44 protein-coding genes and 1 tRNA gene (1 of these 45 running past the window's edge) are annotated in these 57,671 nt (G+C 57.2%); 20 read left to right on the top strand and 25 right to left on the bottom strand.

What is annotated here, in order from left to right; all coding sequences use genetic code 11:
- The 7 genes from lptD to AC2D8U_RS13125 form a co-directional block, all read left to right on the top strand.
- Positions 1-871, top strand: partial view of an LPS assembly protein LptD gene (gene lptD / locus AC2D8U_RS13155; RefSeq protein ID WP_484619522.1) — the 3' end only. Its footprint begins 1,439 nt before the window's first position; only the last 871 of its 2,310 coding nucleotides appear in the window; its start codon lies off the left edge, out of view; the stop codon is at positions 869-871.
- A 69-nt stretch (positions 872-940) separates the two neighbouring features.
- Positions 941-2,224, top strand: coding sequence for a peptidylprolyl isomerase SurA (gene surA, locus AC2D8U_RS13150; RefSeq protein ID WP_484619521.1), 1,284 nt, complete (start codon positions 941-943; stop codon positions 2,222-2,224).
- Positions 2,221-3,210 carry a 4-hydroxythreonine-4-phosphate dehydrogenase PdxA gene (pdxA, locus tag AC2D8U_RS13145; protein ID WP_484619543.1) on the top strand — a complete coding sequence of 330 codons (990 nt, stop codon included), beginning with the start codon at positions 2,221-2,223 and terminating at the stop codon, positions 3,208-3,210. Before surA ends, pdxA begins: the two co-directional genes overlap by 4 nt.
- The gene (gene rsmA, locus AC2D8U_RS13140; RefSeq protein ID WP_484619520.1) at positions 3,207-4,013 is read left to right on the top strand and encodes a 16S rRNA (adenine(1518)-N(6)/adenine(1519)-N(6))-dimethyltransferase RsmA; all 807 of its coding nucleotides are present in this window, start codon (positions 3,207-3,209) and stop codon (positions 4,011-4,013) included. The genes pdxA and rsmA overlap by 4 nt, the downstream gene beginning before the upstream one ends.
- Before the next feature lie 16 nt (positions 4,014-4,029).
- Positions 4,030-4,404: a Co2+/Mg2+ efflux protein ApaG gene (gene apaG / locus AC2D8U_RS13135; protein ID WP_484619519.1), complete on the top strand. Its 375-nt coding sequence runs from the start codon at positions 4,030-4,032 to the stop codon at positions 4,402-4,404.
- Between the two features lie 6 nt (positions 4,405-4,410).
- A complete protein-coding gene (locus AC2D8U_RS13130) occupies positions 4,411-5,226 on the top strand; it encodes a symmetrical bis(5'-nucleosyl)-tetraphosphatase (protein ID WP_484619518.1) in 816 nt (271 codons plus the stop codon).
- An 83-nt stretch (positions 5,227-5,309) separates the two neighbouring features.
- Positions 5,310-7,331 (top strand): methyl-accepting chemotaxis protein, encoded by a 2,022-nt coding sequence (locus AC2D8U_RS13125; RefSeq protein WP_484619517.1) that lies wholly within the window; start codon positions 5,310-5,312, stop codon positions 7,329-7,331.
- 92 nt (positions 7,332-7,423) lie between these two features.
- Here AC2D8U_RS13125 and AC2D8U_RS13120 read toward each other — a convergent pair whose 3' ends face one another.
- From AC2D8U_RS13120 to rplU, 7 genes are all read right to left on the bottom strand, one after another.
- Positions 7,424-7,816 (bottom strand): DUF3718 domain-containing protein, encoded by a 393-nt coding sequence (locus AC2D8U_RS13120; protein WP_484619516.1) that lies wholly within the window; start codon positions 7,814-7,816, stop codon positions 7,424-7,426.
- 105 nt (positions 7,817-7,921) lie between these two features.
- Positions 7,922-8,413 (bottom strand): type 3 dihydrofolate reductase, encoded by a 492-nt coding sequence (folA, locus tag AC2D8U_RS13115; protein ID WP_484619515.1) that lies wholly within the window; start codon positions 8,411-8,413, stop codon positions 7,922-7,924.
- A gap of 26 nt (positions 8,414-8,439) precedes the next feature.
- Complete coding sequence (locus AC2D8U_RS13110; RefSeq protein WP_484619514.1) at positions 8,440-8,904, bottom strand: threonine/serine exporter family protein; 465 nt, start codon at positions 8,902-8,904, stop codon at positions 8,440-8,442.
- A complete protein-coding gene (locus tag AC2D8U_RS13105; protein ID WP_484619513.1) occupies positions 8,901-9,665 on the bottom strand; it encodes a threonine/serine exporter family protein in 765 nt (254 codons plus the stop codon). Before AC2D8U_RS13105 ends, AC2D8U_RS13110 begins: the two co-directional genes overlap by 4 nt.
- A gap of 58 nt (positions 9,666-9,723) precedes the next feature.
- Complete coding sequence (gene cgtA, locus AC2D8U_RS13100; RefSeq protein ID WP_484619512.1) at positions 9,724-10,890, bottom strand: Obg family GTPase CgtA; 1,167 nt, start codon at positions 10,888-10,890, stop codon at positions 9,724-9,726.
- A 91-nt stretch (positions 10,891-10,981) separates the two neighbouring features.
- Positions 10,982-11,239, bottom strand: a complete 258-nt coding sequence (rpmA, locus tag AC2D8U_RS13095) for a 50S ribosomal protein L27 (protein WP_484619511.1) — start codon at positions 11,237-11,239, stop codon at positions 10,982-10,984.
- 18 nt (positions 11,240-11,257) lie between these two features.
- Entirely contained in the window at positions 11,258-11,569 is a 312-nt protein-coding gene (rplU, locus tag AC2D8U_RS13090) for a 50S ribosomal protein L21 (RefSeq protein ID WP_345316302.1), read from the bottom strand.
- A 271-nt stretch (positions 11,570-11,840) separates the two neighbouring features.
- Between rplU and ispB the strand changes: the two genes are divergently transcribed.
- Positions 11,841-12,809 carry an octaprenyl diphosphate synthase gene (ispB, locus tag AC2D8U_RS13085; RefSeq protein WP_484619510.1) on the top strand — a complete coding sequence of 323 codons (969 nt, stop codon included), beginning with the start codon at positions 11,841-11,843 and terminating at the stop codon, positions 12,807-12,809.
- A 59-nt stretch (positions 12,810-12,868) separates the two neighbouring features.
- Here ispB and mdh read toward each other — a convergent pair whose 3' ends face one another.
- Positions 12,869-13,807, bottom strand: a complete 939-nt coding sequence (gene mdh / locus AC2D8U_RS13080) for a malate dehydrogenase (protein WP_484619509.1) — start codon at positions 13,805-13,807, stop codon at positions 12,869-12,871.
- Positions 13,808-14,061: 254 nt separating this feature from the next.
- Here mdh and argR point away from each other — a divergent pair, with 254 nt between their 5' ends.
- The 3 genes from argR (at position 14,062) to AC2D8U_RS13065 (ending at position 17,018) form a co-directional block, all read left to right on the top strand.
- Positions 14,062-14,532, top strand: a complete 471-nt coding sequence (gene argR, locus AC2D8U_RS13075) for a transcriptional regulator ArgR (RefSeq protein ID WP_484619508.1) — start codon at positions 14,062-14,064, stop codon at positions 14,530-14,532.
- Positions 14,533-14,622: 90 nt separating this feature from the next.
- Positions 14,623-15,129, top strand: coding sequence for a hypothetical protein (locus tag AC2D8U_RS13070; protein WP_484619507.1), 507 nt, complete (start codon positions 14,623-14,625; stop codon positions 15,127-15,129).
- Between the two features lie 455 nt (positions 15,130-15,584).
- The gene (locus AC2D8U_RS13065; RefSeq protein WP_484619506.1) at positions 15,585-17,018 is read left to right on the top strand and encodes a sulfatase-like hydrolase/transferase; all 1,434 of its coding nucleotides are present in this window, start codon (positions 15,585-15,587) and stop codon (positions 17,016-17,018) included.
- 89 nt (positions 17,019-17,107) lie between these two features.
- On the opposite strand, the gene AC2D8U_RS13060 is transcribed toward AC2D8U_RS13065, so the two are convergent.
- The 6 genes from AC2D8U_RS13060 to AC2D8U_RS13035 all read right to left on the bottom strand — a co-directional run bounded on the left by AC2D8U_RS13060 (position 17,108) and on the right by AC2D8U_RS13035 (position 37,037).
- Entirely contained in the window at positions 17,108-18,475 is a 1,368-nt protein-coding gene (locus AC2D8U_RS13060) for a DUF1501 domain-containing protein (protein WP_484619505.1), read from the bottom strand.
- Between the two features lie 2 nt (positions 18,476-18,477).
- On the bottom strand, positions 18,478-20,001 hold the full coding sequence (locus AC2D8U_RS13055) for a DUF1800 domain-containing protein (protein ID WP_484619504.1): 1,524 nt from the start codon (positions 19,999-20,001) through the stop codon (positions 18,478-18,480).
- Between the two features lie 635 nt (positions 20,002-20,636).
- The gene (locus AC2D8U_RS13050) at positions 20,637-21,881 is read right to left on the bottom strand and encodes a DUF1501 domain-containing protein (RefSeq protein WP_484619503.1); all 1,245 of its coding nucleotides are present in this window, start codon (positions 21,879-21,881) and stop codon (positions 20,637-20,639) included.
- Between the two features lie 20 nt (positions 21,882-21,901).
- The gene (locus AC2D8U_RS13045) at positions 21,902-28,804 is read right to left on the bottom strand and encodes a LamG-like jellyroll fold domain-containing protein (protein ID WP_484619502.1); all 6,903 of its coding nucleotides are present in this window, start codon (positions 28,802-28,804) and stop codon (positions 21,902-21,904) included.
- Positions 28,805-29,193: 389 nt separating this feature from the next.
- A complete protein-coding gene (locus AC2D8U_RS13040; protein ID WP_484619501.1) occupies positions 29,194-30,435 on the bottom strand; it encodes a DUF1501 domain-containing protein in 1,242 nt (413 codons plus the stop codon).
- Positions 30,436-30,455: 20 nt separating this feature from the next.
- The gene (locus AC2D8U_RS13035) at positions 30,456-37,037 is read right to left on the bottom strand and encodes a LamG-like jellyroll fold domain-containing protein (protein ID WP_484619500.1); all 6,582 of its coding nucleotides are present in this window, start codon (positions 37,035-37,037) and stop codon (positions 30,456-30,458) included.
- Positions 37,038-37,636: 599 nt separating this feature from the next.
- On the opposite strand from AC2D8U_RS13035, the gene AC2D8U_RS13030 reads away from it, so the two are divergent.
- Both AC2D8U_RS13030 and AC2D8U_RS13025 read left to right on the top strand, forming a co-directional pair.
- Entirely contained in the window at positions 37,637-37,948 is a 312-nt protein-coding gene (locus AC2D8U_RS13030; RefSeq protein ID WP_484619499.1) for a hypothetical protein, read from the top strand.
- A 134-nt stretch (positions 37,949-38,082) separates the two neighbouring features.
- Positions 38,083-39,336 carry a multiheme c-type cytochrome gene (locus AC2D8U_RS13025; RefSeq protein ID WP_484619498.1) on the top strand — a complete coding sequence of 418 codons (1,254 nt, stop codon included), beginning with the start codon at positions 38,083-38,085 and terminating at the stop codon, positions 39,334-39,336.
- A 70-nt stretch (positions 39,337-39,406) separates the two neighbouring features.
- On the opposite strand, the gene AC2D8U_RS13020 is transcribed toward AC2D8U_RS13025, so the two are convergent.
- From AC2D8U_RS13020 to AC2D8U_RS12990, 7 genes are all read right to left on the bottom strand, one after another.
- Positions 39,407-41,731 (bottom strand): putative bifunctional diguanylate cyclase/phosphodiesterase, encoded by a 2,325-nt coding sequence (locus AC2D8U_RS13020; RefSeq protein ID WP_484619497.1) that lies wholly within the window; start codon positions 41,729-41,731, stop codon positions 39,407-39,409.
- Between the two features lie 9 nt (positions 41,732-41,740).
- Positions 41,741-42,646: a transporter substrate-binding domain-containing protein gene (locus tag AC2D8U_RS13015; RefSeq protein WP_484619496.1), complete on the bottom strand. Its 906-nt coding sequence runs from the start codon at positions 42,644-42,646 to the stop codon at positions 41,741-41,743.
- A 41-nt stretch (positions 42,647-42,687) separates the two neighbouring features.
- The gene (locus AC2D8U_RS13010) at positions 42,688-44,088 is read right to left on the bottom strand and encodes an aminotransferase class V-fold PLP-dependent enzyme (RefSeq protein ID WP_484619495.1); all 1,401 of its coding nucleotides are present in this window, start codon (positions 44,086-44,088) and stop codon (positions 42,688-42,690) included.
- Between the two features lie 550 nt (positions 44,089-44,638).
- Positions 44,639-46,360, bottom strand: a complete 1,722-nt coding sequence (locus AC2D8U_RS13005; RefSeq protein ID WP_484619494.1) for a class I SAM-dependent methyltransferase — start codon at positions 46,358-46,360, stop codon at positions 44,639-44,641.
- 250 nt (positions 46,361-46,610) lie between these two features.
- Positions 46,611-46,844: a thioredoxin family protein gene (locus tag AC2D8U_RS13000; protein ID WP_484619493.1), complete on the bottom strand. Its 234-nt coding sequence runs from the start codon at positions 46,842-46,844 to the stop codon at positions 46,611-46,613.
- Positions 46,845-46,854: 10 nt separating this feature from the next.
- Entirely contained in the window at positions 46,855-47,850 is a 996-nt protein-coding gene (locus AC2D8U_RS12995; RefSeq protein ID WP_484619492.1) for a permease, read from the bottom strand.
- 133 nt (positions 47,851-47,983) lie between these two features.
- Complete coding sequence (locus AC2D8U_RS12990) at positions 47,984-48,559, bottom strand: sigma-70 family RNA polymerase sigma factor (protein ID WP_484619491.1); 576 nt, start codon at positions 48,557-48,559, stop codon at positions 47,984-47,986.
- A 504-nt stretch (positions 48,560-49,063) separates the two neighbouring features.
- On the opposite strand from AC2D8U_RS12990, the gene AC2D8U_RS12985 reads away from it, so the two are divergent.
- The 5 genes from AC2D8U_RS12985 to AC2D8U_RS12965 all read left to right on the top strand — a co-directional run bounded on the left by AC2D8U_RS12985 (position 49,064) and on the right by AC2D8U_RS12965 (position 52,313).
- Entirely contained in the window at positions 49,064-49,567 is a 504-nt protein-coding gene (locus AC2D8U_RS12985; RefSeq protein WP_484619490.1) for a DUF4231 domain-containing protein, read from the top strand.
- A gap of 226 nt (positions 49,568-49,793) precedes the next feature.
- On the top strand, positions 49,794-50,528 hold the full coding sequence (locus tag AC2D8U_RS12980) for a hypothetical protein (RefSeq protein WP_484619489.1): 735 nt from the start codon (positions 49,794-49,796) through the stop codon (positions 50,526-50,528).
- Entirely contained in the window at positions 50,525-51,250 is a 726-nt protein-coding gene (locus tag AC2D8U_RS12975) for an 8-oxoguanine DNA glycosylase (RefSeq protein ID WP_484619488.1), read from the top strand. The genes AC2D8U_RS12980 and AC2D8U_RS12975 overlap by 4 nt, the downstream gene beginning before the upstream one ends.
- Positions 51,247-51,825: a 7-cyano-7-deazaguanine synthase gene (locus AC2D8U_RS12970; protein ID WP_484619487.1), complete on the top strand. Its 579-nt coding sequence runs from the start codon at positions 51,247-51,249 to the stop codon at positions 51,823-51,825. The genes AC2D8U_RS12975 and AC2D8U_RS12970 overlap by 4 nt, the downstream gene beginning before the upstream one ends.
- 59 nt (positions 51,826-51,884) lie before the next feature.
- Positions 51,885-52,313 carry a TIR domain-containing protein gene (locus tag AC2D8U_RS12965; RefSeq protein WP_484619486.1) on the top strand — a complete coding sequence of 143 codons (429 nt, stop codon included), beginning with the start codon at positions 51,885-51,887 and terminating at the stop codon, positions 52,311-52,313.
- 91 nt (positions 52,314-52,404) lie between these two features.
- Here AC2D8U_RS12965 and AC2D8U_RS12960 read toward each other — a convergent pair whose 3' ends face one another.
- Complete coding sequence (locus AC2D8U_RS12960; RefSeq protein WP_484619485.1) at positions 52,405-53,310, bottom strand: SET domain-containing protein; 906 nt, start codon at positions 53,308-53,310, stop codon at positions 52,405-52,407.
- 739 nt (positions 53,311-54,049) lie between these two features.
- Between AC2D8U_RS12960 and AC2D8U_RS12955 the strand changes: the two genes are divergently transcribed.
- Positions 54,050-54,556, top strand: coding sequence for a very short patch repair endonuclease (locus tag AC2D8U_RS12955; RefSeq protein ID WP_484619542.1), 507 nt, complete (start codon positions 54,050-54,052; stop codon positions 54,554-54,556).
- Positions 54,557-54,595: 39 nt separating this feature from the next.
- Here the strand turns inward: AC2D8U_RS12955 and AC2D8U_RS12950 are convergent, their stop codons facing one another.
- From AC2D8U_RS12950 to AC2D8U_RS12940, 3 genes are all read right to left on the bottom strand, one after another.
- Positions 54,596-55,462 (bottom strand): HNH endonuclease, encoded by an 867-nt coding sequence (locus tag AC2D8U_RS12950; RefSeq protein ID WP_484619484.1) that lies wholly within the window; start codon positions 55,460-55,462, stop codon positions 54,596-54,598.
- 107 nt (positions 55,463-55,569) lie between these two features.
- On the bottom strand, positions 55,570-56,688 hold the full coding sequence (locus AC2D8U_RS12945; protein ID WP_484619483.1) for a DNA cytosine methyltransferase: 1,119 nt from the start codon (positions 56,686-56,688) through the stop codon (positions 55,570-55,572).
- Between the two features lie 269 nt (positions 56,689-56,957).
- Positions 56,958-57,034: transfer RNA gene (locus AC2D8U_RS12940), tRNA-Ile, on the bottom strand.
- A gap of 421 nt (positions 57,035-57,455) precedes the next feature.
- On the opposite strand from AC2D8U_RS12940, the gene AC2D8U_RS12935 reads away from it, so the two are divergent.
- Positions 57,456-57,638 (top strand): hypothetical protein, encoded by a 183-nt coding sequence (locus AC2D8U_RS12935; protein WP_484619482.1) that lies wholly within the window; start codon positions 57,456-57,458, stop codon positions 57,636-57,638.
- The last annotated feature ends 33 nt before the right edge of the window (positions 57,639-57,671 follow it).

Raw genomic sequence — 57,671 nt, 5'->3', positions numbered from 1 at the left:
CTTCGAGCGGGATCTCGAGTTATGGAACCGGTCCTACCTGCAGACCCTCGAGCCTCAGCTCCAGTACCTGTACATCCCCTACGAAGACCAGTCCAACATCGGCTTGTACGACACCGCTTTGCTGCAAGAAGATTACTTCGGCCTGTTCCGCGATCGCCGCTTCTCCGGTCTGGATCGTATCTCCGATGCCAACCAGCTCACCTTGGGCCTGTCCAGCCGTTTCCTCGATGACGGCAACCGCGAACGCGCTCAGATCTCCCTCGGCCAGATCTTTTTCTTTAATGACCAACGCATCAATATCGGTGAAGAGCTGGAGATGGATAATCGCTCCAATTCGGCTCTGGCCGCCGATGTTCAGCTACAAGCTTCTGACCGCTGGTTCCTGCGTGGAGGCCTGCAGTTTGACACCAACACGGGCCAGACCAACCAGAGCGAGGTGCTGATGGATTACCGCCTCAGCGATGAGAAGCTGGTGCAGTTGTCTCATCGCTATGTCCCAGGCCTGGGACGGCCGGAACAGCCTGTCGACATCAACCAGGCCGGGGTCAGGGCCACCTGGCCCATTGCCCGCAATACCTATTTCGTTGGAAACTGGTACTACGACATGAACCTTAACCGTAGCGTCGAGTCCTATGCAGGAGTGCAGTACGAGTCATGCTGCTGGGCGATCCGGTTGGCATTCCACCGTCACCTGGAAACCAACTTCGAGAATGACGACGTCAATCCGGCCGTTCCAAGCGAGCGGTTCGACAGTGGCATCTCACTGAAATTTGTCCTCAAAGGCCTTGGCTCCACCGGCCCATTGGGGGTCAGCGACATGCTGAATGAAGGCCTATTTAACTACCGCAAACCCTATTACCTGCGGAACTGATCACTATGGTAGAGTGCACGCACTCTGCCGGGCACTCGCGCCCATGCATTGCCAGGATGGATTGGATAGATGAAATTGCGTAATACACTGATTGTACTGCTTTTTAGCCCCTTTATGGCACTGGCTGCTCCCCAGGTCCTCGACCGGGTTGCGGTATTGGTCAATGACGGGATTATCTTGGAAAGCGAGATCGATGAACGGCTCAATAACGTGCGCCAGAATGCTCTGCGGGCCGGCCAGCAGCTGCCCTCTGAGACGGCACTGCGCACCCAGGTGATCGATCGCTTGATCGCCGAAAGCCTGCAGTTACAGATGGCCGAACGTATGGGCTTGGTGATCAGCGATATTCAACTGGATCAGTCCCTCGAAGGGATGGCCAGTGAGCAGGGTATGAGTGTTCAGCAGATGCGTGAAGCGATCGAAGCGGAAGGGGGAAACTTTGCCGCCTACCGAGAGGAGATCCGCAATGAGATCACCATAGGTCAAGTGCAACGCATCCAGGTTCAACGCCGGATCCAGATCTCCCCCCAGGAGATTGACACCCTGGTCGCCCTGATCCGGGAGCAGGGGTTGCAAGATGCCGAGTTCCATATTGGCCACATCCTGATCGACGGCTCAGAAGATGAAGATGCCGCGCGACTCCGTGCCGAGCGCGTGCTCAAGATGCTCAAAGACGGTGCCGACTTCCGTGAAACCGCCCTGGCTGCCTCTTCCGGCCCCAAGGCACTGGAAGGTGGCGACTGGGGCTTCCTCAATGTCAACGAAATGCCCACCCTGTTTGCCGAGGTCATGACCGACGCCAACACGGGAGACATCATAGGTCCAATCAAGAGCGGCGCCGGATTCCATATCATCACGGTATTCGATACCCGTGGGGTCGAGCAACAGGAAGTGGCTGAGATGAACGCTCGTCACATCCTGTTGACCCCATCACCCATTCTCAGCGAAGAGATGGCCAAACAATTGCTCGAAGAGTTCCTGGCCGATGTCAAAGCCGACAAGGCCGATTTTGCCGAACTGGCTCAGCAACACTCGGACGATCCCGGCTCTGCGGTGAAGGGGGGCGAGCTGGGTTGGGCCGATCCCAATATGTACGTACCGGAATTTCGCGATACCCTGGGCCGCCTTGAGATCGGTGAGTACTCCCAACCGTTCCGCTCAAGCCATGGCTGGCACCTGGTGCAGTTGCTGGACAAACGCACCTCGGACGCCACCGAGAGCTTTAATACCGATCGCGCCTACCAGTTACTGTACCGCCGCAAATTCGGTGAGCAGGTCACCGCCTGGCAGGACGAGATGCGCGCAGGTGCCTACATTGAACTGGTCGAACGCGATCGCCGAGGGCGCCGCTGATGGTCGCCCGTATCGCGATTACCCCGGGTGAGCCCGCAGGGATCGGGCCAGATCTGGCCGTCGAACTGGCCCAACACGACTGGCCCGTCGAACTGGTGGTTTGCGCCGATCCCGATCTGCTGATGCAAAGGGCAAAGCAGCTGGAAATACCGCTGCATCTCCGCCCCTATCAGCCCGGCCAAGCGGCACAGCCTCAGGCCAAAGGCACCCTGACCATAGCTCCAACCCCCCTGGCTGAACCAGCAGTGGCCGGCACCCTCAACGAAGCCAACAGTGCCTATGTCGTGGAGACCCTGCGCTTTGCCAGCGAGCACAACCTAAGCGGTGAATTCGATGCGGTAGTGACAGGGCCGGTCCATAAGGGGATAATCAACCAGGCCGGCGTGCCCTTCTCCGGCCACACCGAGTATTTTGCTCAGCAGGCGGGCTGCCAGGATGTCGTCATGATGCTGGCCACCGAAGGGCTGCAAGTCGCCCTGGTGACCACCCATATCCCCCTGGCCTATGTAGCCAAGGCAATCACCCCGGAACGGCTGGAGAAAGTGATCCGCATCCTGCATGCCGATCTGCGGCTGAAGTTTGGCCTCGAGCATCCTAAGATCCTGGTGTGCGGGCTCAACCCCCACGCGGGAGAGGGGGGCCATCTGGGCCGTGAAGAGATTGACGTAATTGAGCCGGTACTGGCGCAATTGCGAGACGAAGGAATGTTGCTCACCGGGCCGTTGCCCGCGGACACCCTGTTTCAAGACAAGTATCTGGACAACGCCGACGCGGTGTTGGCCATGTACCATGATCAGGGATTACCGGTGCTAAAATACAAGGGGTTTGGCAAGTCGTTGAATATTACCCTCGGCCTGCCCTTTATCCGTACCTCAGTCGACCACGGCACCGCCTTGGATCTGGCCGGCACCGGCCAGGCCGATCCCGGCAGCCTGCACGTCGCGCTGAATAAAGCCATCGAACTGGCGAGCAACCAAAATTCATGAGTAACAACATCCACCTGGGTCACAGAGCCCGCAAGCGCTTCGGCCAGAACTTCCTTCACGATCACACGGTGATCGACGGTATCGTCGCGGCCATTCGTCCCGATAATGATCACGTCCTCGTCGAGATCGGCCCTGGTCTGGGCGCCCTGACCGAGCCGGTCGCCGATATGGTCGATCACCTCAATGTGGTGGAGCTCGATCGGGACCTGGCGGAGCGCCTGCGCCATCAGCCTCGCTGGGGTCAGAAGCTGACCATCCATGAGGGCGACGCCCTGAAGTTCGATTTCAACCAGCTGGCCGAAGAGGGTCGTCGCATGAAGGTGTTTGGCAACCTGCCCTACAACATCTCCACGCCGCTGATGTTCCACCTGTTTGAAACCGTCGATAGCGTCGAGTCGATGCACTTCATGCTGCAAAAAGAGGTGGTGCAGCGCCTGTGTGCCGGCCCGGGTCACAAGAACTACGGCCGCCTGACCGTGATGGCCCAGTACTACTGCAAATGCATGCCGGTACTGGAGGTACCACCAGGTTGCTTCACCCCGCCACCCAAGGTGGATTCGGCGGTGGTTCGTCTGATTCCGCATATCGAGAAGCCCTACCCGGCCGACGACCTCAAAACCCTGGAGCGGGTGGTCGCCACCGCCTTTGCCATGCGTCGTAAGACCCTGCGCAATAATCTCAAAGGCCAAATCAGCGACGAGGAGTTCGCCTCGCTCGACATCGATCCGGCCCTGCGCCCGGAGCGGATCACCGTGGCCCAGTATGTAGCCATGGCTAACCTTATCGCCCGTCGCCGGGCATAGACCAGGAAGCGACGTAATGCTGCCAGTCTCACCACTACGCATTCTCGTCGAAACCCTGTATGTGCCGGAGCAATCCGCTCCGGCACAGCAACAGTTCCTCTTCCACTACACCATCACCTTGCACAACCTCAGTGAGCAGCCCCTGAAACTGGAGCGTCGCCACTGGCTGATCACCGATGGCAACGGACAACAGAGTGAAGTGGAAGGCAAAGGCGTCGTGGGAGAAACCCCCTTACTGGCTCCAGGAGGCCAGTATCGCTACACCTCATCAGTGCTTTTCCCTACACCCGTTGGTACCATGCAAGGCTTCTACACACTCAGCTGTGCTGACGGACAGGTAAAGGTGCCGATCCCGCCTTTTGCCCTGCGCCAGCCCGGCGCCTTGCACTGAGAGCAAATGGCAAAGTATTTCGTTGGTGATATCCAGGGCTGCTACGACGAACTGGCCCACCTGCTGGATCGCGTCCAGTTCGATCCCACTCAGGACACGCTTTGGGGGTGTGGCGATCTGGTCGCCCGAGGCCCGGACTCCCTTAAGGTATTGCGCCTTTTCAAACAGTTGGGAAAGTCAGGCCGAACCGTACTGGGTAATCACGACCTCCACCTCATGGCCGTTGCCGCGGGATTAAAACGCCCCAAACCCAAAGATCTGATGGCCGAGGTGCTGGCCGCCCCCGACCTGCCAGAGTTGATCCTCTGGCTGCGTCAGCAGCCTTTACTCAAAGAGTTTAAGAAGAAGCGCCTGCTGCTGAGTCATGCTGGAGTCCCCCCCCATTGGGATCTCAGCACTGCCCTGAACCGCGCCAATCAGGTCTCTGCCACCCTGAAAGCAGACAACTATCTGGATTTTATCGGTCAGATGTACGGTGACAAGCCCGATGAAGACCGCTCCGGCGCCGGGCCAGTTGAGCAACAGATCTACACGGTGAATGCCCTGACCCGCATGCGCTTCCTCCACCCGGATGGCCGTCTGGACTTTGCCTGCAAAACGGGACCACAGCACACCCTGGGGCTGATCCCCTGGTTCCGCTATCCCCATCATCGCTTGCTGCAGAGCCACCGGCTGGTCTTCGGTCACTGGGCGGCACTGGAGGGACACTGCGATCACCCCAATGGACGCGCACTGGATACCGGCTGCTGCTGGGGGGGGCAACTGACCCTATGGCGAGCGAGAGACGAACACTACTTCCGCCAACCCTTTAAAGGAACTTAAAGGTTCCCGTAAGCTGCTCGTTTTTTGCGACTTTCTTGTTTAACATAGGCGCAGTTTGCAAGAACAGCTTTCAGGGAGAAGGTATGAAGATCACCGTGGCACTCAGGATCATTGCAGGTTTTGCACTGTTCACCGTCTTACTACTGCTTATCGGTGGCATGTCCCTGCTAAGCATGAGCACGGTAGGGGAGCATACACGCAGTTTTCAGAACTTCTCTCTGCCAGCCAAAGATAATGCCAGCGCTCTAGAGCGGGTACTGGATGCCGAACAGCTGGCCCTGATCAACACCTACCATAGCCAGGAATTAAGCCAGCAGCAGCGGCACAGCGAAGAGCAGAAACTGTCTCACGAACAGTGGCAACAGATCACAGCCCAGCTAGGGACTCTCCTGAACCAATCCCCCTTGATCCGCCAACGTCTGGAGCAGATCCAGATCCAATACCAAGCCTACTGGCAGCAGACTCAGCAATTGAGCAACTCGGTTCAACAAGCCCTTTCGCTGCGCGATACCCTGGACGTTGAGCTGGACTCCCTGGAGGGGATTGTCGATGACACCAGCGTCATGCTGCTGGATATCATGGACCTTGAATACACCAACAGCAATAAAGCATTGGCCGAACACGCCAATCTGATCGACACCAACCTTAACAACCTGTTTACCAGCAGCTTGGAGCTTCCCGCCCTCAATCGCTTCAACCTTGTAGAGACCCTGGAAGGAGAACTTTCCTACCAGCTGGCGGCGATGACCCAGGCCGCTGAGGATCTGAGCGCCTTCAATGATGGGCGGGGCATCATAGATAGTGATGATATGGAGTATCTCCTGGGTAGCTTAAGCCAGATCAGTAATGCCTATCTGGGGAATACCAGCCTGTTAGCCCTGCAAAAACAGCGTATCCAGGCCCAGCAGGATGCAGACAATGCCCTGGTAACCGCTCAGGAGCAATGGTCCAGGCTGAATCAGGATCTGCAAACCCTACAAGAAGAAGTGGTTAAGATCAGTAACGAAGCTGGCAACGAAGCACTGCAAGCGATCAGCAACAGCGCCACTCGCACCTGGCTGGTGATGCTCTTCTCCATCGCCGCCGCATTCGGCATCGCCTATGTCACCATCCGTGCCATTACCCGGCCACTCAATCAGGTCAACAAGGCACTGACCATATTGGCCCAAGGCGATCTGACTGAACAACTGAGCTATCCCCACGATGACGAATTTGGCCGCTTGGTGGGCAACATCAACAAGCTGGTGTCCAGCCTTCAATCGCTGATCCAAGCAATTTCGGATCGCGCTAACCAGCTTGCTACCGCCGCCGAGGAGACCTCCGCGGTGACCGCCCAAACGACGTCGGGGATCCAGGAGCAGCGCAACCAGGTCGAACAGGTCGCCAGTGCCACCACGGAGCTCTCCACCTCCGCCAGCCAAGTCGCCACCAGCGCCAATGACACCCTGGGCGAGATCAAGCTGGCCGACGAAGAGGCCCAGCGGGTTCGCAAACTCTCGGTCGAAAACACCGAAACCATTGAGCTGTTGGCCAAGGAAGTCGAGCAGGCCAGCACAGTGATCAACCAACTCCATGCCGACAGTGCGGCGATCGGCGGGATCCTGGATGTGATCCGAGGCATCGCCGAGCAAACCAACCTACTGGCTCTCAACGCTGCCATTGAAGCTGCTCGAGCGGGTGAGCAAGGCCGCGGCTTTGCCGTGGTCGCCGACGAAGTTCGCTCCCTGGCATCCCGTACCCAGGCCAGCACGGCCGAGATCCAGCAGATGATCGAGGCCCTGCAAAGTGGTGCGCAACAGGCCGTCGCCGTCATGGAACAAGGGAAACGTCAAGCCACAGAAAGTGTAACGCGCACCGATCAATCTACCCAGATGCTGGCCTCTATTGCCCAAGCGGTTCAACGCGTCTACACCGCAGGCAATCAGATCTCCCAGGCCGCGCAGGAGCAGGATCGCGTCTCCCAGAGCATCTCCGAGCGCCTGGAACAAATCGCCGGAATTGCCGAAGAGACCAGTGCAGGAGCCGTTCAAACGGCCACCTCAAGCCAGCAGGTGGCCCAATTGTCCGACGAACTGCAAGGTGAGATCCGCCGCTTTAAGATCTAAGGTAACGCAAGGGTGCCAGGGTCCCTTTGCCCAGCCCTAAAACAGTCAAGGCGGCCCGAAGGCCGCCCTGACTGTTTTACTCTGCTGACACGCTACTCTTCATTGGCGCGATAGGCGATCTCACTGGCAATATTGGAGTTACCATGGCCTGCATTTTGGGCCCACTGGAGCACAGTCTTACCGTCACCTTCCGGCCTTCTCAACGTCCTCTTGGGCACATTCTTAACGATAAAGATACCGGTATCTTCGGAGCCACTCACCACAGCAAGACGCAGCAGGCTCAATCCATCACACTGGATCCCTTCATAGATATTGCGCAGCTTTAGACGGTGATCCTTAAGCTTTTTACGCAGCCGGTTCTTATCGTCGGTCTGAACATAGTCACAGATACTTGCGGCCAGTTGCTCAATGCTAGCCTCGCTCGTACCGGTATAACCTAAAGAGCCAATCCCAAGCGCCACGACGCCGATAATTGATAAACGCATGCCTTTCCCTCGAATCTGATGATGGCTTCCTTGCCGCCCGCGAATGGTACCGCCATATAGTTATCCGCTCAGAGTAACGCACTTTTTACCAAAAATTAACACCAATTAGCTATGGCAACGTTCGAGTGTCACAAAATCCATCGAGTGAGGATTGGCTTCATCTGCAGGTCGATGGATCCGAGCCAACTCTTTCCACCCCAATGCTAAATAATCGGGGAAACGCGTATCCCCCTCCACGAGCAGGTCAACCAGGGTCAGATAGAGGCGGTCGGCCCGCAGCAACAGAGACTGATATAACTGCCCGCCACCGATAATCATCAACTCATCGACTTCGCCTGCGACCCTAATCGCAGCATCAATGTCTCCCACCACAGTGACTCCTTCCGGGGCATAATCATCACGGCGGCTGATCACGATATTGTGTCGGCCCGGCAAGGCGCGCCCTATGGACTCAAAGGTCTTTCGCCCCATCACCACAGGTTTACCCAGCGTAGTGGCCTTAAAGTGCTTCAGATCCGCTGGCAGGTGCCAGGGCATCTGATTATCCCGCCCAATGATCCGATCATGGGCCATACAGGCGATCATGGAGATACGCATCTGAGTGTGTTCCTTCTCGACGAAAACTAGATAATGGATCGATTGCGGTAGTAGAGCAGGTTCGGCATGGCGAGGCCAACGCTCAGGGCCCCTACGATAAAGATCGTTTTGATCCCATTGAGCAACACCTGCTCCATCAGTGCGTCCGTCATCCCCACGGCGCTGATCTCGACCAGACCGATAACGGTGTTAAACGCATAACTTCCCGGGATCATGGGGATAATGGCGGCTACCCCATACAACTGCATCGGCGCTAAAGTACGTCGAGACCAGGCGGCGGTTAACCACCCCACGACCCCTGCGGCCACGAAGGTCGCCCATTCGATGGGCACACCGACATGCATCAGGCTGCCGCGCACCAGGTACCCCATGCTCCCGGCCAGGCCACAGCGCCACAAATAACGGCTAGGGACATTAAACACCATGGCAAAACCAATCGCTGGCACCGCAGCAACGAGGGCATTCGTTAACAGAAACAGTACCGTGATCATATCCACCCCAATCCGGTCAACTGCAACGCCAAGGTGATCCCTATGGCCGCTGCGATCGTCATCAGGGTGGCCTGACCCCAGCGTGCGATCCCCACGTTATAGTGCCCCTTCACCATATCGGCGACGGCATTAATCATCGGAAAACCCGGTACCAGCATCAATACACAGGCCGCCGTGGCGATCTCCGGGGTATCACTAAACTGTGCTACCCCACCAAGACGAGTGACCATGGTCGCGACGAAGGCGGTCGTCGCCCAGTTAACCAGGAGGTTAAAGTGACGCTTAGCCAGGGCCTGGCGCACGATCATCGCCAGCGAAGAAGCCAAAGCGGTGAGCAGGCAGCCGCCGAGATCCGCACCAAAAAAGTGGGCAAATGCGGCGCAGGAGGGGCCCATGATCACCACAACCGCCCAAGGGTTCCAGGTCCAGGGTGACAGGTGCTTTAGGCGCCCGCTGGCCTGGGGCAGGTCCAGTAAGCCCTTTTCCGCCTGCACACAGATCCGCTGGATCTCGCACACCATGTACATATTCAAGCCATGCTCGCGCAAGCGCCGGGTGGTGGTCACACAGCGCCCCTGCGCCAAGGTGGTCATGACCAGGGCATTGGCCGAAATGGACAGCTCCACGCTGTCCACACCAAATGCCAAGCCCATCCGTTGACCTATGTCCTCGACCAAGTCACTTTCTGCTCCCCAGGCCAGCATCTGCTGAGCCGCCCTCACCGCTACTCGGGTGATCTCATTCTGCGTCTGTAAATCCATTTTGACCGGTTTTTTAATCGACAAAAGGGGACCCAAAGGTCCCCTAAACGGCATTTTTTTACTTCTGGTAAACTACTTCAACGTCGTAATCGTCGTCGTCCCAGTCATCATCCCAGTCATCCTCTTCCACCACGGCTTGCTGCATCTGCTGGGCATGGTGGTGCTCCCACTTGAAGGAAACCGCATCGTCCTCGACGACCGTCTCCTCTTCCACTGGAAGCTCACTCAGGCGCTCCTGAATGCGATGAGCCAGCGCTTCGGTGCCCTGCTTGCTGATAGCCGCGATAGTGTGAACTTCACCACCATCCCATTGCAGTGCCTCGGTGATCTCGTTGATCCGCGCCTCACGCTCCTCCTCCGGTACCAGATCGAGCTTATTGAGCACCAGCAACCGTGGTTTCTCATAGAGCTTAGGAGAGTATGCCTGCAGCTCATCCAGGATGGCATGCGCCCCCTCGATGGGGTCGGCCCCGTCAAAGGGTGCCATATCGATGATGTGCAGCAGCACACGACAGCGCTCCAGGTGTTTAAGGAAGCGGATCCCCAGACCTGCACCGTCAGAGGCACCTTCGATCAGGCCGGGAATATCGGCGATCACAAAGCTGCTGGAGGGACCGGTACGTACCACCCCCAGGTTTGGCACCAGGGTAGTAAAGGGATAATCCGCCACCTTCGGCTTCGCCGCAGAGACGGAGCGAATAAAGGTGGACTTGCCCGCGTTTGGCAGGCCTAACAGACCCACATCCGCCAACAGCATCAGTTCCAGCTTCACCTCACGGTGCTCGCCCTTGGAGCCCAGGGTCTTCTGGCGTGGTGCCCGGTTGACCGAACTCTTGAAACGGGCGTTACCAAGACCGTGAAAGCCGCCCTTGGCCACCAGCAACTTCTGACCATGACGGGTCAGATCGCCAATTAACTCATCGGTCTCGGCATCCACAGCCCGGGTACCTACGGGCACCTTCAGCAGTTTGTCTTCACCGCGCTTACCGGTACAGTTGGCGCCGCGACCGTTCTCGCCCCGAACGGCACGGTGACAACGCTCAAAACGGTAATCCACCAGGGTGTTGAGGTTCTCATCGGCCACCAGGAATACGTCACCGCCGTCACCGCCGTCACCGCCATCCGGTCCGCCCTTGGGAATGTATTTTTCCCGACGGAAGCTGACCACGCCGCTGCCACCGTCGCCGGCTTCGGCGCGAATGGTCACTTCATCTACAAACTTCATGATCCTGCCCCTGTATCAAAGTGCAGTAAGTATATCCACATTACGCAAAAAGCCCCGCTTCGCGGGGCTTTTATCATCCGGTTCGTTCGGATTACTCAGCAACAATGCTCACATATTTGCGATTGTTCTTGCCTTTCACTTCAAACTTAACCTTGCCGTCTTTGGTGGCGAACAGAGTGTGGTCTTTACCACAACCCATGTTGTCACCGGCGTGGAACTTGGTACCACGTTGACGAACGATGATGTTACCCGCCAGAACGGACTCACCGCCGAAGCGCTTTACACCCAGGCGTTTGCTTTCTGAATCACGGCCGTTACGAGTAGAACCGCCAGCTTTTTTGTGTGCCATCTTTCAGTGCTCCTCGAATTAAGCGTTGATGCCAGTGATCTTAACTTCAGTGAACCACTGACGGTGGCCCATCTGCTTGCGGCTGTGCTTCCGGCGACGGAACTTAACGATCTTCACCTTATCAGCGCGACCGTGGGAAACCACTTCCGCTACAACCTTGCCACCTTCAACCAGAGGGGCACCGACTTTGATCTCTTCGCCGTTTGCAACCAGCAGAACCTGGTCGAACTCGACAGTGGCGCCGGTTTCTGCTTCCAGCTTCTCCAGACGCAGGGTTTGGCCTTCGGCAACACGATGCTGCTTACCGCCACTTTGGAATACCGCGTACATAATAACTCCGCTACTTCACACGCTGAAACCCGCTCTTTTCATGGGGGCCAGGGTGTGGCTAAAACTGTTTGACAATGGGCGCGCATTCTACGGCATGGACGATAAACAGGCAAGTGCGTCGGCAAAAAAGATCACGAAAAGGATCGCACCGTCTCCACAAGGCTGGCAAATTCGCTGGTCGCGTCCGGCATTTTGGGTAGAATGGCAAGCCGCAAAGCCATAATCATAGTAAGCTTTCACCGCTAAGAGCCAGATTTTTCGGAACCCAAGAATGGACCTGAACGCCATCCGCGCCCTGGCCGACGACGATATGAAGTCGGTCAACCAAATGATTTTCGACCAGCTCCACTCTGACGTGGCCCTGATCAACCAGCTGTCATTCTATATCATCAATGGCGGCGGTAAACGCCTGCGTCCACTGTTGGCCGTTTTGGCCGCCCGTGCGGTGGCGTACCAGGGCGACGATCACGTCAAACTGGCTGCCATTATCGAGTTCATCCACACGGCCACCCTGCTGCATGATGACGTGGTGGACGAGTCCACCATGCGCCGTGGCCGCGAAACGGCCAATGCCCTGTTCGGCAACCAGGCCAGCGTTCTGGTGGGGGATTTCCTCTACACCCGCTCGTTTCAGATGATGACCGAGCTGAAAAACCTGAAGGTCCTCGAAGATCTGGCGGACGCGACCAATGTCCTGGCCGAAGGCGAAGTGCTGCAGTTGATGAACTGTAACGATGCCGACACCAGTGAAGAAAGCTACATGCAGGTGATCTACTGTAAAACCGCGCGCCTGTTCGAGGCGGCGACGCACCTGCCCGCGGTGATTGGCGGAAAAGAGGAAGCGATTTGCCAGGCCATGTCCGACTACGGCCGTTACCTGGGCACCGCCTTCCAATTGGTGGATGATGTCCTGGACTATACCGCCGACGAGGAGGAGCTGGGTAAGAACCTGGGCGATGATCTGGCCGAAGGGAAGCCCACTCTGCCGCTGATCCACGCCATGGCCCATGCCGACGAGGAGCAGGCCCAGCGGATCCGCAGCGCCATCGAGAATGGCGGCTGCGATGAGGTGGATGCCGTGGTCGCCACCCTCGACAATACCGGCTCCCTGGACTACACCATGAAGCGTGCCATCGAGGAAGCCGACAAGGCCATTGCCGCCCTGGATGTGCTTGCGGACAGCCCCTACAAAGAGGCCCTGATCAGTCTGGCGCGGATCGCCGTAGAGCGTAAAAGCTGAGTCGATGCCCTAAGACGAAAAAAGCGCCCTTCTGGGCGCTTTTTTCGTCTTAGGGCGGGTTACCCATTCACAAAGGCTTCACCCTTGCTGATATCGCCGCTGAGGGTCTCCAGCATGCCATCAAGGGCATTCTTCTCGAACTCGCTCAGGCTACCATAGGGTAAGATCTGCTCCAGCCCCCCCTTGCCCAACACCACAGGCTGAGCAAAGAAACGGGTATGCTCCCCCCTCCCTTCCACATAGGCGCACTCCACCACATTGGGCTCCCCCTGCAGACCGCGCACCACGGACAAACCGAAACGGCATGCCGCCTGGGCCATGGACAAAGTCGCTGAACCGGCCCCCGCCTTGGCTTCCACCACCTCGGTGCCGGCATTTTGAATTCTGTGGGTCAAAGCGGCGATCTCTTCCTCACTGAACGCCACCCCTTCCACCTGAGACAGCAGGGGCAAAATGGTCACGCCGCTGTGGCCACCAATGACTTTGACTTCCAAGTCGGCAGGGTTCAACCCCTTGGCCTCGGCGATAAAGGTCTCCGCCCGGATCACATCAAGGGTGGTGACCCCAAACAGTTTATTCCTGTCATAGACCCCGGCTGCCTTCAGGACTTCGGCGGCAATGGCCACTGTGGTATTCACCGGGTTGGTGATCACGCCGATGCATGCACCGGGCGCAACATCGGCCACTTTACCTACCAGGTTACGGATGATCCCGGCATTCACATTGAATAGATCAGCCCTGTCCATCCCCGGCTTACGGGCCACACCAGCGGAGATCAATACCAGGTCTGCCCCTTCCAATGCCGGTGTCGGGTCTTCCCCGGCATACCCCTTGGCCTCTACTGCTGTCGGAATATGGCTAATGTCCGCCGCCACCCCCGGCGTCACCGGAGCAATGTCGTACAGAGACAACTGGCTGCCAGCAGGCAGATTCAATTTCAACAGCAGAGCCAAAGCCTGGCCAATCCCGCCAGCAGCACCGAGCACAGCAACCTTCATGATATATCTCCAACTTTCCCTTAACATGTGACCGTGGTCACAGCGGACATTTCGCCGTCACCATACCCAAAGCACAAGCGCTTCGCAACGTTAACTCGATCGCGAACAGGGTTCGAAGGGGAGATGAAATTTTCTAACGAAATGGGAAGTTTGTGAGGTGAATTATTATGCTTGGCAAGTGAATTAAGCTTGATTTTTAGGCACTTATTATGCAAAATATCGGGTCAATCATCATCCAACAGTCATAATGTGTCATGAGAAACAGCAGCCAGCAAGAGGAATTGATCCGCGTATTTAAGTCGCTCCTTAAAGAGGAACGCTTCGGCTCCCAGGGAGAGATCGTCAGTGCTCTGCAGGCCGCCGGTTTTGCCAACATCAATCAATCCAAAGTCTCCCGGATGCTCAGCAAGTTCGGTGCCGTTCGCACCCGCAATGCCAAGCAGGAGATGGTGTACTGTCTGCCCGCCGAACTGGGGGTCCCGACTGCCAATGCCCAGTTACGGAACCTGGTTCTGGATGTGGATCACAACGGCACCATGATCGTCGTCCGCACCAGCCCGGGGGCCGCCCAGCTGATCGCTCGCCTGCTCGACTCCATGGGCAAAGCCGAAGGGATCCTGGGTACCATTGCCGGCGATGACACCATCTTTATCGCTCCATCCGAAGCCAGCCGACTCAACGATACCCTGGAGATGGTCAAAGAGCTGTTTAACTACGCCGACTAAACAAGACTCGCCTCGGTTGCGCCATTTCAGGCGCAGCCGGCTTAAAATCGGTTACACTCGCTGCAATCATCGGTAACCCGCAATCAGATCATGAATCAAGCTACCCTTATCGTCTTTCTCTGCTTTGCCAGCGTGATCCTGGCTTACATTGCCTATCTGGCGAAAAAACACCGCACACAGTTACGGCAAGATAATGACCGAGCACAAGCCGCCCTCGCCGAGATCCTCAGCAAACGACAGAGTGCCCAACTGACCATCACCCCCCAGACACTCAACAGTGGCAGCGTCAAGGGCCAATTGGAGCAAGGCCTTCGGGAAGCCTATGCGCTGGGCTTTACCGCCAACACCACAACCGAGCAAAGCCACCAGCCCATGCTCAGGCAGCAGCAACAGGACATTGAGCAACTCATGGCGGATATGGTTTCCATCCTTCAAGCCAAGGGAGATACCCTGGAGCCCTGGCAGCTGTATCAGGGCTTGCTTCAACACGCCTTTCAACTGGGTGGGCACACCTACTGGCGCTTGCGGGGCAATACCAAGCAGGCTGACAAAGGGGTCGAGGCGCTCACACAGCAACGGGACAGCTGGAAACGTTAGCCCCTGGGGGCGTCTTCACTGGCTCTGCCTTTCACTTATGGCCATGCTCATGGAGGATGCTCCCGACAAACACCGTGTGCATGACCGCCCCGGATCCGGGATCTTGTCGGCCTGATCCGCGCGGACAGCGTCCAAATGCAGCGCAAGCCCTGCCCCCTTCGCTCCCTCAAGCCCTTCCTTAAGGCAACACAAAACGCTATTTGAAGGGGGTTTGTGCATCCCCCGAACAACATAGAAGCCAAACCCTCTGCGCCACCATCATTTTTGCCGTTCGCACTGCCACCAGCTCACAGAAGCCAAGCCGGCCCGAGTCCTCTTGAACACCCCATATGCCGAGCCGAACGTAATGTAAAGAGATGGTAAATCCACTCCCGAGTCAGATCTCGATCTGGCAGCTTAAAATTTGCGCAGCGAGCGCGCAAAAAAATAAACGCACAATCTCAGGGAATTCAGAGATGAAACATAAATCACACTTCGGGCTAAAAACAGCACTCCTTGCCACAGGACTCGCCCTCACCAGCAGTTTTTCGGCCTACGCTCAACAACCCAATATTGTCCTGATCTTCGTCGATGATCTGCATTATGGCGGACTCAGTGCGACGGGCTCGGTCAATACCCTGGCCCAGACGCCCCATATCGACTCCATTTTCGAGAACGGCGTGCGCTTTACCGACGGCTATGCCACCCATGCCGTCTGCGCCCCAAGCCGTGCTGGCTTGATGACAGGCCGCTATCAGGCTCGCTTTGATTATGAGATCCTGCCTGGTGATACCGATGACAGCATCGACAGCGACGTCGGCGTCGACACCAAAGAGATCATGATCCCTGCCCTGCTCAAGGAAGCGGGTTACGAGACCTATGCAATCGGTAAATGGCACCTGGGTACGGCGGATCGCTTCCAGCCCAATGCCCGCGGATTTGATCACTGGTTTGGCTATCGCAGCAACACAGGCTTTTACCAGTTCAAGAGCGAAAGTAACGCAGTCAAGAATGGTGAACCGGTTGAGATCGTGGAAGGGGAAGAACCTAATCTTGATGTCGTTCGCAACGGAGAATCCGTCATCCAGCGCGGCTACCTGACCGACGCCCTGGCCCAGGAAGCCCGAGAGCTGATCCTGCAGGAGCACGACAAGCCCTTCTTCCTCTATTTCGCCCCCTATAACGTCCATGCACCGGATACCGTACCGGCGGAGTACATTCCCGCCGGTGGCACCGCCCATGACGGGGTGATCGCCGCCATGGATGCGTCCGTAGGCGAGATCCTGGATGCACTGGAAGTCGCCGGCGTCGCTGACAATACGATAGTCGTGTTCTCCAATGACAACGGCGGCAAGAAGGAATACAGCACCACATTCCGGGGCAATAAGGCCACCTACTACGAGGGGGGGATCCGCGTCCCCTTCGCCATGAGCTGGCCAGGCAAGATCCAACCGGGCACTAGCTTTCGCGGTATGGTTTCCACGCTAGATCTGCTGCCCACCTTCGTGGCGGCCGCCGGTGGTCAATTACCAGAAGGCGTCGAGTACGATGGACAAGATCTGATGCCCTTCATCAATGGCGAACAGAAGCCCAACAAGCTGAGGACCACCCATTACTGGCGTCAAACCAAGAACCGGGCCATGCGTCACTATAACTACAAACTGGTGTGGCCCATCGATGTCCCCGCCTATAAAGCCAAGCTTAAGGAGCTGGGGATCGAGCATTACAAAGGTCGCCCCATCACCGACGCCGAACGGGATGACAGCCTGTTCCTGCCACCGGAGCTGTACTACCTGCCCGACGATCCGGAAGAGACCAATAATCTGGCCGAGGAGAACCCACAAAAACTGGAGCAACTGGTGGGACTTTATATGGAGTGGCACAACAGCCTGCCCAAGTATCGGCAGTAACGCCCTCTGGCTAAAAGCCAATCTTAGTGATGTTTCCACGGGGGGGACGGAAGCCATTCCGTCCCCCCCGGGTTTCGCTCAAGCCCTGACTAGATGAAGTCTAGGGTACTGTTGGGCCAGAACGCATCAAGGTTGGCAAACAGCTGGTACTCGCTGCCTGGCGCCAAGCCAAACCAGAGTGCCAAAGAGGCGTGAACCTGCTCGGCGGCGATGCCGGGGATCAGACGCCCGTTACCATAATCGTCCTCACTGCCCGGCGTCAGATCCGGCCATTTGCCATAAGCCCTGTGTCCCTTCACTGCCCCGCCAACCACCAGTTGATGCCCGGCCCAGCCGTGATCCGTCCCCGTGTTATTGGCTGGCAGCCGCCGACCAAAGTCGGAGATGGTAAAGCTGGTGATCTGATCCGCCAGCCCCAACACTTGGATATCCTGCTGGAAAGCGACGATTGCATCGGAGAGGGTTTTCAACAGCTCGGGATGCTTGTTGATCTGGTTATCATGGGTATCAAAGCCCCCCAGGCTCACCATGAAGATCTGGCGACTGTGGCCCAGCGCACCTCGAGCCTGGATCATCCGTGACACCATGGCCAACTGCTTTGCCAGGCTGTTGTCCTGAGGATACTCGCCGGTCGCCGGGTGCGCCTCCAGCACCCCCACCAACTCCTCGTTGTCCTGATAGGCGTTAAACAGGGTGGTCTTATAGAGATCTTTGTAGAGGTTATCCTGATACTCCTGGGTGGCATGCCAGAGATAGAGGCCATCCATGCCGTTCATCCATGCCGCCCAGCCGGGATTGTAATAATGGGTAGCCCCCTCAGTGGTGATCTCCATCTGCTCAGCGGCATGACGACGCATCAATTTGCGGTTCCCCGCCAAGCTAATATTGGGACTGAGCCGCGATGCCGTGGGATTGAGCATATCGAGCAACCTGCCACCCCAACCCAAGGGGTCCTTCAGCTCCTTACTGCCACTCTCCCACATCTCCCCCTGCTGGTTGTGTGCCATCAAAAACTTCGGCAGCTCTTCATTGGCCGTGCCGATATCGCTGCGTACCGTCGGCTTGCACAGAGTGCCTGTGTTGATCAGCGCAACCGCATCACCGGAGCCAAAGAGCGGCTGCAGTGAGCTCATGGCACTGTTCAGGCCGATCCGTACGCCGTTATCACTGAAGGTACCAGTATCCAGGATCTGCTCTGGGGCCAGTGCCAACTGCGGCCGCACCTGCTGATACAGGTGATATTCCTGCTGAGGCTGGGTTTGCCCCTCGTCGGCGAAGGGACAGGGCACCAGCATATTGTAGGCATCGTTACCGCCAAGCAGGTTGATGCACACCAGGGCCTTGTAGCCGGAGGTATCATGGGCAGAGGCACGGGCCAAAGGAGAAGCTAAAGAGCTGCCCAGCACCGCGGCGCCAGCGGCCGAGCCCTGGAGAAAGGTTCTACGGGTGATCTTCATGGTCAGGCCTCGCATCGAAAGTCGGGGGAAGATTGGGCGATAAACAGCAGTTGGTGGACGATCACGCTGGGATGCTGCTGCGGCGCCCGATCGTAGACCTCACCAAGCCGCACTCTCAGGGACTCCGACATCATGCCGCTAAACAAACGCTGATCGATCAGGGCGATCAGGCCACTTTTATCTTGCGCCAGGTCGTAGAAGGGAAAGGCGTTCCAGCGATAGCTCTTTGGGTTTATACCGTTCTGCATCACATTATCTGACCAGATAAAGTTCCAGAACCGGTTATTGAGGGTGGCCATCACCCGGTTGGAAAGGATCTTGAACTCGGGCGCAACCAGCCCTCGCTCTGCAAACCGAGTATTGGGGGCATGATCCGCTTCATAGAAGTTGAAGACGCTGGGCGATTTCAGCATCGCCTGGCCCAATGTCGAACTGCCGACAAAGTCCCACCAGCGTGCAGGATCCTGGGGATAGCAGCCCAGGGCGCGAAACAGGTTCGCCATGGCCACCACCGGCTCCTTCACCTTGCCAAAATTCTGCAGAGACTTGCCATAGCGCCCATTGTCCTGGCGGGCGACACCGTTGAGCGCATCCTCATCCAGCAAGATTGCCCTGGCCACTGCCGCCAGATCGCCCCGCACCCCCTGACCATTGTCACGGAAAACATCGGCGACCCGTTTTATATAGGCCCGGCGTGGATTACTGGTCACCAGACGCTGGATCAGCAGCTGGGCGATAAAGGCCGGGGTATTGGGATGGCCAAACAGAAGATCCACCGCCTGATCCAGATCCTCCATCGCGCTTTGTCCAGCGGGGAACACCTCGCCCATCACCCGCTTCTCGCCGGTGTCGTGGTGCATTTCATTGGCCACCATGGGCTCAAGCCGACTCGGGATCCGCCAGCCGGAAAGCACCCGGGCCATCTGTTCGACATCCTCCTGGTCATAGGTCGGGATCCACTCTCCCTGATCATCGGTCTTTGCCGAGCCGTTATCTTTCAGCTCGTACAAACCGATAGTAAAGAGTTGCATCCACTCCCTTGCATAGTTCTCATCGGGATAGGTATTGCTCTGTGCATTAAACTTTTTGCTGTTATTCAAGGAAAGATAATGCCCCATGGCGGGACTTAGGGTCACCGCCTTGAGCAGTGTCTTGAAATTTCCAAGGGCGTGCTGCTGCAGCAGATCCAGATAATTGCTCAATTGATCAAACCAGAGGCCACCATAATAGGAGACAACAAAGATCTGACTCAGCGCCAGAGTCATGCGCTGACGCAACTGATCCTCTCCGTAGCAGGCATGGTGCCAGAAGGTGCCATAGAAGGTCTCGGAGTCCTGATAAGGCAACCCCTCTTTCTGCCCCCAGGCATCGGATACTGAGTAATAATTGCTGATAGGCGCATTGAGCTGAGCCTGCCACCAGGCATCTATGCCCTGCCCATAGAGCAGATCAACCTCGTTCTCTTTTGGGCCATAAGTTGCCCGGTACAAAAACTTTGCTGCATGCTCTCGAGTTTGAAAGGTCATTCCTTTTTCCTCTGATTAACATCCATGATGGCGGCCTAACTCTCAGACCGTTGTTCACTGTCGGTCGCCATTAAGTCGGGCTCCAAAATAAATTGGCGACCAAAAACGCCCGGCTCCCTACCCTAATTTGGAGTGCGTTCAGAGAGAGGCCGAATGGTACAGTGGTGATGTTCCATCTCTCTGCCCGTCACGGTGACGCTTCAATTTATCAGGGCATTTTTTCTCGCTCCGGAGCACTGCTGGCCGATGTGTTCGAGCTCCTGCCAGGATGCATGGGCCACCCCCGTGCATCCGAGCATCGAGATCGGCGCCATGGACGAAAAAGCACGGCCAGACCCCAAAGTTCGACTCGGCATAGATCACTCCTTGAAAATAACCTCACGCCAGCGGGGCTGACGCAGTTCCTCCTAAGGCACTGCCCTGTGTCGTCACTGAATCACAATCAACGTCTCACGACTCCTTCTCACTGCAGATAAGAGATATACCAGCCGAAAGAAGCCGTTTAACTACAGGTTTCGTAAGATTATGACTAGGCAGGGGGAGAAGCTGATAACAACAAAAGCCCGCTTGGCAAAGCGGGCTTTTTCATTGGCTTTGGGCCTGTCGACTCACAGGCCCGTGTTATGGACTCAGACTCAGGAGAGCAGATCCAGCAGTTCCACGCCGCTGAGCGGGAACTGGGTGTCCAGATCCGTTCCCAGCAGGCCCATGCGATCCCGCAGCGCCATATGCAGGTGGCCCGGAACCAGCTCGATGCCATTGGGATCCGGCTCCAGAGTGATCGGATCCACTTTTAACGCATTGAGCTGGTTGTCGGTGGCGCCGATCACCCGGTTGCCCGGGAATCGACGGCTCCACAACATCATGCTGGTCACCGTCCAGTGATCCTTACCGTCCTGAACGTTGTAGTAAGGCGTGCGCCCAAAGTCAGAGCAGATCAGGATGGTGGTGCGATCGGCGATCCCATGGCGCTCCAGCTCATCGATCAGGTGAGTCACCGCCTCAAACAGGCTGTTGAGGTTGCGGGCCTGACGACTGTCGTTGTTGCCGTGGGTATCAAACCCGCTCTGAGTCAGCAGGGCGCAGTTGGAGCTGCCCGAGACGAAGGCCGCCGCGGCGATCTCCGCCTGGCCCTTGTGACCATTGGAGAGGGTCGGCGGCAAGGCGGCCAACAGAGGGTCGAGGCGATCGGCGTTGCCATGGGCTTCCAGGTAATCGCGCATGGCGCGGCGATCCGCCAGGGTGTTCAGCCCGGCCTCCACCTCGCCGCTGGTCGCCTCGTGCTGGTGCAGCATCTCCTCGACCACGCTTTGAGGCAGGTAGCGGTTCGGCGTCGACAATTTCTCCAGGGTGGAGACATCGTTCAGACGCGACGCCGCCACGACCCCACCCGTCGTGGTGGAACCCGACGCCAGGTAGTAGGCCAGAGGCTTGGTGTCTTTGTGCACCGCCGCCAGCAATGCCGCGGTATCCGGCTGCGCCTTACTGCTGCTGCCGGAGCGGTTGAGGCGCTGTCCCACCGGGTGGGCATTGGTGCCGCCATTGACGCCGTTGTAGATCCGCAGATCCGCATAGTGACGCTGGAAAAACGCATCCACATGGTCCGTCCCGGTGTAATCGGGATCCACCATGGGGGCGTAGCGCAGCTTACCCGCCTGGCGGATGGCCGAGACCGGGTACTTGTTGATCACCCCGCGGCTTTCGCTGAACAGGATGTCTCCCTTGGGATCACACAAGGAGGTGGTGTCCCAGCCGCCGCCGGCCACCAGGGTGACGAAGTAGTGATCGCCTCCCCCGGCCGCCCAGGCCAGTTTCATGTTGCCCAGACCAAGCAGTGCGCTGCCGGCCATCAGGCTTTTGACAAAATCTCTGCGATTCATCGTATCTCTTCCTTTGGCCTTTATTCGTAGAAGAAGCGCTGATCTTTCAGCAGGTAGTTCAGTAGGGTGATCCAGCTACGACTGTAGAAGTGAACGTCGTAATCGACGTGCTCCGTGGTCGCCAGCACGTCACCATCCCGAGTGTGCTCATGGGCACGGCAGTCCTGAGGCAGGCGGTAGTCCACCACCTGGTCGTACACCAGGCTCTGACCTTCGGCCAGGGCGAAGCGGTACAGCTGGTAGGCCCGGCTGATCTGCGCATCGTCGGCTTCCAGTTCTTCGCCGTACAGGCGCCAGATCAGATCGGCGATCAACGCGCGGATCCGCGCTTCCTCTTCCTCGCGGGGATGGAAGCCCAGGTTATCCAGGTTGACGTGGCTGTTGTTGCCCACCTTGACCAGACGGATCTCATGGCTGCCGGCACTGAGTGCGATCGGTGCGATCGGCGCATTACGCCAGCGGCTGTTGTTGAAGGTGCGGCCCAGCACGATCTCCTGGACAAACTCACCGTCGATCCACAGCTCGACGTGGCGAGCGGTGGCATTAGGCTGGGAGTAGCTCAACGCCAGATCGTACAGATCCGTGTGCGCCAGGTTGATGGTAAAGCTCAGCGACTGGCCGGCGTCGGTCATCACCACATAGCCATTGCCGGTGTAGTGGTTGTGACTGCTGTCGACCCAGGCCCCATCCAGCTCGGCCTGTTCCAGCTCAAAGCGCTGACGGTAACCGTCCGCTTCCAGCCCGGAGAAGATCCGACGCTGCTCTGGCTTCAAGCCAAACTCGAAGGGCACCGCCTGACAGGCGAGATCCGCCGCCAGGAAGTTCTGGATCCCGGCGCTGATCCCATTGAGGCGGAAGTCCCGCTCGGTCACGCTGTGATCGTCGATCCCGCCGTACATCAGGTTGAGCTTGTCATCGTGACGATCCAGCCAGCTGTCGCCGCCCCGGTAACGCCAATCCCGACCGGTCAGGCTGCTGATCTTACGATCCAGCATCTCCGGTGCCAGCAAGCGACGGCTGCCGCCGAAGCGGTTGAAGCGCTGAGTGTACTCCGACATCACCAGATCCCGGATCAACGGCTTGAACTGGTAGCCACGGCTCTCAAACCGCTTGGCCAGCTCGGCGATATCCCGCTGCTGACGCTGGTAGGCACCCAGGGTATCCGCATCGGCATTCTCTTCCGGGATCGGCAGCAGATCGTGGCCCGTCACCGGTGCAAACAGGTGCTTGACCATGGCCCGGGCGAAACGCGGATCCACCGCTGCCCGCTCGGTCAGCCACTGCAGCGGCTTGTCGGTGTAGTAAGGCGCCTGCTCGCCACTGAAGCCCAGCGGCAGGATGGCGTGCAGCGGCCAGTCACTGTCAGACAGATCGGCCTTGTACACGGGGCGGGCCTCACCGACCCAATGTTTGAAGGCCGATGCCACCGGATCCATCACGACGTGACAACCGGTACAAGCCGGGTTGTGCAGCGTCGCGTTTTCCTGTTCCAGATCATCGCTGCCGGGGCGACCGCCGCCGATGGCCATGATGTCGGTATCCAGGAACATGGCGTAGAAGTTCGCCGCGCGGGCCCGGTTGATGTTGGTGGCCGTGGTCGGGTAGCTGAGCATGAACGCCGGGTTGGTCAACACGCCCGCATGGGGGTGGTTGAGCCGCACCACCTGGAAATCCTCCGGATCCCACGGTGCTTCGGCAAACTTGGGATCCTCCAGCTGCGCAAAGTTGTGCTGGCCGCCCTGACCGTAGTAATTGGCACTGAAGTAGTTCACCAATGTGTAGTCGGCGGTGAGGATCTCATTAAACGGCAGATCGTTCTGGACCACGTGGCGGATCAGCGCCAGGCCTTCCCGGTTGAGCGCACGCTCATTCTGCTCCCGCAGGTAGTTACGCAGGCTGGTGTTACCGCCGGCCGCGTCATCGGTCCACTCCGGGTAGCCGCCATTGGCCCAGGCGATCTCACGCGCGTCGTTGCGCAGGTTGGGCGTTCCCAACACGTGCATCAGATCGTTGAAGATCTCCTCGACACGACCGAGGAAGCCGCGCTCCTCCATCAGATCCGTCAACAGGCCGTCGATGGCGCCGGCACCGTAGAGACGGACCTGCTCCACTTCCTCATCGGTCGGCTGACGACTCGCCAGGTTCTCGGTGAGCTTGTAGTAGAAGCTCTGGGCCTCCCAGCTGGTCACCAGCCCATCCAGGCCGCTGTCACCACTGCCGGTTGGCGGGGTACCGCCACCACCACTGCCGATCCAGTCGCCGTACATCCAGTCGTACAGCTTCTCGGCACACTCGCGATCACAGGCACCGATGTTGCCATAGGGCATGGTATCCATGATCAGCTGGATCAGGTGTTCGCGATCGCCATAGAGGCTGTCGAGGATGGGGGTATTGCCCAGACCGTCGGTGCCGTGACAGGCCACGCAGTTAAGGTGCATGTACAGCTGTTCACCGTCCATGTCGCCCAGATCCGGACCTTCGCCCGGCTCGCCGTTATCGCCATCCTTATCCGAGTCTTGCGGATTGTGGTAGAGAGACAGGATCTCGGCCGGGTTGAGCACGCGGCTGTAGAGGCGCAACTCATCCAGACCCGCGTCATTGCGGAAGTCGCCCATGCGCAGATCGGTCAGATGAACCGGCACAGTGTGGTTACCGCTGGCCACCAGTTCGCCATCAAAATACAGCTTGGCGCTGCCATTGGCGTCCCGGGTGTAGACCACGTGATTCCATCGATCCAGCTTAATGCCGCCGGTAGCGAAGCGGGATGGGTTGTTGTCCGTGCCGATCCACAGGGTCTGGCCACCGCGCAGGAACGCGAACAGGCCTTCGCCCAGGCCATGGAACAGGCGGATCCGATCGCCACTGCTGTCGACCGGGTAGAGCCAGTAGGACCAGCTCATGCCATTGCTGTTCAGATCCAGCTGCTCATCCTCCGTCAGGAGGCGATGGCGGTTGCTTTGTCCTGGTAACAGGGCGTTGTCAACGGCGCCCTCCAGGGTAAAGCGCTGACCGGTCAAGGGCAGATCGAGTCCGTTGCCGGAGCGATCGGTCACCTTGAACACATTGGGGTAATCAAAGTCCCAGAACAGCTCCAGGTTGTCACTGCTGACGCCATAGGTTGGCAAGCCACCCACCAGCACAGAGCGGGACGCACTGAGGGTCGGCTGACCGGCCTCGTCGAAGCTGACGATCCGCACCTCGATATCGCCCCCGTGCTCCGGGGAGAAACGGAAATGACGATCATTCAGTGCAGGCGTACCGGCGACCAACCATTCACCGACGAACGGCTGCAGGTAGCGGAACTCGACCCGGTGGGCCTTGAGGCCATCGGGTACCGGCTGGTACACCGTATCGTCGATCCCCGGCAGGGTGTTGAACGTCAGGGTCGACTCACTCCAGTCATCGCTGTCGAGCAGCGACGCCTTGATGGTCGGGTTCGGGCCGTCATTCAGGCTCGACACCTTGGTGCGCAGCACCGCCCGCTTGAAGTCCGCCATGTTCAGGCCATCACGCTCGAACTTGAGGACCGCCTGCTCCCACTGGTTATTGATGGAGCCACGACGCACCTTCAGGGTGCTGTCCTGGCCATAAACGGTGTCGGCATACGCACCGCCCCGTGCCGTGGTGTCGTCGCTAACCTGCAGCACCACGGGGGTACCGCCGGTTTTGGGCGTCAACACCAGCTCCGGAGCCGCACCACTTTGCTTGCTGTTAAGGAACACTCGGGTGGCCCGGCCATCGCCGATCGCCTGCAGCACCAGGCTCAATGGGCCAGAGGTGCCCAGCGTCAGGTGCGACACATCATAATCCACCCACTGGCCGGCCTGTGCCGAACTGAGGGTAATGCCATCGATATCACCGCCGACGGTCATGTACTCAAAGAGCAGATCAACGGCATTGTCTGCGCCCACCGTCAGATCGACAATGGTCGCTTCCGGGGCTTCGCCCGGCTCTGGTGGCTCGGGATCCGGCAGCTCCGGCGGGTTGTAAGCACTCCAGCGATCCTGCCACAGGGTACGGGCAGTCTGATCGGCACAGGGGCCGTCACAGTACATCGGCATGCCGGCAACGGCCTGCACCAGTTGATCGAAACCGCTGGCAAAGAACTTCTCTGCCCGTGCCTGGGTTACCAGGCCGGACGAACCTTCGCCATGACAACGGGCACAGCTCTCGTTGAGCACCACATCGCCCACGTCCGGATCGACCCGCATCGCCCAACTCACCGCAACCGAATCTCCCGCCTGCGCCAGCAGCACCGTCTGATCCAGTGGCGTCGGCAGGGCACCGTACTGGTAACCGAAGCTCAGTTTGTGATTGCCCAGGGGCAGCGCAACGGGACGTTGTTCGCCCCAGGCCAGGGTCAACAGCTGGCTGTCACCGGCACCACTGAGGTAGACCTCGGTGACATCACGGGCCACGCCGAAGGGGCGCTCGGGCGCCTGCAGCACCAAGGTGCCGGTCTGCGCTTCGCTGCCGTAGGACCAGTCCAGGCTCACCCTATCGCTGTCGCTGCTCAGGCTGAAGTCCTGTACCGCCGGCTGGGGATGCCAGCCTGCGACAGTCTCCAGCACCAGCTGGTAGTCACCGGCGGCCATGCCATCGAAGCTCAGGGCCGACGAATGCCAGTCCATGTAGAAGCGACGCTCCTCGCCATCCGGCTGGATCAGGCGACCGTGGATCAGCTCCTGCTCCAGGGCCAGATCCGGCAGCTGCGGCACATTCAGGGTGATGCGGCTGTCACTGACCGACTCGGCGTCGTAGCGTACCCGGTAGATCACATTGGCCTTGTCGTCGGACAGCAGCAGGCTGCCATCATCCAGCGGCAACATCTCCACCGGACGACCGATGCAGGCGTCGTTGAGGCAGGCGTAGTCGCTGAGCTTGTCGTAGTCCTGCATCCAGCCCTGTACCAGGGTGCGCTCATGGGCCACTCGGGTAAAGTTTTCGATGGTCAGCATGCGCAGCTCAAGCGCCGGGCGGATCGCCTTCTGGCCGTTGCCATGGGTGGCAAACAGCAGGTGCTGCTGGTTGGCGGCGCTGGGGTAACCGTCCCAGAACGCCACGCCCAGCGGCGCACTGTTGGTCTCGATCTCAAACGCCGAGGCCACGTAGTTGGCCGGATCGATCTCGGCGATGGTCAGATCGCTCAAGATCCCGTTGGGCGGCATATCCACCTTGCTCGGATCCGCCTCCTCCTCCGGCAGAATGCCGATGGTGTCGCGGCCAAACACATAGGGGGTGCCGAAATGCTCACCCCACTGGGCCACCCGGTTGATCTCATCCGGGTTATCCATCCCCTGACGGTTGTTGTCGGAGAACCAGATCTCACCGCTTTGCGGGTGCCAGTCAAAGCCCACCGAGTTGCGGATCCCGGTCGCCATCACTGTGGTCTCCAGGGTCGCCAGATCGATGCGGTAGATGGTGCCGTACAGCTGATCCGGCATCATGCAGATGTTGCAGGGGATCCCCACCGCCGTGTAGAGGCCGTTGTCGAAGGGATCGGTCGGGTTGAACTTGATCGGGTGCTTCTGGTGCCAGAGGCGATAGTGGCCCGAGACCCCTTCACTGCCGTCCGCCGGATAGGTGTGGATCCGCTCGGCTTGAGGCATCTGCTTGTAACGGCTGTCGATCTCATCGATACGATAGAGGCCGCCGACCGTGCTGTAGTAGAGCGAACCATCCCGGTACGCCACCCCGTGGGGCTCCTGCTGGCCGCTGGCGACCACATAGGCATCGCCCGTCGCACCGGTTTGTGGATCGATCTCCACCGCGTAGATCAGGCCGGAGAGGGGATCCGTGTCCGCCGGAACCGCACTGGAGCCGACATACAGGACGTTATTGCCCATCACCATCTGGCGTGGCTGGTACAGGCCCTGGTAGAACAGCTCAACGCTGACGCCGGGCAGCGGCGACAGCGCATCCACGTCCACCGGTGGACGGTAGGTCAGGCTGTAAGACTCGGTCTCGTTGTTGATCAGATCCAGCACCACAGGGGTGTTGTAGGGCACATAGCCCTGGGCCGGTGCCATCAGCAACTGATACTGATCCGCGGCCAGCTGATCCAGCACCAGGGTCTCGCCCCAGATCCCATCGATCTCGGTGACGCTGCCGCTGCTGGAATGCACCAGGCGGCCACTGATGGTCTCACCCGCCAGCTCCGGCTTGGGGGCCTCGGGCAGCGTCAGGGTCAGGCGACCGGGAAGGATCGGTGGCGGGGCTTCCTCGGAGCTGAGCACCATCTGGAAGTCACGGCTGGGGGCCAGCACCCGGTTGCGCGGATCCTCCGCCACCGGGACAAATTCCCCGGTGAGAAAGTCCAACTGACCGGCGATCAGGTATTCGCTGCGCTCGTTCAGGCAGTGCGCCACGGCTTCGGCCCAGGTGGCCTTGTTGGCCCAGGCCGCCGAGTCCAGCGAGCAGGAGAGGGCTTCACGCTGCTGCCCCTGCTCCAGTACGGTGACGGCCACCGAACGCTCAGGATCCAGACCGGCGTACTGAGCGCTGAGGATATCGATCTCAATGATCCCCAGCGCCTTGGACACCAGGGTGAACTGGTCGTCGCTGAACGGCGCCCAGATCCGGTTGGCCTCGGCGTCCCTCACTTCACTGAAGCTGTCGCCGCCGTTATGAACGCCGGCGCGAAACTGCTCGGCATTACGGTTGACGCAACGCGCGGCCTGAAAGGCCCACTCTTCGGTGTTTTTCCAGCTGTTGGTCCAATGATGGCAATACAGCGTTTCCACACTTTGCCCATCGCGGGCAAATTCCAGTTTATAGGGGGCATTCTTTTCGATGGTCGGCCATTGATGGCCGATGTAATCGATCTCTTGCCATTGCGCCTGCAGCGTCCCGCTGTACCCCAGGGCTGAAAACAGCACCCAGGGCACGGCGGAGCCGCGCAAGCGTCGTATTGGTCTCGACATATAAGTCCGACTCCTGATCCAGTGAAACAACCCCGCTGCCGCAGCCGGCAACGAGAAAAAAGTGTATTTCTGCTAACAAAGCGACCAAATCACGCGAACAATGACTCGCCACTGGTCTGACGAGATATGCAAAACAACTGCATACCCATTTCTTTTCGCGAGCGACTTAATCCTAGAGTTGCCACACAGCCTCAAGGTGTTCGATGCCGCACACCCTGAGTCTTACAATGCATAAAAAACCATACGAAATGGAGGCAAACGGACGGCTTAGGCACGCCCCTATGCCCAGGTTGTGCCTCACGGGGCGCCTCCATCCCCGCCGTGCACCCACCCGGAAGCCATCGTAAAAAAGGCCTGTCCGCAGACAGGCCTTGTTACTCAGGGGGTCGTCAGGCGAACAGGTCCAGCACCTCGCCCGGCAGCGGGTACTTGCTGTCCAGCTCACTGCCCAGCAGACCGAACCGATCGCGCAACGCCAGGTGCAGATGCGCTGGGGTCAATTCGATGCCGTTGGGATCCAACTCCAGGGTGTCCGGGTTGATCTTCATGGCATTGACCTTGTTGTCGGTGGCGCCGATCACCCGGTTGCCCGGGAACCTGCGGCTCCACACCATCATGCTGCCCACGGTCCAGTGATCCTTGCCGTTTTGCCCGTTGTAGAAGGGGGTACGGCCAAAATCGCTGCACAGCAGCACCGTAGTGCGATCCGCCACGCCTTGACGCTCCAGCTCGGCGATCAGGTGATTCGCCGCTTCGAAGTAGGTCATCTGCGCGCCGTGTTGGCGCTGATCCGTGTTGTTGTGGGAGTCAAACCCATTGATGGTGATCAGTGCACAGTTGGAGGTGCCGGAGGCGAACGCCGCCGCGGCGATCTCAGCCTGACCCAGGAAGCCTTTGGACAGCTCCTGCGGCAGACTTTGCAGCAGGGGATCCAGCTGATCGGCATTACCGTGGGCCTCGAGAAACTCCCGCATGGCGCGCTTATCGGCGCCGGTGTGGAGGTTCGCCTCTACCGTCCCGGTGATCTGACCGTGATCCCCCAGCACCCGGGCCATCACGCTGTCGGGCAGGTAGCGGTAGGGCTCCGCCAGCTTCTCCAGGGTCCCGACGTCGTTGAGCCGGGAAGCGGGGATCTCACCGCCGGTGGTGGTGGCGCCGGAGCCCAGGTAGTAAGCCAGCGGCTTGCTGTCCTTGTGCATGGCGGCCAGCAGCGCTGCGGTGTCCGGCTGTGCGGCACCGCCGTCACCCGAGCGGTTGGCACGTTGCCCCACCGGGTGGGCATTGGTGCCGACGTTGACGCCGTTGTACACCCGCACATCGCGGTAGTGCTGCTGGAAAAACGCATCCATATGATCGGTCCCGACATAGTCCGGATCCATCATCGGCGCGTAGCGCAGACGGCCTGCCTGACGGATGGCCGAGACCGGGTACTTGTTGATCACCCCACGGCTTTCGCTGAACAGGATGTCTCCCTTGGGATCACACAACGCCGTGGTATCCCAGCCGCCGCCGGCCAGCAGGGTGACGAAGTAGTGATCGCCTCCCCCGGCCGCCCAGGCCAGTTTCATGTTGCCCAGACCAAGCAGTGCGCTGCCGGCCATCAGGCTTTTGACAAAATCTCTGCGATTCATCGTATCTCTTCCTTTGGCCTTTATTCGTAGAAGAAGCGCTGATCTTTCAGCAAGTAAGTCAACACAGCGATCCAGCTTCGGCTGTAGAAGTGGATGTCCTGATCGACGTGATCCCGGTAAACAAGCTGCTCATCACCGAGCAGATGTTCATGGGCCCGGCAATCCTGGGGCAGACGGCGATCCAGGCTGAGATCGTAGATCCGGTCCCGGCCCTCCTGCTGGGCGAAGCGCAACAGCTGGTAAGCCTGCTCCACCTCCAGATCGTAGGGTTCGCTCTGTTCGCCATAGAGGCGACCGATCAGATCCGCCAGGAGCGCGCGGATCCGCCGCTCATCCTCGGCCATCGGCTTGAAGCTGAGGTTATCCAGGTTGATGGCCCCGTTGCCGCCCACCTTGACCAGGCGCACCTGATGCGTGCCGGCACTGAGGGACACCGGCCCCACATGGGCATTGTTCCAGCGGGCGCCGCCTGAGGTGCTGGCCAGATCCAGGGTCTGGACCAGGGCGTCATCGATCCACACCTCGACGCCCCAGGAGGCACTGGCGTTATGGGAGTAGCTGAGCACCAGATCGTACTGATCGTCGTGGGTCAGGGTGATCTCGAATGCCAGCGACTGACCGGCATCGCGCATCACCACATAGCCGCTGCCGGTATGGAAGGCGTGGCCGTTCTCCACGATCGGACCGTCCAGTTCGGCGTCTTCCAGTTCAAACCGCTGACGGTAGCCGTCGGGATCCAGACCGGCAAAGATCGTCCGTTCCTCGCTCCGCTGGGAGAACTCAAACGGGGCGATCTGACAGGCCAGATCCGCCGCCAGGAAGTTCTGGATCCCGGCACTGATCCCGTTGAGCTGATGATCGCGGACCGTGACGTTGAAGCTGTCGATCCCGCCGTACATCAGATCCAGCTTGTCGGCAGAGCGATCCAGCCAGCGGTAACCGCCGCGGTAGCGCCAGGCCCGGCCCAGGGCGCTTTCGATCTTGCGATCCAGCAGCTCTGGTGTCAGCAGACGACGACTGCCATCGAAGCGGTTGAAGCGCTGGAAGTACTCGGACAGCACCAGATCCCGCACCAGGGACTTGAGCTGATAGCCACTGGCCTCAAAGCGCTCGGCCAGACGGGCGATGTCCCGCTGCTGGCGCTGGTAGGCACCGTGCACTTGCGCGGACGCATTCTCGGTCGGCGTGCCCATCAAGGCATGACCTGTGACCGGCTCAAACAGGTGTTTGGCCATCGCCCGGGCAAAGCGTGGATCCTGGGCGGCCCGCTCGGTCAGCCACAGCAGCGGCTTGTCGGTGTAGTAAGGCGCCTGCTCACCATTGAAGCCCACCGGCAAGATGGCGTGCAGCGGCCAGTCATCCTCGTTCAGCTCGGCCTGGTAGATCGTCTGCGGATCCCCTTGCCAGTGCTTGAAGGCGGAAGCCACCGGATCCATCACGATGTGACAGCCGGTACAGGCCGGGTTATTCAAGGTCGCGTTGTCCTGCTCCAGATCATCGCTGCCGGGACGATCGCCGACGATCGCCATGATGTCGGTATCCAGGAACTTGAGCTGGAAGTTGTAGGAGCGAGCCCGGTTGATGTTGGTGGCCGTGGTCGGATAGGTCCGCATAAAGGCCAGGCTGGTCACCACCCCGGAATGCGGGTAGTTCAGCTTCACCGGCAGGAAGTGATCCGGATCCCAGGGCGCCTGGGCAAATTCCGGGTTGTCCAGGATGCGGAAGCTGAGGCTGTCGGCCACCCCGAAGTACGCCGCGGAGTAGTAGTTCACCATGGTGTAGTCGGCGGTGAGGATCTCGTTGAACGGACGATCCTGGGCCACCAGGTGGGCGATCAGCGCCATCGGCTCACGGGCCAGCGCCTGCTCGGTGCGATCCCGCAGGTGGTTGCGCAGGTTGGTGTTGCCCCCGGCCACGGCTTCGTACCATTCATAGTTACCGCCGTTGGCGGCCGCCAGTTCACGGCCATCCATCCGCAGGTTGGGCGTGCCCTTGACCAGCAGCAGATCGTTGAAGATCTCCTCGATCCGATCCAGGAAGGCGGGCTCGTCCATCACCTCGGTCAGCAGCGCTTCGACGGCGCCCCCACCGTACTGACGGATCTCTTCGATCTCCGCCTCGGTCGGCTGGCGGCTTACCAGGTTCTCGGTCAGCTTGTAGAAGATCCCCTGGGCTTCCCAGCTGGTGATCAGGCCGTCCAGGCCGCTGTCGCTGCTGCCAGGAGGCGGGGTCGGGCCACCGCCGCTGCCGATCCAGCTGCCCCACATGTAGTCAAACAGCTTCTGGGCACACTCCAGATCACAGCTGCCGGCGTTGCCGTACGGCATGGTGTTGGCGATCAGCTCCAGGATGTCATCCCGGTACAGGGAGTCGATGATGGAGATCGGCGCAGTGCCGTCTTCGCCATGACACTGGGCACACTTGAAGTGGTCATACAGTTGCTGACCGTCCATGTCGCCGATGTCCGGGCCACCGCCGTTGCCACCATCGCCACCGTTATCACCGTCCTTGTCGGACGCGTCGGGACGCAGGTAGAGGGACAGCACCTCCGCAGGATTGAGCACCCGGCTGTACAGGCGCACTTCATCCAGGGCGGCACCGTTGTTAAAGGCCTCCATCCGCAGGTTCGTCAGGTGTGCCGGCGTATCATGCTGGCCATCACGGACCAGTTCGCCGTCACGGTAGATCCGGGCACGACCATCGGCTTCACGGGTATAGACCACATGGTGCCACTGCTCGGTGTCGAATCCTTCGCCGATGGAAAAGCGGGAAGGGTGCTCACCGGTCCCGATCCACAAGGTGTGACCGGCGCGGAAGGTGGAGAACAGGCCCTCGGCAAAGGGTTCAAACAGCCGGTTCTGATCACCGCCGTTGCTGGGCTTGGCCAGGAACCAGAATGACCAGCTCAACCCCTTGCTGTTCAGATCGATCCTTTCCTCGTCAGACAGCGGACGGTTACGCTCATCGCGGCCCGGCAAGAGGGCGTCTTCGACCACGCCGTAGGGGGTAAAGGTTTGTCCCGACAGGGGAAGATCCCTGCCATTGCCGGAGCGGTCGGTGACGTTGAACACGTTGGGGCGATCGAAGTCCCAGAACAGCTCCAGGCTGTCGCTGCTGACCGCGTAGGTCGGCAGATCGTCGATCATGACGGAAGCCGGCTGACCATCGGTCTGGCCCCCATCGGGATCCAGGCTGACGATCCGCACCTCAACCTCGCCGCCGTACTCGACGGTAAAGCTGGCATGGCGCTGGCTCAGTCCGGGCTTGGCGCCCAGCTGCCAGGCGCCGATCATCGGCTGGCGGTGACGATACTCGACCCGGTGATCGGCCACGGTATCGACCAGGTTGCTCTGTTCGACCTTGTCGGCCCCCAGATGCAGCGTGTCGATCACCTGGTAGCTGCCATCAGGGTGACGCCAGGCCACGTTCTGATGGAAGTTGCCGCTGCCGGTGTAGTGAATGGACTCCAGGTAGTAGGCCTGTCCCGCCTGCAGGTAGACCGGCTCGGACACCTGCTCAGGGTATTTCTCGTAGTTGTTGTTTCCGGCCCAGTTGGGCACCTCGGCGATCCGCTGCAGCGCCTCCGGGGTACTGCCCAGGTAGAGCTCACCATAAGTATCGGCGGTCATCGCCAGCTGGTAGTAGTCGGTCTTGTCGACCACCAGAACCGCGCGCAGACGGCTGCCGGTAAAGCGCTTTTCGTTGCTCCAGTCCACCCGGCTTTCGGTTACGGTCTGCTTGACGCTTGCTGGCACACCGTTGGCCAGTGCGGCTTTGAACGCGTCAACACTGGCTTGATCACGCCACTCCTCGGCATAGGCGCCGCTGTCCGGGCCCCAGCCGGGCACCACGGGCGCGCCACCCGATTCGCCCGGATAGGCAAAATCGACATAGACGAGTCCCCCGGCCGCAGCCTGAAGTCGGGTCACACTCCCTTGCGGGGCGTCACCCGGCGCCGGTGGCTCGATCGGCGGCAGCTCCGGCGGGTTGTAGGCACTCCAGCGGTCTTGCCACAGGGTGCGGGCGGTCTGATCGGCACAGGGGCCGTCACAGTACATCGGCATGCCGCCGACGGCCTGCACCAGTTGATCGAAACCGGCGGCAAACCAGTGCTCGGCCCGCTCCTGGGACACCAGGCCGGAACCCCCTTCGCCGTGGCAGGTGGCACAGCTCTCGTTGAGCACCACATCGCCCACGTCCGGATCGATCCGCATCGCCCAGCTCACCGCAACCGAATCTCCCGCCTGCGCCAGCAGCACCGTCTGATCCAGTGGCGTCGGAAGGGCACCGTATTGGTAACCGAAGCTCAGTTTGTGATTGCCCAGGGGCAGCACCACAGGACGTTGCTCGCCCCAGGCCAGGATCAGCAGCTGGCTGTCACCGGCACCACTGAGGTAGACCTCGGTGACATCACGGGCCACGCCGAAGGGGCGCTCGGGCGCCTGCAGCACCAGGGTGCCGGTCTGCGCTTCGCTGCCGTAGGACCAGTCCAGGCTCACCCTATCGCTGTCGCTGCTCAGGCTGAAGGCCTGCACCGCCGGCTGGGGATGCCAGCCCGCCACCGGATCCAGCACCAGCTGGTAGTCCCCGGCGGCCATGCCATCAAAGCTCAGGGCCGACGAGTGCCAGTCCATGTAAAAGCGACGCTCCTCGCCATCCGGCTGGATCAGGCGACCGTGGATCAGCTCGTTGTCGATGCTCAGATCCGGCAGTGGCGGCACATTCAGGGTGATGCGGCTGTCACCGACCGACTCGGCGTCATAGCGTACCCGGTAGATCACATTGGCCTTATCGTCGGACAGCAGCAGGCTGCCGTCATCCAGCGGCAGGATCTCCACCGGACGACCGATGCAGGCGTCGTTGAGGCAGGCGTAGTCGCTGAGCTTGTCGTAGTCCTGCATCCAGCCCTGCACCAGGGTGCGCTCGTGGGCCACCCGGGTGAAGTCCTCGATGGTCAGCATGCGCAGCTCCAGCGCCGGGCGGATCGCCTTCTGGCCGTTGCCATGGGTGGCGAACAGCAGGTGCTGCTGGTTGGCCGCACTCGGGTAGCCGTCCCAGAACGCCACACCCAGCGGCGCGCTGTTGGTCTCCACCTCGAACGCCGAGGCCACGTAGTTGGCCGGATCGATCTCGGCGATGGTCAGATCGCTTAAGATCCCGTTGGCCGGCATGTCCACCCCATCCGGGTTGGCCTCCTCCTCCGGCAGAATGCCGATGGTGTCGCGACCAAACACATAGGGGGTGCCGAAGTGTGCGCCCCACTGGGCTACCCGGTTGATCTCATCCGGGTTGTCCATCCCCTGACGGTTGTTGTCGGAGAACCAGATCTCACCGCTTTGCGGGTGCCAGTCAAAGCCCACCGAGTTGCGGATCCCCTCGGCCACCACACGGGTCTCCAGGGTCTCCAGATCGATGCGATAGATGGTGCCGTACAGCTGATCCGGCATCATGCAGACGTTGCAGGGGATCCCCACCGCCGTGTAGAGGCCGTTGTCGAAGGGATCGGTCGGATTGAACTTGATCGGGTGCTTCTGGTGCCAGACCCGGTAATGGCCCGAGACCCCTTCACTGCCGTCGGCCGGATAGGTATAGATCCGCTCAGCCTGTGGCAGGGTGTTATAACGGCTGTCGATCTCATCGATACGGTAGAGGCCGCCGACCGTGCTGTAGTAGAGCGCACCATCCCGGTAAGCCACCCCATGGGGCTCTTCCAGGCCGCTGCCCACCACGTAGGCGTCGCCCGCCGCCCCGGTCTGGGGATCCAGCTCAACCGCGTAGATCAGGCCGGAGAGAGGATCGTTATCCAGAGGAATGGCACTGGAGCCGATGTACAGGACATTGTTGCCCATCACCATCTGGCGTGGCTGGTACAGGCCCTGGTAGAACAGCTCGACGCTGACACCGGGCAGCGGCGACAGCGCATCCACGTCCACCGGCGGACGGTAGGTCAGGCTGTAGCTCGGAGACGACTCCTCGGCCAGATCCAGCACCACCGGGGAGTTGTAGGGCACATAGCCCTGGGCGGGTGCCATCAGGATCTGGTGCGGTACCAGCGCTACCTCATCCAGCACCAGGGTGCTGCCGAAGGTGCCGCTGAAGGCGCGACTCTCGCCGCTGGCGCTGTTGACCAGACGACCGGAAACGGCAGCGCCCTCCAGGGACGGATCCGGGGCGACCAGCGTCAAGGCGATCTGCCCCTGGGGCGCGTCGGCGCCCGGGGCCAGGGTAAACTGATAGAGTTCGCTGTCGGCCCAGACATAGTTGGTGCCGCGGCTGCTCACCGGCAGGATGGAGCCATCCTCCTGCATCTCCCCAGCCAACACAGTGCGGCTGTGATCATTGATGCAGTGCGCCACGGACTGGTTCCAGACCCGGCGGTTGCTCCAGTCGAGGCGCTCGGCCTCGCAGACAAAGGCTTCCAGCTCCTGTCCCAGCATGGTCAGGCGGGCGGACAGATCAACCGCAACGCCCCCCAGCTCATCGAATTGGTCTTGTAGGCGATAGATCTGCGTCCAGTCGGTCTGAGCGGCCAGGGAGGTTCCCGGCAGCAGCAGGCCCAACAAGACGGGCAAAAGACCTCGCCGTATCGGTTTATTCTTCATGGTTATTCCAAGGTATTGGGTTTTCGTTCCCACACGCGCACCCCGAATAACAACTCAACCTCAGTTCCTTCTGGCGAATGCAGTGGGGATCAAAGGTGCCGGGACATGGCGCCCCTGCGAGTGGGCAAACGGCTTTGAACAATGTGCTCAGGGAACAAGTCAACTCGAGCACATCTGCACATTCCCTGAAGTTGGCCGCATGTTGCTGGCAACTAGCGGCAATTTCGCCCCAAAGCCTAACAATAAAAAACGACGTGACCGAAGCAGAAAAGCGCCTTTCACTGGTCGGAGGAGGTAAACGCTTACATCACTAACTCAAAGGCACCTTCGAACCTCACTGCCACCAGCCAGCCCCGAATATTCGGGCCCTGAACGAGCGTCAAAACCCCATTGCTGTCAATTTGACGTCGCACAAGAGTGCTTTATTCGGTCGAAGGCAACTCAAACTCCAATGCCACTTTAAATTCAGCTGTAACGTCAGGGCAGATTTGCCCTGCAAAGAGAAAAATCGGTGTAAGTTTTGAGCAGGAAACGGATTGGAGTGTCGCCGATGCCGTACAAGACACGATGCTTCCAGCCAAGCAAGATAGGATCACACCATGCTCAAGAAACTCGAATTCTACGTCCCCACGGCACACCGTCAGGCGGTGCTGGATGCCCTGTTCGCCGCCGGTGCCGGACGGCTGGGGCACTATGATTCCTGTTGCTGGTACACGGCGGGGATGGGACAGTTTCGTCCCCTGCCCGGCAGCGCCCCCTACCTGGGCGAAGCGGACCAGCTGCATCAGGAGCCCGAGGACAAGGTGGAGCTGATCTTCGCCGCCGAGCTCAAAGAGCCCATCATCCGTGCCCTCAAGCGCGCCCACCCCTATGAAATTCCCGCCTATCAGATCTTGAACATCGAGTTGTGATGCCGCCCATAGAGGCGCAAGCCGGATGCGCCAGATCAACCGACAATCCGTTAATCCGGCCTTCCGCTGCTCAATGCAGGGATCGCGACTAGGCTTTGCCAACGACCTATTCCCAACACGACAGGGAGCAACCGATGAAAGCCCTGAGCCTCACCCTGCTATTCCCCCTGCTGATCTTGGCCAAGCCCGCCCTGGCTAACGAACAGTGCGTCGCCTGTCACGATAAGATCACCCCCCTTATCGTCAAGGACTGGCAACTGAGTCGCCACCATGAGATGGAGGTGGGCTGCGACACCTGCCACGGCAGCGAGCACAGCTCAGCCAGTGACGTCGACAAGATCACCACCATCACCGCCGACACCTGTGGGGCCTGCCACGCCGAGCGCCTCGAACAGTTCAGCAAGGGCAAACACGCCCTCTCCTGGGCTTCGGTCCAGGCCATGCCCACCACCCACGCCCTGCCCATGGCGCTCAATGCCGGGATGAAAGGCTGCACCGGCTGCCACAAGCTGGGCCTAAAAGACGAAGCCACCATAGAGCAGCTCAAGGCCGACGGCAGCGAGTTTGGCCACGCCTCCTGCGATGCCTGCCACACCCGCCACACCTTCTCGGTGAAGGAAGCCCGGGCGCCGCAGGCCTGCCAAACCTGCCACATGGGGTTTGATCACCCCCAGTGGGAGATGTGGTCCTCCTCCAAACACGGTGTCCGCTACCTGCTCAAGCAAAACGGCACCCTGCCCGAAGGCACCCCGGCCCCGACCTGTCAGACCTGTCATATGGTCGATGGCGATCATGAAGTCAGGACCGCCTGGGGCTTCCTCGCCGTCCGTCTGCCTCTGCCTGAAGACGACGAGCAGTGGAAAGCCGATCAGATCACCATACTCCAGGCCCTGGGCGTACTGGATCCCGAAGGCAATCCGACGCCACGACTCGATGTGGTCAAGGCCGCCGATGTCGCCCGCCTGACCAAGGAGGACTTCGATCGAGAGCGCAATAAGATGATCAAGGTGTGCAGCGACTGCCACTCGGAGAATTTCGCCAAGGCCGAACTGGAAAAAGCCGATGATCTGATCCGCGATCTCGACCACCTGCTGGCCCAGGCGATCCGCGAGATCGCCGGACTCTATCAGGATGGGATCCTCGCCAAGCCCGAAGGCTACAGCTACGCCTTCCCGGATCTGCTCACCTTCCACGACGCCCCCACCAGCATCGAGCAAACCCTGTTTGAGATGCACCTGAAGCACCGCATGCGAGGCTTCCAGGGGGCCTTCCATGCCAACCCGGACTACGCCCTCTGGTACGGCTGGAGCGAAATGGTGCGCGATCTGCAGGAGATCAAGGAGAAGGCCGAGGAGATGCGTCACCGGGCTGGTGAGCGCTCAGACTGATCTCACCCCCAAACAATAAAGGGCGCAGTCGACTCAAGCCGACTGCGCCCCTCTTCTTTTGCCCCTCGCCTCAGCTCGAGGCCGTCGCAGGGCACTCTGGACTCAAGGCGAGATTTTCCCGCAACATCGCTTCGAACGCCTCCGCCGGAACGGGCCGACCGTAGTAGAAGCCCTGGCCAAACTGACAGCCATGCTGGATCAAAAACTCCCCCTGCCAGGCCTCCTCGATCCCCTCGGCCACCACCTGCAGCCCCAGTGCCTGGGCCATCGCCAGGATCGCCTGCACCAGACTCTGATCTGCCTGATCCCGATCCAGATGACGCAGGAAGCTGCGATCGATCTTGAGCTTGTCGAACGGGAAGGCCTGCAGATAACTCAGCGCCGAGTAACCTGTGCCAAAGTCATCGATGGCCAGGCTGATCCCGCTGTCCGCCAGCGACTGCAGCTGACCGTTCAGATCCTTATGATTACCCAGCAACAGACTCTCCGTAACCTCGATGGTCAGGCACTGGGGAGGCAGTGCGCTGTACGCCAATACCCTGCGGATCTCCTCCAGTAAGCGCTCTCCCTGATGAAACTGCACGCTGGAGACATTCACCGAGAGCTGCAGGGGCGCCAACGCTTGCCAGCGGGCAGCCTGATGGCAGGCCGCAGCCAGCACCTGCTCTCCGAGTTTATGGATCAGGCCATTGCTCTCGGCCAGGGGCACGAACTCCGCCGGAGAGATGGGCCCAAGCTCAGGATCCTGCCAGCGTACCAGGGCCTCGGCCCCGACAATGCGTCGGCTCTCCAGTGCCAGGATCGGCTGATAATGGACCTCCAGCCTCTCCTGCTCAATGGCCGCCCGTAACTTGGCATCCAGCTTCAGACGACGGCGGGCCATCTGATCTATGGTGGCATCGTAGAAATTGAATCCGTTGCGCCCCTTCTCCTTAACCCGATACAGCGCCGCATCGGAGCGCTGGATCAGCTCCTTGGCATCCTGGCCATCATCGGGGAACAAAGCCATGCCGATGCTGGTACTGATGTAGAAGGTTTCACCATCGACACAAAAGGGCTGATCAAACAGCCGCAGTACGGCATCCGCCCGGCTCCGTGCATCGTCCCGATCGGCCACCTCATCATGGATGATCAGGAACTCATCCCCGCCAAACCGGGCCAGGGTATCGCTGTCGGACACCAGGGTAAGCAACCGACTGGCACTTTGCACCAGCAGCTCATCGCCATAGTGGTGCCCCTTGGTATCGTTGATCTGCTTGAAGTTATCCAGATCGATAAACATCAGCAGCACCTGATGATCACGCAACCGGGCCTGCCGGATCGCTCGCTCCAGCGCATCCTGCCCCGCCTTGCGATTGGGCAGCCCGGTCAACACATCGTGACTGGCCTGGTACGCCAGCTGACGCTGGGAGCGCTGACGCTTTTCCACCTCCCGTTGCAGCAGCTGGTTCTGTTGCGCCAGCCGCTGCTGTTGCTGCGCCGACAGGCTGATCCGGGTTTCCAGCACCAGATTGCTGTTGTTGATCCGCAGCAGCACCAATCCACCGGCGATCACCGGGATCCCCAACAGGGAGATGGCGGCAATAAACCAGTTGGAGGTGAAGAGATCCCGGTTACTCAGGGGCTGAAACCAGCCCTGGATCTCCAGCTCTCGGTCGCTCAACTGCACCTCCTGGCTGATCCTGTGATCCCGCTGGTAATCGGCCATCACCGGATAGGAGTCCCAGGCCAGCAAGGCTCCCCGGGGCGTCATCAACTGTACCCGGCTGGCCTGCTCCTGATGCTCCTGGCTGGCGATAAGCTGCTGGAGCTGAGGCTGGCTCAACTCGGCCACCAGCATCGCCTGCTGTTGCTCATGGCGATGCACCGGGATCAGCTGATAAAAGATCAGCTCCCCTCCCCGATCGACAATCATCAGGCAACGGCGGGGCATGGAAGGAAACAACGCCTCCATCGGCAGAGGGCCGAGCCGGGCATCACCCCGGGCGGTATCGGCGATCACCTGGCCGTTAACATCCAGCACGGCCAGGCGGCTGTATACGGGGTTTCCCTCCTTGAGATACCCCTGCAGATTATCCCGCAGCAGGCTCGTCAGCTTGTGCTGGCTGGCCCCCAACCCATAGGCCATGGACATCCCCAGGGCCCGATTGGCGAAATAGGTGTAGACCGCCTTGTCCTCGGCAATGCTGTTCAGGCGGGCTTCGCTGTTGTCGATGAAATACTGCAGATCTCGAGCATAGCTTTTGACTCGCAGCGTCAACTCGTTGTCCTGATGGGCCCGCAGGCGGCTCTGCCCCTCGTACGCGACCAAAAGCAGCAAAATCAGGTAGCTGATCAGCAGGGTGCCACCTAACAGGCAGGCTAACTGATAAATGGCTCGGCGAGTGATCAACATAACAACCCGCTACCGAAGGTTTTCGAAGAATTCGGGAAAGAAGTAGAACACGGTGGGGAAGTACTTCTCCGCCAGCTCGAAGAAGGTGCCGTCGGCCAGGATCCCCTCCAGATACTGGTCAAACGCCTGCCGCAACAGGGGCGAGTCGGGCCGGAAGGCCACCGCCATCTCCTGCATCTCGGACACGGGACCGATCACCTTGATCTCCCCGGGCCACTTCTCCAGAGCGATCAGCGTGTCCGCCACGTCCAGCAGAGTACTCTCGGCATCCCGATTCAGGATCGCCGGCACCATCTCGTTGAGCAAACGCTCCTGCTTGGGCAGCACCACCTCGGCGTTGGTATTCTCCAACTGGTAGAGCCGGGGATCCAGGCAGGATGACTTCATGGCGAGCACGGTGCGATAGGCCATCATCGCCTTGACCCGCTTGATATCCTCCAGGATGTCACCGCTGGGCTCGATGGGCTGCATGGAGGAGTCACTGCGGGCGACCAGCCACACCGCAGAAGGAAAATAGGGCCGGGAGAAGTCCACCAGCTGTTCCCGCCCCGGCAGGATGGTCATGCCATTGGCGATCAGATCGCCCTCGACGGGGATCTTATCCCCCAAGACCGGCTCCTCGCCCACCACACGGGCTTCCCGACCGATCAACTTGCCCAGCACGCTGTTCCAGGTCGCGGGCACATACTGGTACTCCACACCAAGGTGGCGGGCAAACCCCCGCATCAGCGCCACATCCAGCCCTTCCGGCACCTCACCGTTGGAGGTCTGGTAGCTGGCAACAAAGTGCGCATAGGGGATCCCAAGATGACGTAACACCCCATCCTGTTGGATCTCGGGAAGATCCCTGGCCTGGACCGGGATCAGCGCCAGCAGCATCCAGAGGCAGAGGGGAAAAATGAAAACTTGTCTCATAGCAATACCAAAAGGGGGCCACAAAGGCCCCCTGGGAAGGATCACGCCATCTGCAGATACAGATCGTACATGGCGGCGATCAGGCCATCCACATCCTGCTCATCGTGGAACAGATGGGTGGAGATCCGCAGTGCATGCACCTGCAGCGCATCATCCTTACGGATGCGGAAGCTGGTGGTACGGATGATGTAGCCGTACTCCTCGCGCAGGCGATCGCGGAACTGGGTCAGCAGGGCGATGTCGGTCTGATCGTAGAAGGGGTTGACCGTGGTCAAGCCACAGTTCAGACCTGCCACGTTCGGGGAGTAGATCTTGGCGTCGGAGAAAGTCGCGGCCAGACCGGCTTTGCAGCGGGCACCCAGCTCAAAGCAGCGGGCTTCGATCTTGTCACGGCCGATCTCATCCCACATCAGACACGCATCGGTCAGCGCCTGCTTCAGTGGGAAGTGGTCGTTACCGATGTACTGCAGACGCTGGTTCAACGGCAGGTGCGGGGACTCGGAGCGGGAACTGTTCACCATCAGCAGCGGCTCATGGCGATCGGACCAGAACTCCTTGAAGCGCTTGGCCTCATCACGGACGTACATGATCCCGGTCGCACCCGGACCACACTGCCACTTATGGCCGGAGCCAGCGTAGAAGTCACAGTCCATGTCATGGAAGTCCAGGTTCACCATACCGATGGTGTGGGCACCGTCCACCAGGGTCGGGATCCGGTTCGGGATCGCCACCTCTTTACAGATCCGCTTGGCCGGCAGCATGGTGCCGGTCAGGTAGGTGATGTGGGAGAAGATGATCAGACGAACACGGCTGCCGTACTCGGCCACTGCCTCTTCAAACACACGAACAAAATCGTCTTCGGTAATGCTGTTGTCGCCGGTATCCACCGGGATCTCCAGCTTGACGATCTCCACATCGTAGCGCTGACGTACCACATCCAGCGGCGACAGCATACCCATGTGCTCATGATGGGTGGTCAGCACCACGTCACCCGGCTCGAATTGCATGCCGCCGACCAGGCTGCAGATCCCGTCGGTGGTGTTGCGACTCAGGACGATCTCGTGAGCATCGGCACCAAAGCCCGGCGCTACCGCCTCGATCATGTTACCGATCTTGGACCAGCCGCCGAAGCGACCTTCGTGGGCCCAGGGATCGCGCGCAACGATGGTGTTATTGTTCTCGAACTCCTTGAGAACGCGCTTGGGCATGGACCCCGTGGTACCAATGTTCATGTAGGTGCTGCGCTTATCCAGAGCGAACTCGCGCTTCACCTGCTTCCACAGCTTATCGTCGGACTGACCGGCAAAGGCCGCCAGTGGCGCATCGAACCCGGACGCCAGTGCCTGGCCTGGCAACGCCAGTGCCGCGGCGACCCCGGTAGTGGTTTTCAGAAAACGACGACGGCTCTGCTGCAGATCGTCAAAAGCGTTTGACTTAGACATGATTAACTCCCTTTAACTGCGGGTTTTACCCATAAAGGCCATTTTGGACAGCCGATCCCACCAGGACCGACCAGCATGACATTACGATACCTCGTTCGAACAACAATTTTTCCAATCTAGTTCAAATAGTTAGATACATAAGCACATGCAATTTCATGATGTCCCTCTCAAGAACGCAAAGCGACCCAAGTAAAAAACGGTTAAACCCATCATCCCATTCTGTGATCTGCACGCCCCTCAGCATCGGCTAAAACATTCAAACGACAGATTGATGAACCAGGGCGTATCGGTAAACCAAGAAAAGAGTTGGGGAAGGGAGCAGCGTAAAGCGTTGGGAAAGAGAGCGATTTGGGGAGAGCGGATGAAATGAGCGGAGCGAGGAAAGCGAGCCGGGCCAGGCCAACGAGACAAACCGAAAATGTCTTTCGATTCAGCCTTTAGCGAACAAGCGATGCTCGACCCACGTCGCCCCCGGAGCCGCCGCGCTGGCGAGACGTCTAAGCTCCGGGCCCTCCAGAGCCGAGCAACACCCCCGTTTAAATCCCTTTCATCACCATTCAGGCAACATCAGTCGGCTTTTAAGACCCGCGATCTGCAGGCCCATGGCATCATACACAGCCTCGAAGTCGCGACATCCCACCGGTAACCCGGGTAACGCCATCTGTGTCTGAATAAAAAAACAGTGACTGGTGTCAGCAGTTCCATGGGCAGAGCGCCACCAGTGCAGGATCCGTTGGCGAGAATCCCTGAGCCTTTGGGAGGTGGGCAAGCGATCGGACTTGGATCTGTTTTCCCTCGCCGTCGTTGGCAAGAGATTCCAGCTGTCATTGTTTGGCCAGTGTGCGAAAGGCAAGCAGTGATCAATATGGGTCGCCTTAGGCTCCAGCTTGGCCCCACTCCAGACGCTGGCCAGCTCAAAGCCTCCGTGATACAGCTCGGAGATCCGCGCCCGGATCTTTGAGGTGTCATGCTTAGGATCGATCCACTCCAGGTGGGTGTAATAGTCCCCCAAAGTGATCTCGCCATTCGCTTCCCGGTCAACATTACCTTGATAACGCCGCATTTCAGCGATCCACTGCTGGATCAACAGGGGTTCAATCCAACCGCTGTAGATCCGCAAGCAATCCCACAGGGATTCATCCAGGACAAACTGGCCAAAACTCGCCAAGAAGGCCTGATCGAGCATGATCGCCCCTGTGGCACCAACCCGGTTTCGCTCCATCACAAACAGTGGGTTGCTGCGATCCCCCCGGTAGGTGTACGTCACCGGGCCATTCTTGATGGTCGACAGCACATCACGGAAGGTCGCCACCAGCGCCTCGCCCTCCTCCTGGCCAAGCAAAGCGCCAACCGACAGGTCGTCGGGTCCAATCTGGGTGCGACGGAGAGCGTCCCACCCCGTTTTGACAAAACCTAAGCCAGCATTCACGTTGGCGCTTTGATGCAATCCGCCCTGGTTAACCAGGCGCATAAACTGCCGTGTCCAGTACAGCGCAACCAACCCCAACGGCAGCGCGATCTTTCCGTCGCTGCGATCCAGAACTGAGCCAGGATGGGCGTCCGCGATGCGCAGCAAGGTGCGCAGCAGTGCCAGCTTGTAAGTGGCAGATTTGCTCTCGTTGACGATCACATGCCGGATCGTCGCCAAACTGCCTTTACCATCATCGGGAAAAGTCAGCACAACGCTTTGCCACTGCACCCCTCCCCGCCCCATGGCATCGCCATCGGCCCCGGTGACCAATGACACAGAGAGGCCATAGCGCCGGGCCAGTGTCTCAAGCTCAGCGGACGTTACCGGATGGGAAACGCGCGGATCGGAAAATCCGCCATGGCGCAGGGTGATCACCAGCCGTCCACCGGGTTTCAGTAAGTTGGAAAGCTTGCGAAACGCTCTGTGACGATGGCTGGGAGCGATATGCATCCAGACCGCGCTCAGCAAGATCAGATCAAAACGCATGCCCAGCTCGAGGGTGGCACTCAGGGCGGGCAGGCTGTCATCCAGCCAGTTCACCGCCAGGCCGTCAGTCAATGCCCTTCCTATGGACGTCAACTCAGTCACCGGCTCGACCGCAACGACCTGGGCACCGCGTTCGGCCAACCACTTTGCATCTCTGCCACTGCCGGCCCCAACATCCAGCACCGCCAGATCCCCTTGGCTCTGCTCGGGCCAGAATGCCGACCAGGCATGATGAACCCGTTCAAAGGACAAGCTGTTGTAGGACTCTGCCAGGGTGTTCGCGTTGATCTGGTAGAAGCGCCGATTGACATCCATGTAGCGTAAAGCACTGATTATTTGGGCAATAATGCGAGAATAGGCGTTCGATCCAGCGGCCGTCAATCCTAGACTTCGTCAGCACTCGCTGCGCTTCCAGCTCCTCTGGCTTCAAACTCCTCGGGCTTCCAGCCTTGAATACCCACGGCAGAGGCCTGCACGCCCTCCCGTGGCACCATGTTGCCAAAGGACGCGCCGGCCTAGGTGAGTCCGCCCCATCGCAACCCACTGCCCCTCAGCTGCATGCCCCTTAGCCAAACCACCCAGCAACAAGATCACGATTGGGCACACTCCCCTTGTGGACAACATGCTCATCAATCACGACGGCCGGGGTCGACATCACCTGGTAAGCCATGATTTGCGCCATATCCTCCACCTTCTCCAGCGCGATCTCGACGTTAAGCTCATCCGCAACCCTCTGGATCACCTCAGCGGTATTGCGGCAGTTGGCACAGCCTGAGCCTAAGACTTTTACGGTTTTCATCGTGTTTTCCTTATATCGTTGCGAATGAAATGAGATTAAATGTCCAGCCGACCAGGGTGAAAGCCAGCAGCAGAACCGCAAACAAAGTGGCCAATAATTTCCACTGCATGACTTGCTTAAGCAGAATAAATTCAGGGAAGCTGGCCGCCACGGTACTCATGCAGAAAGCCAGTGTGGTGCCAATGGGTAACCCATTAACAATCAGGCTTTCCATTACCGGGATCACCCCCGTAGCGTTTGAGTAAAGCGGAATGCCCAGCAGCACCGCAGCAGGGACGGACCACCATTGACCGTCGCCAAGGTGCGACTCGATCCAGCCATCCGGCACAAAACCATGCAGTGCCGCACCAAGACCGACCCCGACAATGACCCACTTCCATACCCGGCCAAAAATCTCGATGGTTTCTTGCTTTGCGAATTGGTGTCGATCGCCAAAAGTCAGCGTTTTTCTCTCCTGATCATTCCGCTGGAACCGGCTCTCCCTGCCATGTTTCAGCGCTTCGGCGGCAAAAGACTGTAACCAGCGCTCAGCCTTGATCCCATCAAGGAACAGTCCGCCGAGTATTCCGACCAGCATGCCGACCAGGATGTACACCAGGGTGAATTTCCAGCCCAGCAACCCCATCAGCAGCAAGACAGCCACTTCATTGATCAATGGCGAAGTGATGAGAAAAGCCATGGTGATCCCCAGGGGGATCCCGGCCGAGCTGAAGCCAAGAAAAACCGGAATACTGGAACAGGAGCAAAAGGGCGTGATCGCCCCGAACAGCGATCCCAGCATGTAGCCCAATCCGCGGCTTTTACCGGCCAAAAAGTCTCTGACTCGCTCCACATCTAACGAGGCGCGGATCATCGCAATCAGGTAGATCATCACCAGCAGCAGGGCGAAGATCTTGGTCACATCTTCCACGAAGAAATGCACGGCATCACCGAGCTTGGTGTCGGCCGACAAGCCCAGCAGATCGAACACCAGCCAACTGGCAAGATCAGAGAAAACCTGAAACATGCTTACTGCTCCACCGGCCGTTTTTCAGCAGAAAAGTAAGCAATCAAAGAGAGTGTCATCACGGCATCGCCCCCAAAAAACCACATCGTTAGTTACAAAGACGATGGCGGGGCAAAAAGGATGCAGAAATTTTTTAGTTATTGGCTTCCCTGGGAGTGAAACAGCAAACCCGGTGAGACTCATCGAGTGTCACCTTGCACGACAGACTCAACTGCTGCTTCAGCTTCTGCCGCGCCCGCTGCAAACGGGACTTGGTGGCCACCAGCGTCATACCATGGCGCTCGGCGTAGGCTTTCTGGGTCATCCCATGGATATCGCAGGCTTTTAGAATATCACTGTCCTTCGGAGCCAGCTCCTCCAGCACCCGTGGCAGGCATTGAGTCAGACGGTCGACCACCGCCGCCTCGGCTTGCTCCGACTCAAAATCCAGGTCATCGAGAGGAACAAGGCTGCGCCGGCGTGACTGGTCAATCACCAGGTTATTGGCCACCCGAAACAGCCAGGCCTTGGCATTGTCGATCTCGCAAAATCCCCGGTTTTTTCCCATGGCACGCAGGAACACTTCATGAAGCAGATCTTCAGCCAGCCCATCATCGTCGGTATGTTTATACAACCACGCCAACAATGCGTGCTGATGCGCCTGCCAGGCCCTCATCAGGCACGGCGCGGCCGAATGGCAAGCGGGATCCGCAGCTCCAACACTCCTCATGCCTATCCCCCTTCGCTCAATGCGTTAATTGGCCATTGCCCACTTTCCCATTATGGGGGCATTCTCGCCATCAGAGGCCTCAGGGTATCGAAGTGTATGCCACTCGAACAACTGAGTTACCCACCCCACTTACCGCCGCCCATGGCAGCCCCATACCGGGCCCTCGGCTTGCTGGCCCAACCCTAGCATCATGAGCAGCCGCAAACAAAAAGCCCCAAGCACTGATCACACAGCGACTTGAGGCTTTCGACCTTGCCCGGCGTTGACCGGCAAAGAAACTAAATGGTGGCCCCTGAGGGACTTGATGTTTCTCTTGAGAGCCACTTATAGCAATGCATTTCGATGGCTACGCAACTGAAATGTTACATTACGTGTAACTACAAAAGTTAATGTGAATCAACTACATGATAACGGTCTCTTTCGCATGTGAACGCTAGATGATAGCTTTAGTCTACGAAAGCACCTTTGCAAAAAGGTCTATTTAACTACCAAGGAAGGTAGATTGTGGGCTTGTTCAGAAGAAATAATACAATCCAGGAGCCAGAGCTATCTATCTCAGAGGAGATATCTAGTACTCCTGCTTGGCACAGGCTTGAAAACCAACTTGGCTGGTATGATAAGAAGAGCCTACATTGTCAAGCACAGTACAAACGACTGAAGATCGTTCAGACCTCTTTGGCCGTGCTGATCCCAGTCCTCAGCCTTGCTGAATTTACCCAAGGTAAGTATGTCGTCGCAGTCATTGGTGCTTCCATAGCACTTCTTGAAGCTATACAGCATATGAACCAATACTCAACTCTATGGGTGACCTACCGAGCTACAGCTGAAAAATTGAAACACGAAAAGTATCTTTTCTTATCCAATGCTGGCCCATATAAGCCCTTTGAAGGGCAGCAAAAGTTTATAGCTCTAGCTGAACGTGTCGAGGAACATGTTTCAACGGAACATGCAAATTGGTTTAACGAGACAAGATCAAACATAAAGTCCAATGGAGGAACCAATGAATAGACCTCATTGCATCATTGTCAACGGCAAGAATTTGCAACTGCCAGTCTTTTTCCCGTCAGTTTCCTCAGTAAAGACGTCGTTGTCGCCTCAAGACTATATAACTTTTCTCACGAACCTAGAGAGCTTCAACCAACAATTTCTCATTTCCTCATTCGACACCACTCGAATTGAAGACTCGAACATATATAATGTAATGTCCGAATTCATGGTGGAGTCTATATTACTTATGGATTCTGGAAACTATGAGAGCTTCTGGAAAGAGAGGCTCTCAGATTGGAAGGTCGAAGACTTTCATAGAGAACTAGTTAGGTTATCTCCCGACATTTCTTTTGGATTCGATGACCAATTCCCACCTGAGAATATCGATGAGCATGTAAATCAGGTTATCACACAATGGAAGCATGACAGTTCAGCAAACGACAAAACAACAATCATACCGATTATTCATGGCAGACCAGAGGAGATTGCAGACGTTTGTGCAAAGGTGTGCTTGGAAACGAGCACCGACATTATTGCAATCCCCGAAAGAAGGTTAGGGAATGGAATATTTGAAAGAGCCTTGAGACTGAGAGAAATAAGAAGCAGACTTTGTGGTCTAGACAGATATATATCAATTCACCTCCTAGGGACCGGTAACCCGATATCTATTGCCATATATACTGTCGAAGGTGCCGATAGTTATGATGGACTAGAGTGGTGTCAAACTGTTGTCGACTATGAATCAGCCACCTTACACCACCTATCTCAAGTAGACTTCTTTAGCAAACAGTCGGGTTTCTTTGATGAGCATACCCCGCACGAAGCAGCAACACTAGCTCACAACCTATACTTCTACCAAAACTGGATGAACGAACTTCGCAATGCGATGAAGAGAGATAGTCTCATTGATTTCTGTCAATGCCACTTCCCTTCAGCTACTTTTGAAAGATGTTGCGAACAACTCCTGTGGGATAAAAGATGAATGCTGCAAATATAAATCATGCCATCCATGCAATGTGTTCGGAAGTTGCAAAGCTCGAGCGCATGCAAGTAAAACCACCCGTATGGAGTTCAATGCTCGAAGAAGAGCTATTAGGCGAAGTTGCTGTTTGTATCTTTGGAAGCCAAATGGTCTTTGAACATGCCGAAGCAATTGCATATAAGTTAAAGAGTAAAGGTCTTCTTGACGTCGATAAGATCGAGACCCTTGGAACGGCATACCCTACCCTCATACAGCATGAACTATCTCAAAAAGTTAGTGTGAAGACATCTGAGAATAAAGTAGTTGAAGTGACGCCCAGATTTAAGAATCGACTTACTAACTTGCTCACAAAGTCAGTGAGTAATATTTATAAAGACTCAGGAAGTATTAATCAGATACTAGGTTCTTCTCACTGTAACTACGAGGCTAGAAGGAAGCTGATTGATAGTGTATCCGGATTTGGCCCAAAACAGGCTAGCTTGTTTTTACGCAGAGTTAGCTATAGCAGCGACCTCGCAGTACTGGACATACACATCCTAGACTACCTATCTACGACAAAAGGCCTGAGATACGCAAAGAGCACACTATCCGCACTTTCAAAATATGAAAAAGTTGAACAGGACTTTAAAAAAGTTGCTTCAGAGTTTGGGTTTCCTATTGGATATGTGGACTTGGCAACATGGGTCACAATGAGAGTGGCAAAAAAGGAAAAAATAATATGAGTTTTGTAAATTTGGTCTCAGGAGGATTAGACTCGACTCTAATCGGACTGTTGGCTAAAGAAGATAACATTGATTACATACCATTATTTGTTGATTATGGCCAGCGTGCTCGGGAGCTAGAGTGGGAAACATGTAAAAAAGTACATAAACTATATGGCTTGCCAGAGCCGTTAAGGGCTGATGTCAGTGGATTCGGAAGTATAGTAAGGTCTGGTTTAACTGATGAGAGCTTACACATAGTCGATGATGCATTTACCCCAAATAGAAATCTTCTATTTTTGCTCCTTGGCAGTTCTGTTGCCATACAAAATGGATTATCTCGTGTAGCTATTGGATTGCTTTCTGAAGATCTTAGCCTTTTCCCAGATCAGAGAAATAGTTTCATAAGAAGCGCTCAAGAGACTATTTCAAACTCTTTAGGAGCTGAGATAGAGATCTTGACTCCACTATTTGAGTTCAATAAAGGTGATGTAATCGAACTCTCAAAGCTCAAAAATTTACAAAATACATATAGTTGCCACACTGGCGAAAATGAACCTTGTGGAAACTGCATTGCTTGCAGTGAATTTTATTAGGAGGATTTATGGGTGGGGGTTCCGGCGGAAGCATATCCAGAGGTGATCTGGATACCTTAATGAAAAAGGCTAAAGGACACTTAACTGGTGACGCACAGGGAAATAAGCATATATTCCTAAGTTTCTCTCATGAGGATAAGAGTGAAGTTGATCTACTCAGAGGTCAAGCAAAGAGTGAAAGCTCTGACCTTAACTTTGACGATTATTCCTTGAAGAAACCTTTCGATAGTGAAAACGCTGACTATATAAAGCGCGGGATAATTGAAAAGATCACAAAATCTTCTGTGGCTTTAGTGTATATATCTGATAACTCTGCTCAAAGTAAATGGGTAGATTGGGAAATTAGAGAGTGCCTAAAGCGAGGAAAAAAAGTAGTTGGCGTATACAAAGGAGACACGACCCCCTCCAATGTACCTTCAGCACTGAAAGAAGCTAAATGTGCTATTGTACCCTGGAAACATGATCGCATTATGAAGGAAATAAACTAGAGAATTACAGGCAAGTTATTTTACCCAATGCGCTCAATTAATCTAAGGAAGGGTGCAAAGCACCCTTCGATATCCCAATAGAACAATTCGGTCAGTTTCTTCTGTTTTTCTGTTGCCTTTTCAATTCAAGTACACAGCGAGCACAGGTACAATGAAAACCAAATTCAGACAGCAACTTTTTCCTTCTGAGCTTAAGCTCATTTGGAAGGTATTCATCGAGATATGACCAAGTAATTTCATCACCAGCCTTAATATCTCTAGTCGCGAGTAATCCATCAATGTTTTTATGATAAGAATCCCAAGAAAGCACCTTAAATCTCATAGCATTCGGCCAACAGGAGTGATTTGCATAAGCCAAGTACCTTGGAATCATAGCGCGCTCAGCAATCATTAATGTGGAATTGTCCGGATTATAGACCTGAAATACGCATCTCGTGTTATAGGTCGCTACAATATTATATATCTTTCTGATACTGCCAAATGTACGATTCGAAATGGAAGCAATTGAATTGCATATCTGCATATCTTTCTTAGATAGTTTTGGTTTAAAGCTCTCTCGAAAGAAACCATCATTGAGCATAGTTTCCTCAGCATGGGGGAACTTAAAAACAATATGGCGAACTAATAGCCAAGATAGTCCCTCACCCAGCTTATCCTCCCCCAGATTCGCCCAAAGAAAAGGACTTTCAGAAAACAGCTCATCGCCCTGTTTGAAGTCTACGAGAGCTCGTAGCCCCCTCAAACCATCCTCACGGATATAAACTTCCACTTTATTATTAACTTGGAACAGTACTGTGCCTGCCTGAGTGCCTGTTGGGCCAGCAGTTCGAATGCGGTCTGCGTCTCGTTGATCACGCTCCGTTTGGAGCAAGTGTTTAAATGAGTTGTAGCCTTCCTTTCGAGCAAGCTCGTTCTGGATTAGTGTTAGCTTGCGAGAAGGATCAGATTTTCGGAGGGCTTTAGCTTTCTTGCGGATGATGTCGGTCAAATTTTGCATAATCTTATGAATACATTGGGGCCTACGCCCTGGCGCGCATGCATTCTATTAAAGATTGGACAATTTGGACATATTTTAACCTAGTGTCATTAGACTTTATGTTCCAGGAGGGCGTCTAGGTACGCTGTTCACACATTACTCCATGAAGTAGCAGCATTGCAAGCCCATTAGAGTTCATTAAAGGGTCTTGTTGCTTCGCCTTCAAATAAACACGCCACCACTTTTATCGCGTATTACCGACTCTAACACGGTTGATGATGCTCGTTCTAATATCAAAAGATAGCTATCTTCCTATTAATTCTTCATCAAAATCTTGTGCTTCCGATACTAGCTTCCTTGATTGCGCTACTGCTCTATGCCCACTGTTGAAAGCCTGTTTACCTCCTGAGCTTTCAAGGCACATATCTATCGCGAACTTTATATTTTCCACTTCTTTTTCACCAAAATTAGATAGAATTGATTAGACACCCATGATAATGGCAAGACTTGATGACGACATCTACGCTTGGCCGAAGCGAATACATGGAGCTTTGTCATGGCCCAGTCTCGGCAATCCAAGGTCAGCCTGGTTGATACTCCCTATTACCACTGTATCACCCGCTGTGTGCGGCGCAGTTACCTGTGCAATGAAGACACGGTTACCGACAACTAGCAACCGAATCAGTGCCATAGAGCAACCTGCTAACATGCTTGGCAGGACCGAAGGGCACCCTGCTACGCAAAGCGCCCAAAGGCTTAGATCATTTCTACTGCGACCTCAGGAAGGGCGATGGCTACAGCAAGATCTAAGAATACTGGCCCGGAAATGTGGATTAGAAAACACCTCTTCAGCAAAGGCTTTCGCTACCGGGTACACGCTAACAACTTACCAGGAACTCCAGACATCGTGTTTCCCTCTAGGAAAGCCGTGATCATGGTACACGGGTGTTTCTGGCATCAACATGGCTGCAAGCCCCCCCCAAAAAAAACCAACAGGGAATTCTGGAAACGCAAGTTCAGGAAAAACGTGGAGAGGGACAAAGTAAACCTGAGGGCATTAACCGAGCTTGGCTACCGAGTTCTTGTCATATGGGAGTGTGCGATAAAACCTAATGACCACTTTACACAAGACGACTTGCTAGACTTCGTCGAATCCTGGGTCGTCTCCGGTGCAGCCTCAGCCCAAGTATCCGGGCAGGGAAATATTCCAGTATTGGCCCTAGAGGTCAACGTTCAGATTGATTCAAGCTGGCGCCGCAAAACTTAGGACGCTAATAATCGACTTACTCTCTCTGCACACTGCGTACTAGCGAGACCGATTGATTAGCTGAATCAACTCAGAATCAGCCACATTACCCCGGTGGACATCGTCATGGCAAACATTGCACAGTGAGATGAGGTTGCTGGCAGTATTCGCGCCTTTATTGCTATGGTGCTGTACGTGATGTAGCTCGAGGAAATTCCTAGGGTCGGCAGGGTCGTTATCCGCATGGGTCCAGCCGCATAATCGGCAAGTAAATTCATCCCTTTTCAAAACCTTGACTCTTTCCGGATCCGGAATGTTTCGGTCATGAACATCTGCCTGACGATCCTCTTCTAGGATATAGATACCAACACCTATCTCTGGGCAGCCAGACATTTTCGTAGCAATGGGCCAACCGGATTCGGTGCGAAGTTCCCTAGTTCTTCTTGCCCACTCAGAGCGATCCTTGGCCAGGTATTTCAATTCTTCACTGGTCACGGCCTTTCCAACGTTCTCGCGAAAATACTGCAAGATTTTGTCTTTCACAGATGCGTCAGACTTGCGAATGGTATTGGCGATATTCCAGCGGTAAGCTGCGTCGCGATCCGGCTCGCCAGCAAGCAAGTAATACGTATCAGGCTTGATGGCGTCGCATAAGATGCCTTCGATCAACTCGCCGTCTTCGATCATTTCCCTAAGCGTGTTACCTGAGATAATCGACCAGCCTAGTTGAACACGAAGCTCGCGAATCCTCCGCGCATACTCACTGATCCCCGACACGACCATCAATTCATCACCGGCGATGGGCTGCCTCTGGTAGCGAAGAAGGTAAAGTAAAATTCTGCCCCTAGCTGAGTTAGAGCCATCGCCTTCAATAAGTGAACTTCCGAGGTCCCTCATCAAATAGTTAGCTGGCACCAATTTACGCACTTGTTCTCTGAGGTTCGAGTCGAGGATCTTCGATTGAAAATCCTCGAGAAGTGCTACCAACTTCTGTCTAATCTGCTCTGGACAGTCCTTCTTTGATCGCCTTGCCACTACGCTACCTTTGCTGACTCGATTACTCTTCTATTGAGAATTTTATCAACAGCATCAGCAAGTTGACCAGAAAAAACAGGGGGGACTGCGTTCCCGATCTGTCGAGCAATTTCAATTTTCGTTCCTACGAACTGAAAGTCATCGGGGAAAGACATCAGGCGAGAGGCTTCTCGATGAGTAATAGGGCGATGCTCTTCTGGGTGAAGGTACCTCCCTTTTTCCGGCTTAAAAAACTCGGTTCTAATCGTTACAGAAGGGCGCTCCCACCACAGGCGACCAAACAAGTCGGTTCCCCCGGACTTCTTTTTAATCCAGCAGTTCGGTGTAATATCTGGCCGATTTTTTTGCAGATCAAACCTATTTCCACCCGGCGGCACAGCTTTGTATCGCTCCAGGCTCATCTGCGTCGGGTTACGTCCAAAGTGCAAATTCAGAGGGGGCGACTGATCAACTCGAATCTCCGTCCCTACCGGTACAGGTGGCAGATTACCAATCGCCCCTCTTACCGTTTCCCACGGTAGCATGTCAGCCACAGCGCTCTGGGAGTGCGTCGCTACAGGCGGGAACTCGAGCACAAAATCGCGCTCAAAATGCTTACGCTTCAATGCTAAAACAATCGCACGCTTACGAGTTTGAGGAACGCCGTAGTCAGCAGTGTTGAGTACCTGAGGGTTGAGCAAAACAAAGCCCATCTCTTCGGCTCGGGCCCTTATATCTGAGAACTCTTCGCTCTTTAGTAACCCCGGTACGTTCTCCATCAAAAACGCCGAAGCACCCGATGCCTCGACAATATCCAAATAGGGCTCCCATAGGGCCCGCCTAGCATCCCCCTCACGGTTCTTGTTGAGGAGGCTGAAGCCCTGACATGGTGGGCCACCAATCACAATATCAGCAGCTGGTACTTCATTGTTCTCAAGCCAGTTTTCAATATCCGCTTGCACGCAGTGCTCGACAGCACCGGCACTGAAGTTTTCATTGTAAGTCGCCACTGCAGCACGGTCATTGTCGATTGCGAATATGCTCTCAAAAGCACCTCTTCCGAAGCGCTCATCCACGAAACCTAACGACATTCCACCAGCGCCGCAAAAAAGGTCAATAACCTTATGTTTATTCAGCATATTCATCTCTTTATCGACTTGTTCGCCTGCACGACAGCACTGTATATAAATACAGTAACAATGTAGCGTAGATTACCAGATTGCGCACGACTTCATCAATGGCCGCCGCCGTTGTCCCAAGAATCAGGGGGTGAAGCTATTTGAAAATTAATAATTAAACCTCATATGGCGCCCACAAAAAAGTCTTCTAAAGGCACGAAGAGCGGCACATAAGCGGCATAAAACAAAGAAGGCGCAGCGGTTACCAACCTGCTGCGCCTTTCTATATTTGGTGGCCCCTGAGGGACTTGAACCCGCGACCAAGCGATTATGAGTCGCCTGCTCTAACCAACTGAGCTAAGGGGCCTAAATTGTGTGCCAAGCGGAGGGGCTTGGTCTTGATGAAGCAGCAGTATACTCAAGCACTTGGCAGCTGTCATCAGGGTATCGGCGCAGATCTTGTCACCAGGGCAACAAGTGGCGAGGATTTAGCCAGTGGCGTCCTGAAGGGGCTTTGCTTGGCTGGGACGCGCTTAGGCAAATGCCGCTTAGCGGAGCGCTGTCGGGGCAATGGGGGGCGTTCAAGCCTTCCACGCCGACAGGCAGCATCTGGCGACACCAACTCACAGGTAACCGCATCTTTGCGCAGACGCCATGGCGGTGCTGGTCAAATCGACTCTTTGGCTACTCGTAAGTTTACAAGTAGCTGTCTTCGTGACTTTGCCCGGGGCGGCCCCCCCAGCTTCCTTGATATACCAATCCTATCCAGACGTTTGGAGGGGAAGCGCATGAGAATCCGTATTATCGCCATGAGCCTGACTGTCACCATACAGCTGTATCTGGGCTACCAGTTGTTCCAGCTGACCTCTTCGCCGCTCAGTCATGCCCTTTACCTGATCCTGTCTGTGATCTTTATCCGTAGCGTCTGGAAAGCGCTGCCACCCAGGTCGTGCAGCCGCAAACGGAGTTAGGCAGGCCCGGCCTGCCCTCATCTGCCAGTGCGT

The organism is Ferrimonas sp. YIN67 (assembly GCF_057219095.1).
The sequence above is the reverse complement of the archived record's forward strand: the minus strand, read 5'-3'. Positions and strand labels throughout refer to the sequence as shown.

Bases quoted from the DNA above. Each gene is read 5' to 3' on its own strand.
- surA (WP_484619521.1), top strand. From the start codon at position 941: ATGAAATTGCGTAATACACTGATTGTACTGCTTTTTAGCCCCTTTATG.
- rsmA (WP_484619520.1), top strand. From the start codon at position 3,207: ATGAGTAACAACATCCACCTGGGTCACAGAGCCCGCAAGCGCTTCGGC.
- apaG (WP_484619519.1), top strand. From the start codon at position 4,030: ATGCTGCCAGTCTCACCACTACGCATTCTCGTCGAAACCCTGTATGTG.
- AC2D8U_RS13130 (WP_484619518.1), top strand. From the start codon at position 4,411: ATGGCAAAGTATTTCGTTGGTGATATCCAGGGCTGCTACGACGAACTG.
- AC2D8U_RS13125 (WP_484619517.1), top strand. From the start codon at position 5,310: ATGAAGATCACCGTGGCACTCAGGATCATTGCAGGTTTTGCACTGTTC.
- AC2D8U_RS13120 (WP_484619516.1), bottom strand. From the start codon at position 7,816: ATGCGTTTATCAATTATCGGCGTCGTGGCGCTTGGGATTGGCTCTTTA.
- folA (WP_484619515.1), bottom strand. From the start codon at position 8,413: ATGCGTATCTCCATGATCGCCTGTATGGCCCATGATCGGATCATTGGG.
- AC2D8U_RS13110 (WP_484619514.1), bottom strand. From the start codon at position 8,904: ATGATCACGGTACTGTTTCTGTTAACGAATGCCCTCGTTGCTGCGGTG.
- AC2D8U_RS13105 (WP_484619513.1), bottom strand. From the start codon at position 9,665: ATGGATTTACAGACGCAGAATGAGATCACCCGAGTAGCGGTGAGGGCG.
- cgtA (WP_484619512.1), bottom strand. From the start codon at position 10,890: ATGAAGTTTGTAGATGAAGTGACCATTCGCGCCGAAGCCGGCGACGGT.
- rpmA (WP_484619511.1), bottom strand. From the start codon at position 11,239: ATGGCACACAAAAAAGCTGGCGGTTCTACTCGTAACGGCCGTGATTCA.
- rplU (WP_345316302.1), bottom strand. From the start codon at position 11,569: ATGTACGCGGTATTCCAAAGTGGCGGTAAGCAGCATCGTGTTGCCGAA.
- ispB (WP_484619510.1), top strand. From the start codon at position 11,841: ATGGACCTGAACGCCATCCGCGCCCTGGCCGACGACGATATGAAGTCG.
- mdh (WP_484619509.1), bottom strand. From the start codon at position 13,807: ATGAAGGTTGCTGTGCTCGGTGCTGCTGGCGGGATTGGCCAGGCTTTG.
- argR (WP_484619508.1), top strand. From the start codon at position 14,062: ATGAGAAACAGCAGCCAGCAAGAGGAATTGATCCGCGTATTTAAGTCG.
- AC2D8U_RS13070 (WP_484619507.1), top strand. From the start codon at position 14,623: ATGAATCAAGCTACCCTTATCGTCTTTCTCTGCTTTGCCAGCGTGATC.
- AC2D8U_RS13065 (WP_484619506.1), top strand. From the start codon at position 15,585: ATGAAACATAAATCACACTTCGGGCTAAAAACAGCACTCCTTGCCACA.
- AC2D8U_RS13060 (WP_484619505.1), bottom strand. From the start codon at position 18,475: ATGAAGATCACCCGTAGAACCTTTCTCCAGGGCTCGGCCGCTGGCGCC.
- AC2D8U_RS13055 (WP_484619504.1), bottom strand. From the start codon at position 20,001: ATGACCTTTCAAACTCGAGAGCATGCAGCAAAGTTTTTGTACCGGGCA.
- AC2D8U_RS13050 (WP_484619503.1), bottom strand. From the start codon at position 21,881: ATGAATCGCAGAGATTTTGTCAAAAGCCTGATGGCCGGCAGCGCACTG.
- AC2D8U_RS13045 (WP_484619502.1), bottom strand. From the start codon at position 28,804: ATGTCGAGACCAATACGACGCTTGCGCGGCTCCGCCGTGCCCTGGGTG.
- AC2D8U_RS13040 (WP_484619501.1), bottom strand. From the start codon at position 30,435: ATGAATCGCAGAGATTTTGTCAAAAGCCTGATGGCCGGCAGCGCACTG.
- AC2D8U_RS13035 (WP_484619500.1), bottom strand. From the start codon at position 37,037: ATGAAGAATAAACCGATACGGCGAGGTCTTTTGCCCGTCTTGTTGGGC.
- AC2D8U_RS13030 (WP_484619499.1), top strand. From the start codon at position 37,637: ATGCTCAAGAAACTCGAATTCTACGTCCCCACGGCACACCGTCAGGCG.
- AC2D8U_RS13025 (WP_484619498.1), top strand. From the start codon at position 38,083: ATGAAAGCCCTGAGCCTCACCCTGCTATTCCCCCTGCTGATCTTGGCC.
- AC2D8U_RS13020 (WP_484619497.1), bottom strand. From the start codon at position 41,731: ATGTTGATCACTCGCCGAGCCATTTATCAGTTAGCCTGCCTGTTAGGT.
- AC2D8U_RS13015 (WP_484619496.1), bottom strand. From the start codon at position 42,646: ATGAGACAAGTTTTCATTTTTCCCCTCTGCCTCTGGATGCTGCTGGCG.
- AC2D8U_RS13010 (WP_484619495.1), bottom strand. From the start codon at position 44,088: ATGTCTAAGTCAAACGCTTTTGACGATCTGCAGCAGAGCCGTCGTCGT.
- AC2D8U_RS13005 (WP_484619494.1), bottom strand. From the start codon at position 46,360: ATGGATGTCAATCGGCGCTTCTACCAGATCAACGCGAACACCCTGGCA.
- AC2D8U_RS13000 (WP_484619493.1), bottom strand. From the start codon at position 46,844: ATGAAAACCGTAAAAGTCTTAGGCTCAGGCTGTGCCAACTGCCGCAAT.
- AC2D8U_RS12995 (WP_484619492.1), bottom strand. From the start codon at position 47,850: ATGTTTCAGGTTTTCTCTGATCTTGCCAGTTGGCTGGTGTTCGATCTG.
- AC2D8U_RS12990 (WP_484619491.1), bottom strand. From the start codon at position 48,559: ATGAGGAGTGTTGGAGCTGCGGATCCCGCTTGCCATTCGGCCGCGCCG.
- AC2D8U_RS12980 (WP_484619489.1), top strand. From the start codon at position 49,794: ATGGATTCTGGAAACTATGAGAGCTTCTGGAAAGAGAGGCTCTCAGAT.
- AC2D8U_RS12975 (WP_484619488.1), top strand. From the start codon at position 50,525: ATGAATGCTGCAAATATAAATCATGCCATCCATGCAATGTGTTCGGAA.
- AC2D8U_RS12970 (WP_484619487.1), top strand. From the start codon at position 51,247: ATGAGTTTTGTAAATTTGGTCTCAGGAGGATTAGACTCGACTCTAATC.
- AC2D8U_RS12965 (WP_484619486.1), top strand. From the start codon at position 51,885: ATGAAAAAGGCTAAAGGACACTTAACTGGTGACGCACAGGGAAATAAG.
- AC2D8U_RS12960 (WP_484619485.1), bottom strand. From the start codon at position 53,310: ATGCAAAATTTGACCGACATCATCCGCAAGAAAGCTAAAGCCCTCCGA.
- AC2D8U_RS12945 (WP_484619483.1), bottom strand. From the start codon at position 56,688: ATGCTGAATAAACATAAGGTTATTGACCTTTTTTGCGGCGCTGGTGGA.
- AC2D8U_RS12935 (WP_484619482.1), top strand. From the start codon at position 57,456: ATGAGAATCCGTATTATCGCCATGAGCCTGACTGTCACCATACAGCTG.